The organism is Streptomyces sp. NPDC004609, assembly GCF_042873655.1.
In the GTDB taxonomy this organism is placed as follows: domain Bacteria; phylum Actinomycetota; class Actinomycetes; order Streptomycetales; family Streptomycetaceae; genus Streptomyces.
In genome coordinates, this window is sequence record NZ_JBIALS010000006.1 from 136,347 (window position 1) to 194,017 (window position 57,671).

Here is a 57,671-nt window from a genome sequence, read left to right on the forward strand (position 1 = left end):
TCGGGGCGGTCGGGGCGGTCGGGGCGGTCGGGGCGGTCGGGGCGGTCGGGGCGGTCGGGGCGGTCGGGGCGGTCGGGGCGGTCGGGGCGGTCGGGGCGGTCGGGCAGGAGTACACCCCGGACACCGCGCTGATCAACTTCTATGACGGAACTGCTCGGATGGGGATGCACCAGGACAAGGAGGAGCGGTCCGGGGCGCCGGTGGTGTCGCTGAGTATCGGTGACACCTGTGTCTTCCGCTTCGGCAACACCGAGTCGCGCGGGCGCCCTTACACCGATGTGGAGCTGGCGTCAGGGGACCTGTTCGTCTTCGGCGGTCCCTCGCGGTTCGCGTACCACGGAGTCCCGAAGGTGTACCCGGGCACGGCCGACCCGGCGACGGGGATGCGCGGCGGACGGCTGAACATCACGCTGCGGGAGACCGGTCTGCCGGGCTGACCCGGCCCCGTCAACGTGAGCGGGAGTGGCCGAACAGGAGCCGGTAGGCGATCAGCAGCACCAGGGAGCCGCCTATCGCCGCGGCCCAGGTGGTCCCGTCGTAGAACTCCTTGGTGAACGGCCGGTCCAGATAGCGGGCGGAGATCCAGCCGCCGGTGAACGCACCGGCGACCCCTATGAGCGTGGTGCCGATCAGGCCGCCCGGGTCCCGTCCGGGCAGCAGAATCTTGGCGATGGCTCCGGCAAGCAGCCCGAGGATGATCCAGCTGATGATGCTCATGCACTGAACCTGCCTTTCGTGGCGGTGTCATCTGGAAGACGTCGGACGGTCGGACCGCGGTTGCGGGGCCTCAGCAGGGTGCGGCCCCATGACGCAGCAGCTCAGGCGGTCGCCCGGTGTCGTCGACGCGGTGGTGATCGGACTCGGGTTCGCTGCCCGGGGCCCTCGGTGCTCGGTGCTCGGTGCTCGGTGCGGGCATTTTTGAGGCACGGGGCCCGCTGCCCGTGCCGGCTCGGGACTGCTGCACGCCGCGGCGGTGGCGTACCGCAATGCCATGTCGTCTGCCCTGCTTGCCGCCCGGTATCCGGCGTCGGGCGGCACCTATGCGTACGGGCGGGAACGGCTCGGCTCGTTCTGGAGGCATCCGGCCGGGTGGGCGTTTGTCGTGGGTCGTCCGGAGTGCTTCTGCGCTACACCCTGACCAACGCCTCGGCCCGGACCCTGAGTTCCGACCGGGATCGAGGTACACACGTTCGAGTGACGGAGGCGGGTACGGCCGGGTTCGGAGTCGTCCGGGTGGCGGCGCCCCGCGGGATGGGTGTGGTGCCGGTCTTCGCCCTGCCCGTTTCATCGGTCGTGGCGGGCCCGGCCGTGCCGGCGCCGGAGCAGCGCTCTACGGCGTACGGCAGATCAGGCCCAGGACTCGGCGGCCGGAAAACTGGCGGTAACCACGGACCGCCGCGGCACGGCAGGAGCCTACGCGGACACCGCACGGTAGAGACGACAGGCCCGGAACAGCAGCCGCTGCGGCGCGCACGAGCCGACCGCCGGCGTCGGGCCCTCGGCGCCGTCCGGAGCGCACCGTCCGGCCCAGCTCCGGGACGGAGTCGTCCCTCGGGGACACAGCCGAGCAGTTCCCAGCGTTCTCGTACGGGAGGGGGCCGGTCGGCGAAGAGTCCTTAACCGACTCCCGCGTCCCCGCGCGAGGACGGTCCCGCCGTGGTCGTCGTCGACAACGGACCAGCCGAGTGCGATGGCGCTGGTCAGTGTCGTCTCCCGGGCTTCGTTTCAGCGGGCGCCGAACGCCTGGTCCGTAGGGACGATCTCCTTGCCGAGAGGCAGCAGGGAGACGGGGATCAGCTTGAAGTTCGCGATGCCCAATGGGATGCCGATGATCGTGATGCACAGGACGATTCCGGTGACGATATGCCCGAGGGCGAGCCACCAGCCGGCGAGGATCAGCCACAGCACATTGCCGATGCAGGACGGCGCCCCCGCGTCACGGCGGTCGACGACTGTGTAGCCGAAGGGCCAGAGGGCGTAGACCCCGATGCGGAAGGAGGCCAGACCGAAGGGGATACCGATGATGGTGATGCAGAGCAGCACGCCTGCGAGCATGTAGCCCAGGAACATCCAGAAGCCGCACAGGATGAGCCAGATGATGTTCAGGATTGTCTTCATGGGCGTCGACCTGCCATCTGTTCGAGTCGGGCGATGCGCTCCGCCATGGGCGGGTGCGTGGAGAACATCTTTGACAGACCCCTACCCGGCCTGAAGGGGTTTGCGATCATCATGTGACTCGCGGTCTCCAGCCGGGGCTCGGGGGGCAGGGGCAGTTGTTTGGTACCCGCGTCGAGTTTGCGCAGGGCGCTCGCGAGGGCCAGGGGGTCTCCGGTGAGCTGTGCGCCCGAGGCGTCGGCCTCGTACTCCCGGGAGCGGCTGACGGCGAGCTGGATGATGGACGCGGCCACCGGGCCGAGGATCATGATCAGCAGCATGCCGAGGAGACCGGGGCCGTCGTCGTCGGACCGGCCGACGGGGATCAGCCAGGCGAAGTTCACCAGGAACATCACCACGGAGGCGAGGGCTCCGGCGACGGACGAGATGAGGATGTCCCGGTTGTAGACATGGCTGAGCTCATGGCCGATGACCCCGCGCAGCTCCCGCTCGTCGAGGATCTGGAGGATCCCCTCGGTGCAGCAGACCGCGGCGTTGCGGGGGTTGCGGCCGGTGGCGAAGGCATTGGGCGCCTGGGTCGGGGAGATGTACAGCCGTGGCATGGGCTGGCGGGCGGCCGTCGACAGCTCACGGACCATCTTGTACAGCCCCGGGGCCTCGAATTCGCTCACCGGGCGGGCGCGCATGGCGCGCAGCGCCAGTTTGTCGCTGTTCCAGTAGGCGTAGGCATTCGTCCCGAGCGCCACGACGAGCGCGACGATCAGTCCCGTACGGCCGAAGAAGCTGCCGATGAGGAGGATGAGTGCGGATAGTCCACCGAGGAGTACGGCGGTCTTCAGCCCGTTGTGCCGGCGGTGCACGGTACGCCCTCCAAATGGTGCGGCAGGGGACCCTCTACGTGGTGTCTCCACTCTCTAGTGGACCCTTCTGTACTGGTCAACGCCAGGCGAAGGGGGCAAGTTCCCTGGTGCTCCGGGGCCGGGGGTGAGCCGTTCGGGTGACGGTCAGAACAGGCTGGTCGTCACGAACCGGAGGACCAGCTGCGGGTAGCCGGACAGGACGACGCCCGCGACGGCGGTGAGGGAGACGGCCGCGACGACGGGGGCGGGAGCCGCCGGGGCGCGAGCGGGCGGCGCGGTTTCCGGAATGGCGTCCACCGCGGCCTCGGGGGCCCGGAAGAGGATCGCCGTCCAACGCAGGTAGTAGTAGAGGGCGATCACCACGTTGACGCCCATGACGACGGCCAGCCAGCCGAGACCCGCGTCGACGGCCGAGGAGAAGACGGTCACCTTGGCGAACAGCCCGATGATGCCCGGCGGCAGCCCGGCGAGGCAGAGCAGGAAGAACCCCATGGTGAGGGCGGTGAGCGGACGCTCCGCGTACAGGCCGCGGTAGTCGGCGATCCGGTTCGCCGGATGCGTACGGGCGACGAGTGCGACCACGGCGAAGGCACCGAGGTTCACGACGGCGTACATGAGGGCGTAGGCGACGGTCGAGCCGATCTGGTCGTCGCTGGTGTAGGCGGCTGCCGCGATCGGCACCAGGATGTAGCCCGCCTGGGCGACGGAGGACCACGCCAGCAGGCGTACCGCGCTCCACGCGCGCGTGGACGACTGCCGGAGCGCGGCGACATTGCCGGCGGTCATGGTCAGGGCGGCCAGTACGGCGATCGCGGGGCCCCAGACGTCGGCGTACGCGGGGAAGGCGATGACGGTCACCAGGACGAGGCCGGAGAATCCGACCGCCTTGCCGACGACGGAGAGGAAGGCGGCGATGGGCAGGGGTGCGCCCACATAGGTGTCGGGGACCCAGAAGTGGAAGGGGACCGCGGCCGTCTTGAAGGCGAAGCCGATGAGGGTCAGCGCGACACCGGTCTTCGCGAGGGTGTCCAGTTGGCCGGGGACGCTGTCGAGCTCTGTGGCGATCCTGGTGAGGTGGAGGGTGCCGGTGGTGCCGTACACGAAACTCACGCCCAGCAGCGTCACCGCCGTCGCGGTCACCGAGGAGAGGAAGAACTTGAGCGCCGCCTCGCTGGAGAGCCGGTCCCCGCGCCGGAGGCCGACGAGCGCGAAGGCGGGCAGCGAGGCGACTTCGAGAGCGACAACGAGGGTGGCGAGGTCCCGTGAGGCGGGCAGCAGGGCCGCCCCCGCGGCGGACGAGAGCAGCAGGAACCAGTACTCCCCCGCGGGGAGTTTTCTGCGGGTGTCCTGGAGCGAGAGCAGAGCGGTGAGGAGGGCGCCGCCGAGCACCAGCAGCTGGATGGCGAGGGTGAAGTGGTCCGCGGTGTAGCTGCAGGTGTCGGGGTCGGTCGTGAGGCAGAAGGTGCTGCGGTCGCCCGCGTTCAGCGGCACGAGCGCGAGCAGGGCGGCGGCCAGGCCGGTGACCGCCCCGATGCCCAGCAGGTTCTTGCGCTTCTCGGGCACGAACAGATCGGCGACCAGGATGATCAGGGCGACCGCCGCCGTGATGGTGGGCGGCGCGATCGTGACCCAGTCGACGGACTGGACGAGGTTGACGATTCCGGAGGCGCCGGTGACGCCGTCGGTGGCGGAGGGTGCGGAGGCCACGCCGGAGCCCGCGGTGGAAGCGGCGGCGAGACCGGCGGCGCCGCCGATGGCCATGGTCACGACTTGCCTCCTGCGAGGAGCTTCTGCACGGCCGGATCGGTGAGGCCGAGGAGGATCGCGGGCCACAGCCCGGCGAGGACGGTGAGGGCGACCAGGGGGGTCCAGGCGGCGAACTCGTACGCCCGGACGTCGGCGAACGGCTCGGCCTCCCGCTCCGCGGGGTGCGGTACGCCCATGCAGACGCGGCGCACGACGATCAGGAGATACGCGGCGGTGAGCAGGGTGCCGAAGCCGCCGATCACCATGAAGGTGAGGAAGGCGGGGCGGCTGAGACCGTCGGCCGGGTCGAACGCGCCGAAGAGGGCCAGCATCTCGCCCCAGAATCCGGCGAGGCCGGGCAGCCCGAGGGAGGCGACGGCGGCGAACGCGAGGAGTCCGCCGAGGCGTGGCGCGCGGCCGTAGAGCGCGGCGCCGGTGGCTCCCGCGAGGGTGTCGAGATCGGCGGTGCCGTAGCGGTCCTTGAGCGCGCCGACCAGGAAGAACAGCAGGCCGGTGATGAGGCCGTGGGCGATGTTGGCGAACAGCGCGCCGTTCACACCGGTCGGGGTCATCGTGGCGATGCCGAGGAGGACGAAGCCCATGTGACCGACGGAGGAGTAGGCGATCAGGCGCTTGAGGTCCCCGCCCGCGCCCTGTTTGGCGAGTGCGAGACAGGCGAGGGAGCCGTAGATGATGCCGACCACGGCGAATGCGGCGAGGTAGGGCGCGAAGGTCCGCATCCCGTCGGGCGCGATGGGCAGGACGATACGGACGAATCCATACGTACCCATCTTGAGCAGGACACCTGCCAGAAGCACCGAGCCGACCGTCGGTGCCGCGGTGTGCGCGTCGGGCAGCCAGCTGTGGAAGGGCCACATCGGCGTCTTCACCGCGAGGCCGATCCCGATCGCCAGCACGGCGATGACCTGCGTGGATGCGGTCAGCCCCCGGCCGTTGTCAGTGGCGAGTGCCACCATGTCGAATGTGCCGGTCTTCAGCCCGATGAGCAGCAGGCCGAGCAGCATGACGACAGAGCCGAGCAGCGTGTAGAGGATGAACTTCCAGGCGGCGGCCCGCCTGGCCTCGCCGCCCCAGCGGGCGATGAGGAAGTACATCGGGATGAGCACCATCTCGAATGCCAGGAAGAAGAGCAGCAGATCGAGGACCGCGAAGGTCGCGAGGGTTCCCGATTCGAGGACGAGCAGCAGAGCCACGAAGGCCTTCGGGGAGCGTCCCGAGGACTTCGCGGTCAGCGACTGGTCCCGCATGGAGAAGTAGCTGTAGAGCGCGCAGAGGAAGGTCAGCAGCGCCGTCAGGACCAGAAGGGGGAGGGAAATGCCGTCGACGCCGAGGTGGATCCGCACATCGAGTGCGGGGATCCAGCTGATGTCCGTACTGGCCTGCATCTTCGACGGGTGGTCGTGGTCGAAGCCGATGACCAGGACGATCGCGGCGGCGAGGACCGCTCCGGTGACGGTCACGCCATGGCGCAGAACCGCTTGGCCGGGGCTCTTGCCGCGTAGTCCGGGCGGCGCCGGCAGCAGCGCGGCCACGGCGCCGATGAGCGGGCCGACGACGATGAACGCGAGAAGGAACTGCATCACGGACTCGCTGATATCGATCACGGCTCACGATCCCGCGTTGACGTTGGACAGGACGACGGCGGCGATCGCCAGGACGACCGTGCCCGCCAGCAGCGCGCCGACGTAGGTCTGCACATTGCCGGTCTGGGCCCGCCGGACCAGCAGGCCGAGCCAGTTGCTGCCGGTGGCCGCGCCGCGTACGTAGGTGTCGACGACCTCGCGGTCGAGGAAGCGGACCAGATCGGCACCGGCCTGGACGGGGCGGACGAACAGCACGTGGTAGACGGCATCGAGGTGGAAGCCGACAGCGGCGTGGCGGTGCAGGGGGCCGAGCAGCAGCCGGCCCGGGTCCGCGGGGTCGCAGGCCGCCGCGATGCTGCCGTAGGCGAGGGTGTGGGCGGTGATGGCGTCCGCTTCGACGACCGATGGTGACGCGTCCGGGTGGGTGGTGACGGCTGCGGCGGGAGCGCCGACCGCCGCGAGGGCGCCACGGGCGAGGAGTGAGCGCCAGGCGGCGTAGGTGAGCAGCCCTCCGACGACGGCGATGCCGGTGCCGAGGACGGCGGTGGTCAGGGTGGGGGCGAGGCCGTGGCCGTCGAACCATCCGTCGACGTAGCCGTAGGTGACTCCGAAACCGAGGGAGGGGACGGCGAGCAGCCACAGTACGGAGTTCATGGCGATGGGCTCACGGCCGTGGTCCGGGGCTTCGGCTCCCCGGCCGCGGAAGGCCAGCAGCCACAGACGGGTCGCGTACGCGGCGGTGAGCAGGGCGGTCAGCAGTCCGGCGACCAGCACCGTCCAGCCCGCGGCACCGGGGGCTGCGCCGGATCCGTCCAGAGCGGTGTGCTCGGCGGCGACGAGGACGGCTTCCTTGGAGAAGAAGCCGGCGAAGGGCGGGATCGCGGCCAGCGCGAACAGGGCGACGGTCATCGTCCAGTACGCGTCGGGGACCCGCTTGGGCAGGCCGCTCATCCGGGACATGACGGCGAGTGAGTTGGTGCCGGCGGCATGGATGATCACGCCGGCGGCGAGGAAGAGCAGTGCTTTGAACGCACCGTGCGAGAGGAGGTGGAAGACGGCGGCTCCGCGGTCGGCGACCGCCAGGGCGCCCGCCATATAGCCGAGCTGGCCGATGGTCGAGTAGGCGAGGACCCGTTTGATGTCGTCCTGGGCGAGTGCGGCGAGCCCTGAGCCGACCATGGTGACGGCGGCCATCACGGCGAGGACGGTGAGCGCGGCAGCGGAGGCGGCGAACAGCGGAAGGAGCCGGGCCACGAAGTAGATACCGGCCGCGACCATCGTGGCGGCGTGGATCAGCGCGGAGACGGGAGTGGGGCCTGCCATCGCGTCGGGCAGCCAGGTGTGCAGCGGGAACTGCGCCGACTTGCCCGCCACACCGGCGAGCAGCAGCAGCGCCACCAGCGTGGGGTGATCGATTCCGCCCGCGACGACGGAGCCGAGGATTCCGGTGATCTGGAAGGTACCGGCGTCGGTGGCGAGCGCGAACAGACCGATCAGAAAGGGAACGTCGCCGAGCTTGGTGACCAGAAAGGCCTTGAGGGAGGCAGCGCGTGCCTCGGGGGTCTCCCAGTAGTGGCCGACGAGGAAGTACGAGCAGATGCCCATGATCTCCCAGCCGACCAGCAGCACGATCAGGTCGCCGGAGTAGACGACGAGCAGCATCGCGGAGGTGAAGAGGGAGACGAGTGCCGCGTACGAGGGGTAGCGCGGGTCGTCGCGCAGATATGCCGTCGAGTAGATCTGCACGCACGACGCGACGACTCCGACCAGGACGGCGACGAGGACCGCGAAGCCGTCGAGGTACAGGGCGAGGTCGATGGGGACCGAGCCGGTCGGCGTGAGCCGGGTGGCGGCGTCGATCGTCTCGCCACCGCCCTGGCGGACGGCGACGACGACCGCGAGGGCGGCCGCGGTCAGGGTCGGCAGGACGGCCAGCGGCCGGACAAGACCGGGGGCGGTACGGCCGAGGAGGAGTCCGGCGGCCGCACCCAGGAACGGAAGGAGGGGTACGAGAACGGCCAGGGTCGTGGTGGTCACGCGGTGGCCTCGGCCTTCTGCGTCGCCGCGGAGGTCGCGTCGGGAGCGGCGGTCCCGTCGTCGTCTTCGTGACCCTCGGCGGTGTCACGGAGGCGGTCGACGTCGGAGAGTCCGCGGTTGCGGTAGACCATCAGCACGATCGCCAGGCCGATGCCGATCTCGGCGGCCGCGATGGCGATGGTGAAGAGGGTGAGCGCCTGGCCGGAGTGCAGTGCGTCGCGCATCCAGACGTCGAAGGCGACGAGGTTGAGGTTGACCGCGTTGAGCATCAGCTCGACGGACATCAGGACCAGGATCGCGTTGCGCCGGGCGAGGACGCCGTAGATGCCGGTGCAGAAGAGGAGGACGGAGAGCACAGCGGGATAGGCGAGATGCATCAGCTCTTCCCCTCACGGTCCGGCTCGGGATCCGTGCCGGTGGCCCCGGCGCGTTTGCGGGACAGGACGATCGCGCCGACGAGGGCGGCGAGGAGCAGTACGGAGAGGGCCTCGAAGGGCAGCACCCAGTGCCGGAAGAGGGTCTCGCCGGCCATCCTGGTGGAGCCCTGAGCCGGTCCGTCCAGGTCGATCCAGGTGGTGCGGAAGGCGTCCACGACCACCCAGACCAGAGCGGCCGCGGCGGCGACGGCCACCGCCAGGGCGACGGGCCGGTTGCCGGAGTCCGCGTCCGGGGAACGGCCGATGGGCGCCTTGGTGAGCATCAGCCCGAAGAGAAGGAGGACGACCACGGAACCGACGTAGATCAGGACCTGTACCCAGGCGATGAACTCAGCCGTCAGCAGCAGGTACTCGACGGCGAGGCCGCCGAGCGCCACGACCAGCCAGAGGGCGGCGTGCACCAGCTGCTTGGTGGTGACGGTCATGACGGCCGCGCCGAGGGTGACGAGGCCGACGAGGAGGAAGGCGACCTCGACGCCGGTCGGCGAGAGGAAGCTCTGCGTCGCTGCGGCGAGCGTCATGCCGGACCTCCCTCACTGGCGGGAGGCACGGCGGGACCGGACCCGCTGTCCGGAGGGGCCGTGCCGCCGGGCCCCGGGGTGCCGGGTCCGGATCCGTCGGACCTCTGCCCGTCGGATCCCGGTTCGGCGGTCTTCGGGGCAGGCGCCGCGCCGGGGCCGGGGCTGCCGGGCCCCGGAGGCTCGGGGGGCGGGGGTGCCTGGGTGGCCGCGAGCTTGTCAGCCGCCTTGCGGGCCGCCGTGAGCTCCTTCGGCTCCTCGGCGCCCGGGTCGAGGGCGGGCGGCGCGGGGACCGTCCACATCCACTCGCGGAGTTTGTCGCGCTCGTGGGTGAGTTCGCGGATGTCCGTCTCCGCGTACTCGAATTCCGGGGACCAGAAAAGCGCGTCGAAAGGACAGACCTCGATACAGATACCGCAGTACATACAGAGCGCGAAGTCGATGGCGAACCGGTCGAGGACGTTACGGCTGCGCTCCCGGCCACCGGGGGCCGCCGCCGGGATCGTCTCCTTGTGGGAGTCGATGTAGATGCACCAGTCGGGGCACTCACGGGCGCAGAGCATGCAGACCGTGCAGTTCTCCTCGAACAGGCCGATCACGCCGCGGGTACGGGGCGGAAGGTCGGGCTGGGTGTCCGGGTACTGCGCGGTGACGGACTTCTTCGTCATCGTGCGGAGGGTGACGGCCAGGCCCTTGGCCAGGCCGGAGCCGGGAATCGGGGGCATCAGATCATCACCTTCACCATGCCCGTGAGGGCGATCTGGGCAAGGGCGAGCGGGACGAGGGTGGTCCACGCGAGCCGCTGGAGCTGGTCCTCACGCATCCGGGGGTAGCTCACGCGCAGCCAGATGACGACAAAGGCGAGCACGGCCGTCTTGAGCAGGGTCCAGACCCAGCCCAGGCCGTCGGCGCCCATGGGGCCGTGCCAGCCGCCGAGGAAGAGGACAGTGGTCAGACCGCAGAGAACGACGATGCCCGCGTACTCGGCGAGCAGGAACAGAGCGAACCGCAGACCGGTGTACTCGGTGTACGCGCCGAAGATGATCTCGGAGTCGGCGACCGGCATGTCGAAGGGCGGACGCTGGAGTTCGGCGAGTCCGGCCACGAAGAAGACGAGGGCGCCCACGATCTGCCAGGGCAGCCACCACCACTCGAAGGCGTTCAGGATGCCGGGCAGCGAGACCGTGCCCGCCGCCATGGCGACGGAGGCGGCGGCCAGCAGCATCGGCAGCTCGTACGCCAGCAGTTGCGCGGCCGTACGAAGGCCGCCGAGAAGGGAGAACTTATTGGCCGATGCCCAGCCCGCCATCAGCGAGCCGAGCACACCGACGCCCATGACCGCCATCACGAAGAAGATGCCCGCGTCGACGACCTGGCCGACCGCACCCTCGCCCGGGCCGATCGGGATCACGACCAGTACCAGCAGATACGGCAGGAGCGCGACCGCGGGCGCGAGCTGGAAGACCCGCCGGTCGGCGCCTGCCGGGACGATGTCCTCCTTCTGCGCGAACTTCACACCGTCGGCGACGAGCTGGGCCCAGCCGTGGAAGCCGCCCGCGTACATGGGACCGAGGCGGCCCTGCATATGGGCCATGACCTTGTGCTCGGTCTGCCCGATGACCAGCGGGAAGACCAGGAACACACCGAAAACGACGAGCAGCCGGAAGGCGACGTCGAGAGCGTCGTTCACGCGGGTTCGCCTCCGGTGGTGTCGTCGGGCTCGCCACCCGCGGGGCCGGATCCGCCGGAGGACCGGGGCCGGGTCTCGGACCCCGGCTCGGATTCGGTCCGGGGCCGGGTGGCCGGAGATTCCTGCGGCCCGGATTCGGGCTGAGGTTCGGGCTCGGTGGCAGGCTCGGGCTCGGATTCGGGCTCGATGGCAGGTTCGGCCCCCGCCCCCGCCCCGGGTTCGGGCTGAGGCTCGGCCCCGGGCTCCCGCGCGGGAACGGTGGCAGGTTCGGCCCCGGGTTCGGGACCTGGATCTGGCTCCCGTTCGGGACGGGCCCCGGGCTCCGGCTCCCGTGTGGGGGCCTGCTTCGGGCGGAGGTCCTCCGGGCCGGTGCCGGATCGGGTGGGGGTGCCGGATGCGGCGGTGCCGCCGTCCGGCTCCGGGGTGGCGGGCTCCGTGCCCGGGGCCTCGGGGCGAGCAGGTGCGGCCGCCTCGCCCTGGGCCGTCGGCTCGTCCTGGGCCGTCGGCTCGTCCTGGGCCGTCGGCTCGTCCCGGGGCGGGGTCCGGTCGGTGGTGTTCGGCCGGTCGTCGTAGGCGGGGCGGGCGTGGTGCCAGGGGGCGTCGGTGCCGCGGGCGCGTGCCGGTCCGGACGCCGGGGGTTCCGCCGTGGGCGCGGCAGGCGGTGGTGCCGCCGTGTCCGGAGCCGGTCCGCCCTGCGTCTGGCTCACCGAGCCCTGGCTCGCGCTGCGGGTACGACGCGGACCGGTCCCGGGCCGGGGCGCGGCCGGGGCAGTGGGGGCGGCAGGTGCCTCCGGGGAAGCCGGAGCCGCCGACTGACTCGCCGAGCCCTCACCGGCGGTGCGCGTACGGCGGGGCGGGGTCCCCCCGGCAGCCTGACTCGCCGAGCCCCCGCTCGCGCTGCGGGTACGGCGGGCGGGGCGGTCGGCTGCGGGGCCGGCGGCGCCCGCGGCGCGGGCGGTACGGGCCGCGCGGGCCGGGGCAGGGGGGAGCTGGCCCTTGAGGGGGCCCCACTCGTTCGGGTCGGGGACGCCGGGCGGGAGCATCTGGCGGCGCTTCGGGCCGCCGTGCTCGGACTCCCCCGGCTCCTTCGCGCCGGGCCACGCCTTCACGACCCGCGCCGCCAGGACGAAGTCCTTGCGCAGCGGGTGCCCCTCAAACGTGTCCGGCAGCAGCAGCGGCACGAGGTGCGGATGGCCGGTGAAGGAGACGCCGAACATCTCGTACGTCTCCCGCTCGTGCCAGCCCGCGCCCGCGTACACCGAAACGGCGGACGGCAGTACGGGAGCGTCGTGCGGCACGGTCGTACGCAGCAGCAGTCTGCGGACCCGGCCTCCACCGCCACCGCCCGCGGCCACGCCACCTCCCACGGCCTCACCACCACTCGCAGGCTCACCCACGCCACGGCCCGCGGCCTCGCCCTCACCCCGGCTCCCAGCCTCGGGCCCGCCCTCTCCCGCGGTCCCGCCCTCTGCCTCGGGCCCGGGGCCTGCCTCCGGCCCGCCCTTCCGCGGCAGCGACACGAGATGGGCGCAGACCAGGAATCCGGTTCCGGGCTCGTCGACGGCGCTCAGCCAGTCGAAGTAGGTGCAGCCCAGGCGGTCACGCGCGGTCTCCAGGGCGGAGATCCACGAGTCCGGCGGGACATCGACCGTGAGGAGGTCGAAGGCGTGCTCGGCGGTGGCCTCCGGGCCGAAGACCTCGGTGACCGAGCCGGGAAGGCTGTCGTAGGCGGTCACCGCTCACCGCCCGGGGCGGGGGCCGGCGGCGGGGTGACCAGCCCGCTGCGCAGCTCGGCGGCGGACGGCCGCCCGGATCCGTAGCGCTCCCCGAGCGACTCGCGGGCGATCTTCTCCTGGAGCTTGAGAATCCCCTGGAGCAGCGCCTCGGGGCGCGGCGGGCAGCCGGGCACGTACACATCGACGGGGATGATCTGGTCGACACCCTTGGTGACGGAGTACGAGTCCCAGTACGGCCCGCCGCAGTTGGAGCAGGCGCCGAAGGAGATGACGTACTTGGGCTCGGGCATCTGCTCGTACAGACGCTTGACCGCGGGGGCCATCTTGTCGGTGACCGTGCCCGAGACGACCATCAGGTCCGCTTGGCGCGGGCCGGGCGCGAACGGGATCACTCCGAGCCGGATGAAGTCGTGGCGCGCCATGGAAGCGGCGATGAACTCGATGGCGCAGCAGGCGAGCCCGAAGTTGAAGACCCAGAGGCTGTAGCGGCGGCCCCAGTTGAGGACCACCTTCATCGGCTCGGGGGCGAGCCGGGAGAGGACCCCCAGCCGTTTCGGCTCCGGCAGCGGCACCGGGGCGGAGACCTGGGGTGGGGTCACGTCCATGTCAGGACGCCCTTCTTCCATGCGTAGAGCAGTCCCACGGCCAGAAAGCCGAGGAAGATGAACATCTCCACGAGCGTCGTCGCCCCGTACCCCGCGGCGGCGAAGACCGTGGCCCACGGGAAGAGGAAGATCGAGTCGACGGCGAAGATCACATACAGGAACGCGTAGACGTAGTAGCGGACCTGGGTGTGCGCCCAGCCCTCGCCGACGGGGTCCACACCGCATTCGTACGTCAGCAGCTTCTCGGGCGTGGGCACCACCGGCCGCAGCAGCCGTCCCGCGCCGAAGGCCACGGCGACGAACAGCACGCCGATCAGCGCGAGCAGTCCGACGACCGAGTAGCTTGCGAAGTAGTCGGCCGCGAGCACGGCCACGGTCGGTTGTTCCGGCACGTCCGCCCCTCGCTCCCTGAGATCCCGCTGACAAGATCCTGCTGACAATCCCGGCGTTCCCGGCGACGGCGACGACCTGGACGACGCCGTCGACCGTGTAATACCCGGCAGAACCCGTGTTCTGCACGCACGGGAGTCTAGGCCCTGCTAAAGGGGCCGTAAGCAGTCGCGTCCCGCCCGGGGTGGGGATATCCCCACCCCGGGCGGCCCGTGTAGCCCCATGGCGCCCGGCGGCGGAGCCGGGCAGGCTGGCACGTATGACCGTGAGCAACACCGCATCCGATGCCGTCCGGAGCGCCGACAACCGCGTTCCGGGCGTTCCGGACTCCGACGCGCCACCGCCGGTACGTTTCGCCCTGGACGCCCGCACATGGAAGGAGATCGTCCATCTCCTCGCCAATCTACCGGTGGCGGTGTTCGGATTTGTTTACGTGGCGTTCACGATCAGCTTGGGCGCGGGACTGTCGGTGACGGTGGTCGGTCTGCCCTTCCTGGCGCTCGCGCTGGCCGGGGCGCGGGCGATCGGGCGCCTGGAGCGCGGGCGGTCCCGGGCGCTGCTCGGCGTACGGGTCGACGAGCCCAGCCCGCTGCGGGCCGCGCGGCGGGAGGACGGGCTCTTCCCCTGGCTGTGGACGAGCCTGAAGGACCCGGTCGCGTGGCGGACGGTGCTGTACTGCTTCATCCGGCTGCCCTGGGGGGTGGTGACCTTCGTCGTGGCGCTGGTCGGCCTGTTCGTCCTGTGGCCGGTCCTCCCGTTCGTCGTCCGCGGACTGACGAACGCCGATCGCGCCATGGTCCGCGGGCTGCTCTCGCCGTCCGACGAGCTGGAGCGGCGCATCGCCGAGCTGGAGTCGGACCGCGGGGTGGTCGTGGACACGGCGGCGGCCGATCTGCGGCGGATCGAGCGCGACCTCCACGACGGCGCCCAGGCCCGGCTGGTCGCCCTCGCCATGGGTCTCGGCCTCGCGAAGGAGAAGCTGCTGGAGGACCCGGACGCGGCGGCGACCATGGTCGACGAGGCACACGGCGAGGTCAAACTCGCGCTCCAGGAGCTGCGCGACCTGGCCCGGGGCATCCACCCCGCCGTCCTCACCGACCGGGGACTCGACGCGGCCCTGTCCTCCATCGCCTCCCGCTGCACGGCTCCGGTGACGGTGTCCGTGGATCTGGCGGAACGGCCCGCGGAGGCCATCGAGGGCATCGCGTACTTCACCGTCTCCGAGCTCCTCCAGAACGTCAGCAAGCACGCCCAGGCCCGCCACGCCTCCGTGGAGGTGTGGCGCGCGGCCGACCGGCTGCTTATCCAGGTGACCGACGACGGCAAGGGCGGCGCACGGCTGGACGGCGGTACGGGTCTGGCCGGCCTGGCGGAACGGCTGGGAGCGGTCGACGGGCTGTTCGTCGTCGAGTCTCCGGTCGGCGGCCCGACGACGGTGACGGTGGAGGTGCCGTGGCGTCATCGCACGGGCGGGGGCCGGCGGGCCGGGAGCAAGCCGGGCGATACGGTTCGCAGCGGCGGCCACGAGCAGCTCTGACCTGGTGATTCACCGGATACGGGCTGGGTGCCCCGCTCCGGTGTGGGATGCCCCGGTCCGGTGGTACGGGCGCACATGCGTACGGGCGCACCTCGCCCAGGCCGCACGACGTACCGCGGCGCGCCTCGCCCGCGGGCGCACGGCGTACCGCGCGGCCGCCGGGAGAGCCCGCCCCACCCTGCACAGGGGGCACCCCGTGCGCACGAGGTGCCCTTGTGCGGGGTGGGGAAAACCCCCGGTCGAAGACGGGAACGACCCTCATGGTGGGAGGGCCGCGGAAACCGCACTCTGGATGTCATGACAGCCCGCAGCGCAGAACGGACGACGCCGATGGCCACGGACTACCGACCGGACCGAATGGACCGAACCGACCGGCACGCAGAGCGGACCCACATCGTGCCCTCGGCCCTGCGCGCGCCGTTCGAGGGCCGCACCTGGCGTGAGTTCTGGTATCTCATGCTGAATCTGCCGATCAGCGTGATGCTGTTCACCTTCGCCGTCGTCACCGTCTCGCTCGGCTTGGGGCTGCTGGTCACCTTCGTGGGCATTCCGGTCCTGGCCGCCGGGCTCGCCGGCTGCCGTGCCTTCGGCGCCCTGGAGCGCAGCCGGGCCCGTGCGCTGCTGCGGCACGACGTGGGCGCCCCCGAACCCCTGCGCACCCGGACGAACGGGGTGATGTCCTGGATCGGCGCAGTCCTCAAGAGCGGCACGTCCTGGCGCCACCTGCTCTACGCGCTGCTGCACTTCCCGTGGGCGGTGACCGCCTTTGTGACGGTCCTCACCCTGTGGTCCGTGGGCTGGTCGATGCTGGCGTACCCGCTGTGGCACTGGACCTTCCCCACGTTCCTGGACGAGCCGGGCGCCCAGGTCTTCGGCGACGGCAACGGCAACAGCCTCTACCTCGACACGCCCCTTGAGATCGCGGCCACCTCGGCGGCCGGTCTGGCGATCGTCCTGTGCACCGCGTGGCTGATCAGGGGCTTCGCCTATGTGGACCGGGTGATGGTCTCCGGTCTCCTCGGACCCTCCGTCCTCGCCACCCGGGTGGTGGAGCTGGAGTCGGACCGCGGAGTCGTCGTGGACACGGCGGCGGCCGATCTGCGGCGGATCGAGCGCGACCTCCACGACGGCGCCCAGGCCCGGCTGGTCGCCCTCGCCATGGACCTGGGCCTCGCGAAGGAGAAGCTGCTGGAGGACCCGGACGCGGCGGCGGCCATGGTCGACGAGGCACACGGCGAGGTCAAGATCGCCCTTCAGGAGCTGCGCGACCTGGCCCGGGGCATCCACCCCGCCGTCCTCACCGACCGGGGACTCGACGCGGCCCTGTCGTCCGTCGCCTCCCGCTGCACGGCTCCGGTGACCGTGGAGGTGGATCTGCCGTTCAGGCCGGCTCCCGCCATCGAGGGCATCGCGTACTTCACCGTCTCCGAGCTGCTCCAGAACGTCAGCAAGCACGCCCAGGCCCGCCACGCCTCCGTGGAGGTGTGGCGCACGGAGAACCGGCTGATGCTGCAGGTCACCGACGACGGCAGGGGCGGTGCGGACGCCACCTCGGGCAGCGGGCTCGCGGGGCTGGCGGAGCGGCTGGGCGCGGTGGACGGGATCCTGGCGATCGACTCGCCGGTCGGCGGCCCGACCACGGTGACCGCGGAACTCCCCTGGCGCGGCTGAACCGCGCGGCGCGTAAGGAACCGCGCGGGGCGACCGCCCGGACTGCCGCCCCGGCCCGGGGGCCCGGAGCCCGCCCGGCCCCACCCGGCCGCCCGTCGCCGAGTCACCCGGTCCCGCCTCCGTCCCCCGCAGGATCCGGGCCCTGGGCCGTCCCGCACCGGGCACCCGCACCGGCCGTCCGCGGACCGCCCGCCCCACCGGGTCACAGCGCCACCGGCCCGAGCACCACCACCCCTCCGGTCCCCTTCCGCCCGCGCCGCCGCCCGCGTACGCCCCTTCGTGTGAGCACCCGTCCCACCTCGTGCACGCCCCGGTGACACCCCCGTATCCCGCGTGATTCCGCAGGTTGTCCACAGGCTTTCCCCGTCCGATCCGAATGCTGGGATGCTGTAACGCACAAGGCCGGGACGGACCGGGCACGGCGGACCGGCACGGCCGGCGCGGCGGATCGATGTGGGAAACGGGGCAGTGGTGGACGACAGAGTACGGGTGGTCATCGCCGAGGATTCGGTGCTGCTGAGAGAAGGGCTGACCAGGCTGCTGACCGACCGGGGGCACGAGGTCGTGGCGGGAGTGGGCGACGGGGACGCGCTGGTCAAGACGGTCGGGGAGCTCGCCGCCCAGAATGAGCTGCCCGATGTGGTGGTCGCGGATGTGCGGATGCCCCCGACGCACACGGACGAGGGCGTACGGGCCGCGGTGCGGCTGCGGAGGGACCATCCGGGGATAGGGGTCCTGGTCCTGTCCCAGTATGTGGAGGAGCGGTACGCCACGGAGCTGCTGGCGGGCAGCAGCCGGGGGGTGGGCTATCTGCTCAAGGACCGGGTGGCGGAGGTCCGGGAGTTCGTGGACGCGGTGGTGCGGGTGGCCCAGGGAGGCACGGCACTGGACCCCGAGGTGGTCGCCCAGCTGCTGGGGCGCAGCCGCAAGCAGGATGTCCTGGCGAGGCTGACACCGCGTGAGCGGGAGGTCCTCGGCCTGATGGCGGAGGGGCGGACGAACTCGGCGATCGCCAAGCAGCTGGTGGTGAGCGACGGCGCCGTCGAGAAGCATGTGAGCAACATCTTCCTGAAGCTCGGGCTCTCTCCGAGTGACGGGGATCACCGGCGCGTACTGGCGGTGCTGACCTACCTCAACTCGTAGTTAGCTGACACCCTGTCAGATATGGAGCGGAGCTGCGGTTCCGGCGGAACCACTCCCCCGGGCACGGGAGATTCCGGGGGCGACCGGGACCAGGGTCCTACAACCAAAGTACGAGCAGGGAGCGCCTTACCAAGAAGACCCCGGGGGGCGGGCAAACTATGACACACCAGGACATAAGGCCGTCTCAAATTGACGTCCAGCATATGAGCGGTCCGGGGAAGGTCACCCTTACCCACGTAGGGTGGCACATGGAACGGCCAGTGGGACGGCCGGCCCGAGCAGCCGCCTCAAGGGAGGTCCAGTTCAGTGACCAGCCAGGTCAGTAGCCCATCCGAGCACGCCGACGAGGCTGACGGGGCCGGCGACGCCCAAGAGGCGCTTACCGGCGGACGGCGCGAGAGCGCCGTCGGCTCAGGGCCCGCGCCGAAGGAAGTCCGCCGCCTCGACCGGGTCATCATCCGTTTCGCGGGCGACTCCGGTGACGGCATGCAGCTCACAGGGGACCGGTTCACCTCGGAGACGGCGTCGTTCGGGAACGACCTCTCCACTCTGCCGAACTTCCCCGCCGAGATCCGCGCGCCCGCGGGCACCCTGCCCGGCGTCTCCAGCTTCCAGCTGCACTTCGCCGACCACGACATCCTCACCCCCGGCGATGCGCCGAACGTGCTGGTCGCCATGAATCCCGCCGCGCTCAAGGCGAATATCGCCGATGTGCCGCGCGGCGGCGTGATCATCGTCAACACGGACGAGTTCGCCAAGCGCGCGATGGCCAAGGTCGGCTACGACGTCTCCCCGCTGGAGGACGGCTCGCTGGAGGCCTACCAGGTCCACCCCGTGCCGCTGACGACGCTGACCATCGAGGCGCTGAAGGACTTCGGGCTCTCCCGCAAGGAGGCCGAGCGCTCGAAGAACATGTTCGCGCTGGGGCTGCTGAGCTGGATGTACCACCGGCCGACCGAGGGGACCGAGTCGTTCCTTCGGTCCAAGTTCGCCAAGAAGCCGCAGATCGCCGAGGCGAACATCGCGGCCTTCCGCGCCGGGTGGAACTTCGGCGAGACGACCGAGGACTTCGCCGTCTCCTACGAGGTCGCGCCCGCCAGCAAGGCCTTCCCCACCGGGACCTACCGGAACATCTCCGGCAATCTGGCCCTCTCCTACGGTCTGATCGCCGCGGGCCGGCTGTCCGATCTGCCGCTGTACCTGGGCTCGTACCCCATCACCCCGGCCTCCGACATCCTGCACGAGCTGTCCAAGCACAAGAACTTCGGTGTGCGGACGTTCCAGGCCGAGGACGAGATCGCCGGAATCGGGGCGGCGCTGGGCGCGGCCTTCGGCGGCGCGCTCGCCATCACCACCACCTCCGGCCCGGGTGTGGCGCTCAAGTCGGAGACCATCGGGCTCGCGGTCTCGCTGGAGCTGCCGCTGCTCATCGTGGACATCCAGCGCGGCGGCCCCTCCACCGGCCTGCCGACCAAGACCGAGCAGGCGGACCTGCTCCAGGCTATGTACGGGCGCAACGGTGAGGCGCCCGTGCCCGTGGTCGCGCCCCGTACCCCGGCCGACTGCTTCGACGCGGCCATCGACGCGGCCCGGATCGCGCTCACCTACCGGACACCGGTGTTCCTGCTCTCGGACGGTTATCTCGCCAATGGCTCCGAGCCGTGGCGGGTGCCCGATGTGAACCGGCTTCCGGACCTGCGGGTTCAGTTCGCGACCGGCCCGAACCATGAGCTGGCCGACGGCACCGAGGTGTTCTGGCCCTACAAGCGCGACCCGCAGACGCTGGCGCGCCCCTGGGCCGTGCCCGGCACCCCCGGCCTGGAACACCGCATCGGCGGCATCGAGAAGCAGGACGGCACCGGCAACATCTCGTACGACCCCGCCAACCACGACTTCATGGTCCGCACCCGTCAGGCCAAGATCGACGGTATCGAGGTCCCGGACGTCGAGGTCGACGACCCGGACGGCGCCTCCACCCTGGTGCTGGGCTGGGGATCGACCTATGGGCCGATCACCGCCGCCGTGCGCAGGCTGCGGGCCTCGGGACAGCCCATCGCCCAGGCCCATCTGCGCCACCTCAACCCGTTCCCGGCGAATCTCGGGGATGTGCTGGGGCGCTACGGCAAGGTCGTGGTCCCGGAGATGAACCTCGGCCAGCTCGCCACCCTGATCAGGGCGAAGTATCTGGTCGACGCGCACAGCTACAACCAGGTCAACGGCATGCCGTTCAAGGCCGAGCAGCTCGCCACGGCTCTCCAGGAGGCCATCAATGTCTGAGACCGTTCCGGGTCTGCTGTCGCTGGTGCCCAAGGCCGAGGCCAAGCAGTCGATGAAGGACTTCAAGTCCGACCAGGAGGTGCGCTGGTGCCCCGGCTGCGGTGACTACGCGATCCTCGCCGCCGTGCAGGGCTTCATGCCCGAGCTGGGTCTGGCGAAGGAGAACATCGTCTTCGTCTCCGGCATCGGCTGCTCGTCCCGCTTCCCGTACTACATGAACACCTACGGGATGCACTCCATCCACGGCCGCGCCCCCGCCATCGCGACCGGGCTCGCCTCCTCCCGACGGGACCTGAGCGTCTGGGTCGTCACCGGTGACGGGGACGCGCTCTCCATCGGGGGCAACCATCTGATCCACGCCCTCCGGCGGAACGTCAATCTGAAGATCCTGCTCTTCAACAACCGGATCTACGGCCTGACCAAGGGCCAGTACAGCCCGACCTCCGAAGTCGGAAAGATCACCAAGTCGACGCCGATGGGCTCGCTGGACGCGCCCTTCAACCCGGTGTCGCTCGCGATCGGCGCGGAGGCGTCGTTCGTGGCCCGTACGGTCGACTCGGACCGCAAGCACCTCACCTCGGTGCTCCGCGCCGCCGCCGACCACCAGGGCACGGCGCTGGTGGAGATCTACCAGAACTGCAACATCTTCAACGACGGCGCGTTCGAGGTGCTGAAGGACAAGCAGCAGGCCGAAGAGGCGGTCATCCGGCTGGAGCACGGGCAGCCGATCCGGTTCGGCGCCGACGGCTCGAAGGGTGTCGTACGGAACCCGGCGACCGGTGATCTGGAGGTCGTCGCCGTGACCCCGGAGAACGAGTCGCGCATCCTCGTCCACGACGCGCACAGCGCCTCGCCGACCACGGCCTTCGCGCTCTCCCGGCTGGCCGACGCGGACACCCTGCACCACACGCCCATCGGGGTGCTGCGCAGTGTGGAGCGTCCCGTGTACGACACACAGATGGCCGAGCAGCTGGACGCGGCCATCGAGCAGAACGGCAAGGGCGACCTGGCCACGCTGCTCAAGGGCAACGACACCTGGACCGTTGTCGGCTGACGGCCGGTGATGCGGGCGCCCTCCGGGTTCGGAGGGCGCCCGCATCTCGGCGGATCCCGCCCGGACCCGCCGGGCCGGACAGGGCCCTGACGCGGTGCGGCTGCCGGGCCGTCCGGCCCCGGGGGTGTGGAGGTCAGCGGCCCGGGGCCGCTGACTTCGGGTGCCGGCGCCCGGGACAGCCGTTAGGCCGTGGACTTCACCGTCTCGTACTGGCCGAGGAATCGGGGGCGTCCGCCCTCCACGCGGTAGAGGAACAACCCCACGTCCTGGAGGAACTCCGCGGTGTTGGCCTGGAAGGCGATGGTCTTCGCGACCCCCTGGTAGGTCATCCCGCGCAGCCGTCGCACCAGCGCGCCCCGGGTGATCCCGTCGGCGCCCAGACCCTGTATCCCGTGGGCGGTGAACAGGACGGTGTCGTAGGCCTCCACCGCGTGCCGCTCGGCGCGATCCGTCCTCCACCGCCGGCGGTAGGCGGTCAGGAACTCCCTGGCCTTCGCGCCGGGCATCCGGGCCGGATCGACGTATCCCGCGCCGAAGACCCAGCCGTCCGCCGCGCTCCCGGCCTCGGCGAGGAACCTCGGGCCCATGGCGGGTTCGGCGGCACCCCGGAATCCCTGGTACCGGCTGTCGCGCAGGGCACGGGCGGTCAGGGCGGCCCGGGCCGGGGAGTTGCCCGCGTACACCACACCGTCCGGCCGCACCGCCAGCGCGGCGCGCACCGCGGAGGCGAAGTCGTCGCTGTCCGCCGCGACCGGGTGGGTGGTGACCTCGCCCAGTTCGGGCGGCGCCCCCTTCAGCAGTTTGACCACGCTCCACGAGTACTCGCCGCCCGCCATGTCGTCCACCACCGCGACCCGCTCCGTCCCGCCGATCATGAAGTAGCGGCTGACGGGAAGGACGAGCTGGCTCTCGTTGGACCGCAGTTCGAAGTACGAGCGGCGGTGGGACAACTCGAACAGGCGGGAGCCGACCGAGACGGTCAGCACGGGCAGCACACCCGCGTCATAGGTCTTCATCACGGCGCGGGAGATGGCGCGGGTGGTCGGTCCCATGACCGCGAGGACGGAGGGGTCGGCCGTGAGGGTCCCGGCCAGCGTCATCGCCTTCTCGGGGTCGCCGCGGTCGTCGAAGACCTTGAGGACCAGGTCGAAGGAACGGTCGGGACGGGCGTTGAAGGTCTCGGCCGCGAGGCGCGCCCCGCGTTCCTGGGCCCTGCCGTCCGCCTTGTTCGGGCCGCTCAAGTCGGTCGCGACCGCCATGACACGGCGGGGGCGGGGGCCGGTGGAGCGTGAGGTGGCGTCGGAGCCGGGGAAGTTGTCGCCGAAGAAGCGGTTCCCCAGCCAGGCGGCGACCCCGCCGGCAGCGGCCACCGCGCCCGCCCCGCCCAGGGCCAGAAACCGGCGGCGGGACGCCGGGGCCGTCCGTGGGTTCTCCGGGGTCACGACCACGGTCGGGTCGGGCACGGGCAGAGCGAGGACGCGGGAGGAGCGTTCCGCGATCAGCGCGGGGAGCCCGTCCGGAAGCCAGTCGCCCGCGGGCTCGCGCCGTCGCGGTTCGCGCGGTCCGGGCCGGCCGGACCGCGCGAACCCTGACCGGCCGGGTCCGGGTTCGCCGGTGCCGGGTCTGCCGGTGCCGGGTCTGCCGGTGCCGGGTCTGCCGGTGCCGGGTTCGCCGGGTTCCGGCCGAGCGGGTTCCGGCCGAGCAGGTTGCGGCCGAGCAGGTTGCGGCTCGCCGGGGCCACGCCCGCCGGGGCCGATGTCGTCGCGCTGCGGTTCGGCGAGCGCGGCCCGTATCGCGTACGGTAACGGCCGGTCCGCCGGGGACTTGGCGAGGCAGGACCGTATCGGTCCCAGCAGACCGGGGGGTACGCCGTCGAGGTCGGGCTCCTCGTGGACCGTACGGTAGATGACCGCGGCCGCCGTTCCCGTACCGAAGGGCCTGCGTCCGGTTACCGCGTAGGCGAGGACACAGCCGAGGGAGAAGACGTCGCCGGCCGGGCCGACCTCACCGGATCCGGCCACCCGCGCCTGTTCCGGGGCGAGGAAGCCGGGTGACCCGATCACGGCGTCGCCGGCGGTGAGGGCGGTGGCTCCCGCCGCGCGGGCGATACCGAAGTCGATCAGGCGGGGACCGTCGAGAGCGAGCAGGACGTTGCCGGGTTTGACGTCCCGGTGGACCAGGCCCTCCGCGTGCGCACCGGCCAGTGCCTCCGCCAGACGTGAACCCAGGGCGCGGACCGTGCGCTCCGGCAGCGGCCCGTGGGCCGCGACGGCCTCCGACAGCGAGGGCCCCGGCACATACTCCGTGGCCAGCCACGGTTCGCGCGCCGCCGCGTCCGCGCCCACCACCCGTACCACCCAGGGGCCGCCGATCCGCCGGGCGATCTGCGTCTCGCGCCGGAACCGCGCCCGGAACCGGGGGTCGGCGGCGTGCTCCGCCCGGATCACCTTGAGCGCGGCGAGGGCACCGCGCTCGGACCGGGCGAGATAGACCACGCCCATGCCGCCCGCGCCGAGCCGCGCGACGAGGCGGTATCCGCCGACGGAGGAGGGGTCGCCGGGCCTCAGCGGCTGCACGGTTCAGCCGATCGCGGTTCCTGTCCGCCCCGGAGTCCCCGCCCGTACCTCCGGGGCACGGGCTCGCCGCGCCGGAGTTCCCGCCCTCCCCGCCGGGGCACCCCCTCGCCGCGCTCGTGCCACGGCGTCCGCGGGGCGCGCGCCGCCCAGGGGCCGCCGGGCACCGGACGGCGCCACATCCGCCGGGCGCCGGACCGTCCTGTGCGCCGAAGGGCGCCGGCCGGTCATGGCTTCCTCCGTCCGGGGTCGTCGACGGGCGCCGAGCCGAGGTAGCGATACCGGCCGCGGTCCACGGTGTAGAGATAGGTGCCCATCCCCCTGAGGTCGCCGTCCTCCTGCTCGAAGCGGTAGGAACCCATCGCTCCCGTGTACTCCGCCTTGCGCAGGGCGGCGGCGAGTTCACCGCGCCGGGGCCGCCGGGCGCCCTTCGAACCCTTGACGAACGAACGGATCAGCAGGTTCGCGCAATCGAAGGACTCCCCCGCGTAGAACCCGGGGGCCCTGCCGTACCGCTTGCGGTAGGCGGCCGTGAAACCCCGGGCAGCGGGTACGGCCACCGGGTCGACGACGGGAGCCCCGATGACCCAGCCCTCGGCCGCGTCCCCCGCGAGCCTCAGGAACTCCGAGCCCAGCACCTGCTGGCTCCCGAACCTCGGCCCGGTGAAGCCGGCGTCCGCAAGCGCGCGGGCCGCCTTGGCCGCACTGCGGGCGGGGCCGCAGTGGACGTACGAGTCGATGCCCGCCCGGACCATCTCCTCGATGACGGGCCCGTACGCGTCGACGCCCGCCGGGACCACCCGCGGATGCGGCCGGATGCGGTACTGCTTCCGCAGAATGGTGTTGATCAGCGCGATGTACTGCCAGGCGTAGTTGTCGTCGTCACGGTCCTGGAGCAGCCCGGGGCGTACGGACCCGGCCTTGCCGTGGATGTAGTACGCCAGTTGCATCCCCGCGACCGGGTGCTGGGGGCAGGCGCGCAGAAAGACGCTGTTCTCGCCGTTGGTCAGGGTGTTCAGTCCGGCGGAGGTCGTCATCAGCGGCAACCGCGCCTCGTCGTACGCGGGGATGACGGCCTCGGTCGTATAGTCGCCGGTCGAGCCGAGGACGGCGAAGACGTCGCGCCGAGCCGTCATCCGGCGGGCGGCGGCGGGTGCCCCGGCCTTGTCCCCCGCGTCGTCCTCGGTCTTCAGCGCGAGGTCGAACGGCCTGGCCTTCCGGGCGTTGAACAGGTCGACCGCGAGCCGTGCCCCGCGTTCCTGCTCGATCCCGATCTCCTTCTGCGGACCGGTCAGGTCGGCCTGTACGCCGATCGTCCAGCGCCGGCGCTCCGGTGCGGCGACGGGCCCGCTGCCCCGGCCGCGGTCGCGCAGTCCGGCCCACAGCGCGGAGCCGCCGCCCGCGACGAGGACCGCGCCACCCGACGCGGCCAGGAGGAACGTCCGCCTGCGGGCCGGCTTCCGCTGCTCCCCGCTCTCCGCCCGGGTCGGCTCGATGTCGGGCAGCGCGAGGATGCGCGCCGCACGCTCGGCGATGATCCGTACGACCCCGGGAGGCAGCCAGTCGGTACCGGCGGCCGGAGGTTCCCCGGCCGGGTCGTTCGCGGCACGGGGATGCCCGTGCGCGGTGATCCCGTCGCCCCCGTGGCTCTGCTCGCCCCCGCGGTTCTGCTCGCTGCCGTCGCTCTTGTACGCGGGATGTGCGGGCCCGTGCGCCCGGTTCTCGTACGCCGGGTTCTCGTACGCCGGGGGGCGGGCAAGGCGGTCCGCGAGCTCGGCGGCCGTCGGGCGGCGGCGGGGGTCCTTCTCCAGGCAGGCGTTGAGCAGGCGCGCCAGCCCCTCCTCGATGCCGTCGAGATCGGGGTCGTCATGGACGGTCCGGTACAGCAGTGCGTCCATCGCGCCCCGGCCGAAGGGCAGCCGTCCGGTCAGGGTGTACGCCAGCAGACAGCCGAGCGCGAAGATGTCGCTCGCCGGGCCGATCTCGTCGCCGCGCGCCTCGGCCTGCTCGGGGGCGAGGAAGCCGGGCGTGCCCACGACGACATCGGTGGAGGTGATCGGGGTCTCGCCCGCCGTACGCGCGATGCCGAAGTCGATCAGGCGCGGGCCGTCGAGGGCGAGCAGGACGTTGCCGGGTTTGACGTCCCGGTGGATCAGCCCGGCCTCGTGCACGGCGGCGAGCGCCTTCGCGATCGCCGCGCCGAGCACGCGGACGCTGCGGGCGGGCAGCGGACCCTCGGCCGCGACCGCCTCCGCGAGGGACGGGCCGGGTACGAAGGCCGTGGCCAGCCACGGTTCGGGCGCGTCCGGGTCGGCGCCGGTGACCGGGACCGCCCAGGGGCTGGAGACCCTGCGGGCCGCGTCCACCTCGCGGCGGAAGCGGGCGCGGAAGTCGGGCCGGTCGGCGAGTTCGCCCAGCGTCACCTTGACGGCCGCCAGTTCTCCGGTGTCCGTACGCCCGAGATAGACCACGCCCATGCCGCCCGCGCCGAGCCGCGCGAGGAGGCGGTATCCGCCGATGGACGAGGGGTCGCCCGGCAGCAGTCGTTCCGGTTCCCCGGCGGGCCGGGGCGGGGTGGTGGCGCGGGCCCCCGGGCCCTGGGGGCGGTGCGGTGCGGCGGGATGGGCCGAGACGGCCGCCCCGCGGACACCGGGCACACCCGGGGGCCGGTCCCCCGTCCGTCCCGCCGCCTGTTCTGCCCGCGCCGGAGGAGCAACCGACGCACCGGGGCCGGGCACGGGGTCCGAGTCGGACGGGTCAGCCGGAGCGGTCGGAGCCGCTGGGCCGGAAGCATCGGCGGTCCCGGGCGCGACCGGGGCGGGCCCGGCCGCCCGGCCCGGACCGTCAGCGAGCCCCGCCGGACCCACCCGGTCCGCCGCGTCCACCCGATCCACCGGACCCACCCGGTCCGTCAGATTCACCTGATCCACCGGACCCACCCGGTCCGCCAGGTCCACCCGATCCACCGGACCCACCCGATCCACCGGACCCACCCGATCCGCCAGACCCACCCGATCCGCCTCGTCCGGCCGGTCCACCTTGTCCACCCGGTCCGCCGCGTCCACCTCGTCCGGCCTGCTCACGCCGCTCACGCCGTTCACCGCCGGATGATCAGCCGGGGCGGGGCCGGGGTCGGGCGCATCGGCCGCGCCACCGGACAGAACGGCGGACCCGGCCGGGTCAGGCGCGGGTTCCGGTCCAGAGCCGGAGCCAGCGGGAACGGCAGGTCCGACAGGATCGGGCGCGGGGCCGCCGACGGGAGCCGCCGTCCCGCCGCGCGTATCGGCGCTGTCCGGCGAACCGGTCTCCCGGGACTCCCCGTGCTCCCCGGAGTCCTGACGTGGTCCGGCACTCAATCCGTCTCCAGGTGCGTCTCGATACGGCCGAGCATCGCCGTCAGGGCCTCCACCCTGGCGTCGTTGATCTCGTCGGGGGTGTGTCCCTCGGCGCCCTTGGTGACGGCGGCGACGGTCACCTGGCCGAGCCGCGACTGGTACCAGTCGTAGATGTAGTCCGCGCCGAACGCGTCGTTGTGGTACTTGCCGCTCTCGGCGACCGCGTCGTGCGCGGTGAAGTTGCCCTTGCCGTACGCGGTGCCGAGGGAGAGCAGTCCGCTGATGCGCTCGCCGCCGCGCAGCTGCTGGTCCGGGCAGCGCAGGGCCTCCTCCAGGGTCTGGGCCATCTCCCAGTCCGCGGCCCGGTCGTCGCGGTGCACGGTGACGGTGGCGGCGACCCGGACCGGGCCCTTTCCGCCGAGCGCGGGAAGCTCGCTGTAGGCGGTGACGGAGTACAGCACTCCGGGCGGCCGGGTGCCGCCCTGCCAGACGCAGTCCTCGCCGAGCACGGGCCAGTGTCCGGGCCCGCTCAGATAGGGCGTCCGCTTCACATAGCCCGGGCCCCACAGCTCGGGCCCGGCCACCACCGCCTCGGCCAGCTTCCGGGCGTCGGCCTCGGTTCGGGGTAAGCGGGCGGGGTCGGGGGTGAAGGCGAGCCCGCCGGGGCTCGCGCTCGGAGCCGGGCTCCCCGCGGGCCCCGTCCCCGGTCCGCCGGGGCTCACGGTCCCGCCCCTGGGCGCGGACGGGGACGGCTTGCCGTCCCCTTCCGGATCCGCGGAGCAGCCGGTCCACAGCAGCGCCCCCGCCAGTGCGCCGCCCCCGGCGCGCACCACTCTTCCGTATGCCATCAAGCCCCCGCTCGGCACGTTCTCCCCATGGTGTGCCGCTGAATCGTACGACCCGCAGCCGCCAACCGTCCGCTGCTCCAGGGGGATTGGGCGCCGGGACTCCCCGGGAGTCCCGCGGCCCGTGCGCTCCGGGCCGCGCGCGGAAGGCGGGCAGCCCGGATCCGGCCCGCCGGAAAGGTCATGACCGTATACCGGTACGGGCATGACAGTCGATGCCTGCGACGCGTACCTTCGACGAGGTGGCCGACGCGGTCACCGGACGAGGTCACACGCGCAGGACGGGAGGTCCGGTGAAGTCGGACGGCGAACAGCGGGCAGGGTTGCTGTACGGGATCGGCGCCTACGGAATGTGGGGCCTGGTCCCGCTCTTCTGGCCGCTCCTCAAACCGGCGGGCGCGACCGAGATCCTGGCGCACCGGATGGCCTGGTCCCTGGTCGTCGTGGGTCTGGCACTGCTGGTGCTGAGGCGCTGGAGCTGGATACGGGAGCTGATCCGCGACCCCCGGCGGCTCGGGCTCATCGCCGTCGCCGCGGTGGTCATCACCGTGAACTGGGGCGTCTACATCTGGGCGGTCAACTCCGGCCATGTCGTCGAGGCGTCCCTCGGCTACTTCATCAACCCTCTCGTCACCATCGCCATCGGCGTCCTGCTCCTGAAGGAGCGGCTGCGCCCGGCCCAGTGGGTGGCCGTCGGCACGGGTGCCCTCGCGGTGCTGGTGCTGGCCGTCGGTTACGGGCAGCCGCCGTGGATCTCCTTGATCCTGGCCTTCTCCTTCGCCGCGTACGGGCTCGCCAAGAAGAAGATCAACATCGGCGGGCTGGAGTCCCTCGCGGCGGAGACCGCGATCCTGTTCCTCCCCGCGCTGGCCTTCCTGCTGTGGCTGGGGTTCCGGGGGGAGGCGAGCTTCGGCACGGAGGGCGCGGGCCACGCGCTGCTGCTCGCGGCGACCGGACTGGTGACCGCGGCTCCGCTGGTCTGCTTCGGCGCGGCGGCGATCCGGGTGCCGCTGTCGACGCTCGGGCTGCTCCAGTATCTGGCGCCGGTGTTCCAGTTCCTGCTGGGGATTCTGTACTTCCACGAGGCGATGCCCGCCGAGAGGTGGGCCGGGTTCGCGCTGGTCTGGCTGGCGCTGACGGTCCTGACCTGGGACGCGCTGCGGACGGCCCGGCGTACGCGGGCACAGGCGGAGGCGCTGCGGACGGCGGAGTCGGCCGCGGGGACGGGTCCCGTGACGCCTTCCGGTACCGGCCCTGCGGTGGCTGCCGACCCGGGTCCGGCGACGGCCGGGGTGAGCACCGGGATGCCTCCGGAGGCGCCCGGCACCGATCCCGCCCCCGTACCCGCTCCTGTCCCCGTCCAGAGCGCGGTCCCCACGCAGGACGTACGCCCCGGGCGGGGCACCGCCCCCGCTCCCGCCGAGCCCTCGGTCTGACGCCGTACGGTCCATCGCGCCGGAAACCCCGTATCGTCCGCGCATCCGCACCTCACCCGCTGCTGTGGCGGATGCTCATACACACCCGTGAACGCGGCGGGCGCCCGGGCCCGTGTCCCCGTGCGACGGCCGGGGACGGGGTCGGCGGCCCGTACGGGGCACCGGGCCGAACCACACGCACCGCTCCGGCATCCCGCTCGACGACGTCCGGGCGTACCCCGACGCCGGCCGCCCCTCGGGACCGCGACCCGGCACCTGCCGGGGTCGGCGCCCACGTCCGCCGCCCACCGCCGCCCCCGGCGGCACACCGCAGCGGAGCAATCCGCCACTCGACCGGGCCAGAGCGGCTCCGGGCCGGGGGCCCGTCCGCGGACACGGTGTTACGACCGAAAGTCCGGGCCCCGGACCTCGGGGCCGCAGCGGACGGAGTGCGCCCGTCATGTCCCAGCCCCTGCCTGTGCCGCTGGCCCTTTCCGTCGACTTCGGCCAGGGCATGTCGGACGCGTGGTCCGCGGTGGCGGGCTTCGTCCCGAAGTTCATCGCCTTTCTGGCCATCCTGCTCATCGGCTGGTTCGTCGCGAGACTGGTGGCCAAGGTCGTCGACCGGCTGCTGCGCCGCGTCGGCTCCGAGAAGCTCGCCGAGCGCAGCGGCGTCGCGCAGGCCCTCCGCGACACGCGGTACGACGCCACCGGCATCCTCACCAGAATCGTCTCCTACGGTCTGCTGCTGGTCGTCCTGCAACTGGCCTTCGGGGTCTTCGGTCCCAACCCCGTCAGCGTCATGATCAACGCGGTGGTCGCCTGGCTGCCGAAGGCGATCGTCGCGCTGGTGATCGTCGCGGTGGCCCTGGCCATCGCCCGCGCGGTCCAGGACATCGTCCAGGGCGCGCTCGGCGGCACCTCGTACGGCAGGGTCCCGGCCACGGTGGCCTGGGCGTTCATCGTGGCACTCGGTGTGATCGCGGCACTCGGCCAGGCGGGCATCGCGACCGCGGTCACCGGCCCGCTCCTCGTGGCCACGCTCGCGACGGTCGCCGGGATCCTGATCGTCGGCGTCGGCGGCGGGCTCATCGGTCCGATGCGCCGGCGCTGGGAGCGGTGGCTCACGAGGATGGAGGAGGAGTCGGCGGGCGCGCGGGACGGCATCGGCGCCTACCGGCGCGGACCGGGTGGCGCGGCGGGGCAGCCCGCGCCGGGTACCCGTACGACTCCCGGCCGCCGGGAGAGCACGCGCGCGGAGGACACACCCCGTCCCGCGCCCCCTCCCCCGGCCCGCCCCGACGACGAGGGCCCGTTCGACCCCATGTAGCCCCCGGGCCCGGACCGGATACGGGCACCCGGGGCGGATGCGGGCACTCCCAACCGGATGGGGCGCCTCCGACCGGGCACGCCCCGCACCCGTCGTACCGCACCCGCACCCCACACCCGTCACCCTGCACACTGCACCCCGCGCACCGCACGCGCCGTGACGCCCCCGCGCCGTCACCGTGCGGCCCCGCCTCCGCCGCGCGCGGTGAGATAGGCGAGGACCGCCAGGACCCGGCGGTTGTGCTCCTCGCTCGTCGTCAGCCCCAGCTTGGCCATGATCGAGGCGATATGCGTCTCCACGGTCCGCTCGGTCAGCCACAGCCGCCGTGCGATCGCCCGATTGGTGTGCCCCTCGGCCATCCGCGCCAGCACCTCCAGCTCGCGCGGGGTGAGTGAGCCGAGCGGATCGCGGTGGACGCCGATCATCCGGGACACCACCTCGGAGTCGAGCGCGGAACCGCCCGCGGCGACGCGGAGCAGCGCCTCCAGGAAGGCGTCCACATCGAGGACGCGGTCCTTGAGGAGGTACCCGAACCGGCCCCGGGCGACCAGTTCCACCGCGTTGCGCGTCTCGATGTGCTGGGAGAGCAGCACGATGCCCAGCTCGGGAAAGTCGTCCCGGATCCGCCGGGCGGCCCGGGCGCCGTCGTCGGTCCGGTCCGGTGGCATCCGGATGTCGATGACGGCCAGGTCGGGGCGGCTCTCGCCGACGGCCGCGATCAGACTGGGCGCGTCGGGCGCGCGGGCCACGATCTCGTGCCCCGCGTCCGCGAGCAGCCGCGCCAGACCCTCCCGGAACAGCGCGTCGTCCTCTCCGATCACGATGCGCACGGCAGTACCGCCTCCACGGTCGTGCCGCCGCCGGGCGTGCTGCTGATGTGCAGCCGCCCGCCGAGTGCGGCAACCCGGTCCTTGAGTCCCGCCAGCCCCGATCCCGTACGGGGTTCGGCGCCGCCCGGCCCGTCGTCCCGGACGGTGACGTGCAGCGCGCCTTCCTCGTCCTCCCCGACGACGATTCCGATCAGGCCCGCCGCCGCGTGCTTGACGGCGTTGGTGACGGCCTCGCTGGCGACGAAGTAGGCCGTGGTGGCGATGTCGTCGGGGATCACGCGCCCGTCGAGCCGCCAGTCGAGGCGTACCGGGGCCCGTCCCGCCAGTGACTCCAGGGCGGGGCCGAGGCCGTCGTCGAGGGAGCTGGGCCGCAGACCGTGGGCGAGCTCCCGCAGTTCGGCGACCGCCGCGCCCAGTTCGGCGACCGCCTGGTCGAGAAGGCCGTCGACGTCGACCGTGCCGTCGTCGAGATGGCGCTGGGCGAGCCGGAGCGCCATGCCGAGGCTGACCAGCCGTGACTGGGCGCCGTCGTGGAGATCCCGTTCGAGGCGGCGGCGCTCGCGGTAGCCGGCCCGCAGCAGCCGGCCGCGGCTGGCCTCGACATCGCCGAGCGCCTGACGGAGTTCGAGCCGCAGCCGTACGGTCTCGACGAGCAGCGCGCTCGCGGCGGCGACCTCACGCGGGCAGGGCCCCTCGATGACGCCGATGGGGCGTCCGGCCAGGCGCACTTCGGTGGTCCAGGCCGTGGTCCCGACTGTGGTCCCGGCCGTGGTCCCCGTGGCGGTCACCGCACCGGCCCCCGGCGCGGTCACGTCCGGCGGCCCCGGCACCGACCTTCCGGCCGTGTCCCGGAACCGGGTGCCGCCCGGCAGCAGATATCCCACCCTCAGCGCCGGTTCGCGCAGGGCCTCCCGCAGGACCCCCTCCAGCCGCTCGGGCCGTGACCGCCCTTCGTGCACCTCGCGTTCCAGTGCGGCGACGGCGGCCAGGGCCCGTTCCCGTACGGGGTAGAAGCGCCGGTCGGCCCAGCGCCGTACACGATTCTTCGCCGGTACGAGGACCGCCGCGACCAGCGCCGTCACGGCGGCGGCGCTCACCGCGCTGTCCTTGCCCAGGGCGAGCCCGCCGGCGAAGGACGCGGCGGAGTAGACGGCGAGCAGCCCGGCGGTCACCAGGCCCCAGGTGACGACGGCACTGGTGGCACGGTCCACGTCGTACAGATCGTGGCGCAGGATCGCGAGCGCGGTCAGCGCGGGCACCCCGAGGAAAAGCGGCACCAGACCGAACCAGATGAGCGTCCCGACCTCGCCGAAGAGCAGAACGTCGGCCCAGCACAGCAGCAGTGTGCCCGGCAGGGCGAGCGCGCCGAGCGAGAACCACTTCAGCTGCGCCCGTTCGACCCGGTCCCCCGCGCGGTAGCGGCGGCCCATCACGATCACGGAGCAGAGGAGCAGCGCCATGAACAGCGCGAGGAGCGGACCGATCACCCAGCCGATCACGGAGGGGGGCAGGGTGGGCAGCGGATGCCCGTAACCGTCGAACGGCGGGTCGTACGGGCTCGGGTCCAGCGCCGCCGCCACGACGAAGGCGAGCATGTCGGCCGGGACCGCGTACCGGACCGCCCGCGCGAACCGCCCCGGCGGCAGCCGTCCGCCCGGGAAGTACAGCATCAGCAGCAGGACCGGGACGTACAGGAACACCCATATGCCGTCGGTCAGTTGATGTACGGCCTCGACCCCCGGCAGCGGGTGGGAGAGGCTCACCCGGCTGTACGTGTCGGACAGCGTCAGCAGCGGGGGCGCGAGGCCGACCAGGGTGAGCAGGAAGCCGACCGCGTTGGCGGGCCGCCGGCGCGAGACGAAGAGCCCGAGGCAGGTGGAGAACGCGCCGACGGCTCCGGCCGACACGACGAGCACCACATCGCCGGCCGTGACGTCGTCGGCGAGCGGTGTCAGGGCGCAGCCCGCGGCGATCGCGACCGCGGTCAGCAGCGCGGTGAAAAGGGCGAGGCGGCGTGGCCAGGGCATGCGGCACACGGTAGGGGCGGAGGGAGACGTTCGGTATCCGTGCGGGCACGGAGAGTGGGTTCCGTACCCGCCTCGATGCGGCCGCGGGCGCGCTCCGGGACTCTCGGGTGAACGGAAGGACCACCAGCGGGAGTTCGGGGGCACGTGATGAGAGGCCGGCGTTTACGTATACGAGGACGTGATCCGGGCCGGGTTGAAGGCCATGGTACGGGCCGGGTTGAAGGTCCCGGTACGGGCCGGGGAGTTCGTACGCCGGGCCTGGGAGTTCGTACTCCGAGTCGGGGCGTTCGTATTCCGGACCGAGGCGGGCACCGCCGGGTCCGGGAGGGTCAGGACCGGCTGAGGGTCCCTCGGCGCAGGGCCGCCGTGCTCGTCGCGATCCTGGCCGGGCTCGGTCTGATGGCCACCGGCTGCGCGGCCCCCAAGGTCGCCGTCAAGGCGGTGACGCGGGGTGTGCCGACCGCCGCGCCCTTCTTCGACGCGGCGCTCGGCCTGGGCACGGACGCTCTGACGAGCAAGGCCCCCGCGCTGGACGGCGGGGTGAAGAAGGGCGACCGGCCCGGCCTGTACGGCGGAACGCGGAAGCGGAAGAGCTGCGCGAAGGACAGGCTGGTGGCGTTCCTCAAGGACCGCGCCAACCGTGAGAAGGCACGGCAGTGGGCGGACGTCCTGGGCATCGACACCGCCGGTATCGAGGCCTTCGTCAAGAAGTTGACGCCCGTTGTGCTGCGCAACGACACCCTGGTGGAGAACCACGACTACAAGAAGGGCCGGGCGGTCGCCTTCGACGCGCTGCTGGAGGCCGGTATCGCGGTCCTGGTGGACACCCACGGCCGGCCGGTCGTGCAGTGCAGCTGCGGGAACCCCCTGGGCTCGTTCGGCCATGACGTGGACCGGGCGGATGTGCGGTTCGAGGGGACGGCAGGCAAGTGGAAGGCGTACGACCCCGGGAAGGTCGTCAAGGTCGAGCCGACGGCGGAGGAGGAACCCGTCGCCGCCTATGTCCTGGTGGAGGTACGGAAGAAGGACGCGCGGCTGGAGCGTCCGGCCGGGACGGAGGGCGCGAAGGACAAGCCCCTGCCGGGCGTCCCCTCCGAGGACTCGGAGGACTCTGAGCACTCGGAAGGCACAGGCGGGCCGTCCGGCGGAGAGACCACCCCCGGGACCGTCGAGGTTCCCGATGTACGGGACACACCGCTCGACGAGGCGATCCGCCTTCTGGAGGACCGGGGTTTCACGGTCCAGCTGACGGGGGCGCCCGACGGCAGGGTCGCCGAACAGTCCCCCGGGCCCGGTGAGCGGGCTCCCGAGGAGTCCGCGGTGACACTCGTCGTGACCGATCCGGACTCGACGTCCTCCACGGGGCCGGTCGATCCCCCAGGCACCCCGGACCCGGATGTCTCGACGGGTGGCCCGGAGGATCCCCCTCCCGCGGACCCGCCGGTGACGGACCCCCTGGTGGCGGATCCACCGATGGCGGACCGCCGGTGAGGGACCCGCTGATGGCGGATCCGCCGGTGACGGCTCTGTCACCGGCGGATCCCCCGCCCGCCAAGTCCGCCCGTGAGGGCGGGACGAGGGTTCAGCCGTTCCCACGGAAGACCGGGCCCGCCGGGTCCCGCCCATGAGGGCCGGACCCGGCGGGCCGGCCGTCAGACCTCGCTGCCCACGGAGGCGAGCGGCTCCTCCGGCAGCGGGGTGCTGACCACGTTCCGGGGCTTGCGCACCCCCGTCAGCGTGATCACCGCTCCCACCACGACCATCACCAGCGGCACCACCAGCGCCGCCCGGAGCGCGTCCATCCGGGAGGCGCCGTCCAGCAGGCCGTACACCGCCGTGACCGCCGAGACGCCGATCGCCGAGCCGAACTGGGTCGACGTGGTCAGCAGTCCGCCCGCCAGCCCCTGCTCCTCGGGTGGGACGCCGTCCGTCGCGGCGATCGTCAGGGGCCCGTACGTGAGGGCGAAGGCGAGGCCGGCCAGGGTGAACGCGGGCAGCATGGCGAAGTAGCTCCAGTCGGGGCCGACCGGCAGGATCAGGGCGTACGACGCGATCGCCAGCAGGAACCCGCCGAGGATCACCCGGGCGTTGCCGAAACGGTTCACCAGGATCGGGGTGACCGTGGGGGCCAGGATCACGTCCACGCCCACGATCAGGAGGGCGAGGGAGGTCTCCAGGGACGACCAGCCCCTCGTTTCCTGGAGGTAGAGGGTCATCATGAACTGGAACCCCATGAACGCCCCCAGCAGCAAGAGCGCCCCCAGATCGGCCCGTACGAGGGCGGAGCGCCGCAGAATGCCCAGGCGGACCAGGGGCGCGGAGGAACGGCGTTCGATGAAGAGGAACAGCGCGACCAGGAGCAGCCCGCCGCCGACCGCCGCGAGCGTGGTCGTCCAGCCGTCGAAGCCGTGCTCCAGGCGGAGGATGCCGTACGTCAGCAGCAGCATCGAGCCCGCCGCCGCGGCGGCGCCCGCCAGATCGAAGCCGCCCTTGCGCACGGGAACCGACTCGGCCGGGAGCAGCTTGACGGCGGCCAGCAGGATCGCGCCCGCGAGGAAGACGGGGGCGAAGAAGACCCAGCGCCAGCCGAGTTGGGTGAGCAGTCCGCCGATGACGAGGCCCAGCGAGAATCCGCCCGCCGAAACGCCCGCGAAGACCAGGAGCGCCCGGTTGCGCTGCGGGCCCTGCTCGTACGAGGTGGTGATGATCGACAGCGAGGCCGGGGTCATGAACGCCGACGCCACACCGGTGACGAAGCGCGCGAGGATCAGCATCCACCCGGCCGTGGCGAAGCCGCCGAGGCCCGAGAACGCGAGAAAGACCGTGAGCCAGATCAGGAACATCCGGCGGCGGCCGAGGAGGTCGGCCGCGCGCCCGCCGAGCAGCGTGAAGCCCGCGTAGCCGAGGACGTATGCGCTGATCACCCAGGCCGCGGTGCCCGTGGAGAGCCCGAGATCGGCCCTGATCGACGGTACGGCCACGGCGAGCATGGCGACGTCGATACCCTCCAGGAAGGTCGCGCCGCACAGGACGAGCAGCAGGGCCCAGGCTCGTCCGGACATGGCCGGGTGCGATGACGGCGGCACGACAGCTGGCATGGATGACTCCGACGGTCTCGAAGGAAAAGGGAACGGGTCGGCCGGGGAACGAGGCGGTTACTCATCGGATGGCCGGTTCCCTCTTGTAACCAACACGATCCTGCGGCAGGATGACGTCATGTGGAAGAAGGCACTTTGAAGTCACCGGGTTACCGCGGGGGTACCGGCTTCGACGACAACGGCGATCCGGACCCGTTCCAGTGGGACGCCCGTGAGGACTGCGAGGTCCGCCAGATCCTGGACAGGGTCGCGGACAAGTGGTCCCTGCTGGTCATCGCCCTGCTGGACAGCCGTGTGCTGCGCTTCACCGAGCTGCGCCGCGAGATCGACGGGATCAGCCAGCGGATGCTGACGGTCACCCTGCGGCAGCTGGAGCGGGACGGGCTCGTGCTGCGGACGGTCCATCCGGTCGTACCGCCGCGCGTCGAGTACGAGCTGACCGCGCTCGGCCGCACGCTGCACACGACGATCCGCTCACTGGTCACCTGGACCGAGCAGCACCAGAACGAGATCGCGGCAGCCCGCGCCTCCTACGACGCCCGCGAGAGCACGGCGGGATCCTCGTAGACGCATCACCCTTGGGGCGCCGAGGGCCTGGGACTCGGGTGCCGGGCGGAGCGCCCGCGCCCATGGCTGCGGACTCCGGGCACTCCCGGGGTCCCTACGGGTGCCGAACTCCGGGTGGCCGCATGCCGGGCTCAGGGCTCCGTACGCGGGTACAGGCCCCGGGCGCGCGCCCCGCACTCAGGCTTGGCGCCCACGCCCGGCGCTCAGCGCCCCGCGTGAGCCGATCAGTCGAGGCGCCAACGACAGAGCCCCGCACGGCACTTGGCCGCACGGGGCGTTTTGCTGTCTGAGCGGAGCGCTACGGGCGGCGCAACACATCCTCGGGCGTCGGGCCCGCCCCGTACTCCACGGCGTGATCAGGGCACGCGTAGAGGGTCGTCCCGGGGCCGCTGGCGCTCTCGATGTAGCGCACGGGGATCGGTGCGCGGGTCACTTCATGGCAGCCGACGCAGAGCGCGACATGTCCCGCGAGGACTTCCGGGAACAGCTCATCGGCGGTCATGCCGACACCCCCGAAGCGGCGAACGCGGATGCGGGGAACGGAGCCCCGGGGTACGTGTAGAGGTAGTCCACCCCTTGGGTAGCGAGTACGGCAGCGCGCCGGCGCTCCCGGATCACGTGCATCTCCAGCGTCCGCTCGGCCTCGCACTCGGCTTCCCGTGCCATCAGCCACGGCCCTACGCGGCGGTGCCACGGGGACGGAACCGAGCGGGCGAGAACGTGAACGGGAATCGGTGTGGTCGGGCCGCAGATGACGCGGGGCGGGGTCGTCGGCTCGGGGGCGCACACGGGGACGGCTCGGCGTCTTCCTCGGGCGGGAAGGAGTATCCGCAGCACCCACAGCAGTGCACGGGCGATAGAGTCACGCATGGTCGTTTCAGCTCCTGGTTAGCTGTTTCGGCAAGCCCCGGGCGGACCGGTCCTACGCGGTCCCTCGGGGCGCTTTGGGTTTCAGTTGGCTGTGAGCAGCGCGGGCGGAATCGCGTTCGTCTCCAGCACGGTCACGCCCCGCAATTTGCGGTACAGCCGTTGGGCGAGCATCCCGGGATACCGGGGCCTGTTGAAGCTGGAATAGGCGTCTTGCTCGGACGGAATCCAACGCTTCAGATCGTCGCTGACGCGGTAGAACGTCCCGGATACGCCGCTGATCACGGGCTTACGGACCAGCAGCACCCGCACGCTCTCTTCATCCCGCAGAAACGAGCAGCGACGCAGCGACACGGGCAGGCAGGTACCGCACACGGGGGGCGTGTCCGTGGTGATCCGGTCGAGCGGTTTCGGTCCCTGCCGCGTGGTGCTCGTCGGGGTCTTCGATCCAGAACCGGAATTCGGTGGGGCAGTCGGGCACAGGCACAGTGCCCACCTGCGTCCACGGCTTGACCCACGCTGAGCGCTCCGGGTCCGGGTCGAGCCGGTCCGCGATGCGCTCGGCCTCGCTCTGCAACCACCGCAGCGCGAGTTTCGGCGAGATCGTTGGGAAGGTGCCGAGGACGTACGGGACTGTCTCGCGCGTCCCGTACACCTCTCCTTCCGCGAGAACGTCGCACCAGTAGGCCCGAGTCGGTATCCCCGCACTGGTCCGCTCGGGGTTCCCCGTGGCCGTTCGTGCATGCTTCTCCATGTCCGGACCCTCCTTGCGGTGTCATCCCTTGCGGTGGCCGTGCTCGCACTAGGCAACCGTCCGACCACGCACAGCGGTACCGTTGGGAAGAGGGCAGGAGTTAAGAGCGTTAAGCAGTCAGAGCACGGGAGTTGGGGACCAGTGACGACACGACAGCCGAACGCTGGACTTGAGCGGCTGTACCGCGAGAGCGGGTGGACGTTGCGGCAGTTCGCCCAAGAGGTCAACCGCATCGGAACCGAGCGCGGAACCCCTCTCAAGTACCAACAGCCGTCAATTCACCAGTGGTTGAGCGGCCACCTGCCGAAGGAAGCTGTTCGGCCGCTGATTTTGGAAGCACTCGCCCGGAGACTGCTCCGTCCCATCACGCACGCCGAGGCGGGATTCCCGGCACCCCCGAAAGAGCCCACCAGCCACCCGACTACCGTTGAAGGGCTGGTAGACCTCGGGAGGCAAGGCATGGACCCCTCACGCCGTAGCGTCCTGAGTGCGGGACTGTTCTCCGTGGCCCTTACCGTCCCCGGATGGCCGGATGTTGTGGGGCGCATGGAAGCGGTTCAGGCTGGAAAGACCCAACGCATAGGGATGGCCGATGTAAACATGGTCATCGCCATGACAGAGCGCGTGTCTGACTTGGACGACCAATTCGGCGGTCGGCACGCTCGCCCAATGGCAGCGGCATTCCTCGTGAATACAGTCGCCCCCTACCTTCGAGCCGACGCAACAGAGGAAGTCCGCAAGGCGATGATGTCGGCGGCTTCCGATCTCTGCTACCTCACCGGATACATGGCTGTAGACGAGGGGGTCCACGGCCTAGCGCAACAGTATTACCTGAAAGCGCTAGAGCTAGCAGGTGCTTCGGAAGACCACCTCACGTATTGCACGACCCTACGGGGAATGAGCGTTCAGGCCGTTGATCTACGCCACGGAAAGACTGCGATGCGTCTTGCTGACGCTGCCGCGTCTGCATCTCCGCAGGCTGGTCCTCGAATGCGCGCCTTTTTGGCGGGGCAGCAAGCGCACGCCTCAGCGCAGCTTGGCGAGCGCACAAGGGCGCTAATGTATCTGCGGGAGGCCGAAGTAGCGATGGAAAAGGCCGAATCCCAAACTAAGACGTTCGGCTCTTACAATCCGTCTTCCCTGACCTATCACGCAGGGCAGGTTCGCTACGAACTAGGTGATATTCGGGGATCAGTCAAAGACCTGGAGGAATCCGATAAGCTACGGCATAGTTCGTTCAAGAGGAATCGGATTCGCTATCTCTCCATGCTTGCCGAACGTCAACTAGAGATCGGCCACCTCGAAAGCGCATGTTCCACATGGACCAAAGTCGTGGACATTTACCCCGACGTTCAATCGGGTCAGTGCGATAAGGCCATGTCAACGATGCAGGCTCGAATTCGGCCCTATCTCAAGAACCAGGCTGCCCGGAGTCTCTACGAGCGCGCACGCCTCGTTACCCCGCCATCGGTTGCGGTCTAAGCATAAAACAAGAAAGCCCCCGCACCCATCATTCAATACCGAATGATGCGCACGGGGGCGGGTGTTGCCCCGCGCGGGTCACGCGGGTCGGGGACCTCAGCCAGCAGGGCAGGCAATCCTTCGGGCACCAGGCCCACACCGGTGGCAGAAGTCCCGGCGCGGGCCACGACCGGCGGGGCCGAAGACATGGGAGATGATGGAGTGACGAGCACGGCAACCTTGCAGATCTTGAAGCGTAGAGAACTCCATGATCCACAGTCGCCGTGCTCGCTCTACGTCAGGCCCCTCACCAGGTCAAACCCGGACGGGCCCGGAACACTCCGGGGCCCTGCCCCGCCGATGCCCTCGGCAAAGACCAACATCTTTCGGTGCTGCTTTGCCCACTTGGCAAGGTCGTGCATGTCGCTCATGGACCGGATGGCGCGGTCAAAGCGCCACCAGACAAGCACGTCGTACAGCTAGGGTCGGGCGAGCCACTGCCCGAGGGCGGGACGGTCGAACGGGGCAATCTTGCTCGCCAACACGTCGAGGTCTACGGCCTCGCGGAGCGCGTCACCGGCCCCAAAGTCGATGTTGAGTTCTGCCGCAACCTTGTCGTCGGCCTCGCGCTGCCGCTCGGGGCTGGTGGTCTCGTCGGTCAGGACGGACAGGCGCACGCACCGCACACCCCGGAGGGTCCGCGTTTCGTAGACCGTGCCCGCGAGGGGGGTTCCGGGGGGTGGTCTCTTGCATGGACCCTGTAGGGACCGACAGATTCCCGTTACCGGGCTTGACCAGGACCGATGCCACCATGCCGACACTCCAGAACCTCTAGTTCTGAGTGTTGGGAGACCCCGAGGGCAACGAGTTCTGCGTGGAGTGACCCGCACCCCACGCCGCCGCGCCCCCACCCTCCGGCCCGCCCCCGCCTCCTGCACGCCCCGCCCGGCGAACCCGCAGGGCCGGGGCACCCCGGTCCCCCCACTCGTACCGAACGGCGCACCCGCCCGGCACACACGGCCGCGTCGCGCGATCCCGGGTGCGCAGACGCCGCCTCATGTGACCCCGGGCGCGGGGAGCCCTCGGACCTGATCACGCGCGGGTCCACAGTCCGGCACCCCGGAAGCCGTCGAGCCGGTGACCGAGTCAGAAGCGACAGCATCGGCAAGGGGGCGCTTCTCGCCGTCTCGCCCATCGCGGCGGCCGTGGATACGGGCCCGACCGGCCGCGCCACGCTCAGACCACGGACTGGGGACGGGCTGCGCGGACCCGGGACGGCCGTGGCACCGCCCCCCGCTCCGCGGGACCGACGCCCCGTCCCGCCATCGGACCCTCCATCCGATAAACGAACACTACTGACCGGATTCCGCCCTTGACGGTGCGTCGAACTACCGCTGAACTCGTGGGGCACAGCGCACCCCGTGCCACCCGCGTCACCTAGTGCCCACCCGGCGCTCGCCGGTTTCCGTGCGCTCGCACGCCGTACCGCCGTTCGCCCCAGCACCGCAGCCGTACCGCCCTTCCCCCGCATCGCCGTTCCCGCGCAGGCTTCCCCGCACCGCCTTGTGCCGCACCGCCGTCCCCGTAGCACCGCGTCCCACCGTTCGCCGCACCCCGGAATCCGCCGCTCCGCGGTGTGGTGCACGTTCCGTCCTGTCCCCGTACGGAATTCCCGGAGCCCCCACATGAGACTCGCCCCTTCCAGACGCTCGCTCGCCGCCGCCTCCATAGCCCTGGCCGGGCTGCTCGCCACCGCCGTCCCCGCGGCGGGCGCCGCGGCAGCACCGGCCGAAGGCAGCACCACAGCCGCCGCGCCCGACATACCGCTCGCGTCGGTGAAGGCGCATCTCACCCAGTTCCAGTCGATCGCCGCCGCCAACGGCGGCAACCGCGCCCATGGCCGTACCGGGTACAAGGCGTCCATCGACTATGTGAAGGCCAAGCTGGACGCTGCCGGGTACACCACCGCCGTCCAGCAGTTCACCACCGGTGGAGCCGTCGGCTACAACCTCGTCGCCGACTGGCCCGGCGGCGACGAGGGCCAGGTCCTCATGGCGGGCGCGCATCTCGACTCCGTCACCTCGGGCGCCGGCATCAACGACAACGGCTCGGGCTCGGCGGCCGTGCTCGAAACCGCGCTCGCCGTCTCCCGCGCGGGGCTCCGGCCCACCAGACATCTGCGGTTCGCCTGGTGGGGTGCGGAAGAACTGGGACTCGTCGGGTCGAAGTACTACGTCAACAACCTCCCCGCCGCCGACCGTGCCAAGGTCTCGGCCTACCTCAACTTCGACATGATCGGATCGCCGAACCCCGGTTATTTCGTCTACGACGACGATGTGGCGCTGGAGAAGGTCTTCAAGGACTACTTCACGGGCATCGGCGTCTCCACGGAGATCGAGACCGAGGGGGACGGCCGCTCGGACCACGCCTCCTTCAAGAATGCCGGGATACGGGTCGGCGGACTGTTCACCGGAGCGGGCCGTGCCAAAACGGCGGCGCAGGCCCAGAAGTGGGGCGGCACGGCCGGCCAGTCCTTCGACCGCTGTTACCACTCCGCCTGCGACAACACGGCGAACATCAACGACACGGCCCTCGACCGCAACAGCGATGCGGTCGCCCACGCCGTGTGGACCCTCGGCACCGCGGTCACGGTCCCGCCCGGTGAGGCGTACGAGAACGCGGGCGATGTGACCGTCCCCGACAACGGACCGGCCGTGACCTCCTCGGTCGAGGTCGCGGGCCGCACCGGGAACGCCCCCGCCGCTCTCGCCGTCGGCGTGGACATCAAGCACACCTGGCGCGGCGACCTGGTCGTGGATCTGGTGGCCCCGGACGGGACCGCGTACCGGCTGAAGAACTCCAGCGCCAACGACTCGGCCGACCACGTCGTCACCACCTACACCGTGAACGCCTCCGGCGAGCCCGCGAACGGCGTGTGGAAGCTGCGTGTCCAGGACGTGGCCGCCCAGGACACGGGGTACATCGACAGCTGGAAACTCACCTTCTGAGTGCTCCGAGGGCCCGGGGCTCCGGGGAACGCCGGGAGTTCCGACGGCTCCTGGAGTCCGGACGGCCCCGGTGCCCCGAGGTTTCCGGGAGTCCAGGGCCCCCCGAGGGCCGTTCCGAGGGCTTCCGGACAGGACCGCAGGACCGCCACCCCCCGCAGGCTGCATGCGTGTGCACCCACCGCACACGCATGCAGCCGTGTACGGGTCCGGTCCCGGCACCCCGGTCGTCCGGGCCAGTCACCTGCCGGGACCGGGCGCGTACCCGTACCGGGGCGTACCCGGACCGATCACCGCACGGACACCGGGCGCACGCGCCGGGACCGGGCGGCGCGAGGCACTCCCCGCGGTCCGGGAACGGCTCAGGCGTTGACGTCCTTCGTCGTGAACCGCGCCCAGGCCGCCGAGCAGAACACCGCCGCGTACAGCGCCTGGAGGCCGAGGTTCTTCTGCACCTCGTCCCAGTAGACCGGCTCCCGCATCAGATCCGAGAACGACAGCCAGTAGTGCGGGAAGAGATACGGGTGGATCGCGTCCAGCTGCGGAATCGTGTTGAGGATCTGCACGGTGATCAGCAGCCCGACCGTGGTCGCCATCGCCGCGATACCGCTGCCCGTGAGCGTGGAGACGAACAGCCCCAGCGCCGCGATCCCCGCCAGCGAGGCCGCCACGACGAGCGCGACCAGCGCGGCCCGCAGGAGCCCCTCCCCGAACGAGATCGTGGTGCCCGAGATCGTCGTCACGTCCCCGAGCGGGAAGAGCACCGCCCCGACGACGAGCGCCGACACCGCCACCACGAGCGCGGCGATCAGGCAGAAGGCCAGGGCGGTGGCGTACTTGGCGATCAGCAGCCGGGTGCGGCCGGCCGGGGCGACCAGCAGATAGCGCAGGGTGCCGGAGTTCGCCTCGCCCGCGATCGCGTCACCCGCGACGACGGCGATCGCCATCGGCAGGAAGACGGGCAGGGTCGCGGCGAGCGCGGCGAAGACCAGGAACAGCCCGTTGTTGGTGATCTGGGCGATGAAGGCGGGTCCCCCGGCTCCGGACGGTCCGCCGCCGCCGTCGGTCTCGATCTTCACGGCCACGCCGATGAGGAGGGGGACGGCCGCGAGCACACCCAGCAGGGCGAGCGTGCGCCAGCGGCGGAGGGTGACGACCAGTTCGGAACGGAAGAGCCCGAGCGTCCACAGCACCCCGGTCCGTGGCCGGGCCGCCGCGAGAGGCGACGCGCCCGCCGGTCCGGCGTCCGTCCGCACCCCGGTCCCGGCCTCGGCCTCTGTCCCGGCCCCGGTCCGGAGAGCCACCGGACCGGCCTCGTCCTGACGCTGCTCAGCCTGCGACATCGAAGCCCTCCCCCGTCAGCGCCACGAACGCGTCCTCCAGCGAGGCCCGCTCGACCCCGAAACCCCGTACCCGTACGCCGCCCCGCACCAGCGCGGCGTTGAGATCCGCCAGATCCGTTTCCGGATCCGGTGGCTCGCCGGTGACCTTGTCGCCGTCCCCGACGGCGACCTCCGCGATGCCGAGTTCCTTGAGGAGGCGGGCCGCGTCGCCCGTGTCGGGGGTGACGACGGTGAGACGGCCGCGGGTCCCGGCGGCCAGTTCGGCGACCGGGCCCTGGATGAGCAGCCGGCCCCGGGCCATCACGGCGGCATGCGTGCAGACCTGTTCGATCTCGTCGAGGAGGTGCGAGGAGAGAAAGACCGTCGTGCCGTCGGCCGCCAGCTCCCGTACGAGGGAACGGATCTCGCGCATCCCCTGCGGGTCGAGCCCGTTGGTGGGCTCGTCCAGGACGAGGAGCCTGCGCGGGCGGAGCAGCGCGGAGGCGAGCCCGAGGCGCTGCTTCATCCCCAGGGAGTACGCCTTCGCCTTCTTGCCCGCTGCCGGGGTGAGCCCGACCCGGTCGAGCGCGGCGGCGACCCGGCCCCTGCGGGTACGGGGGTCCGCGGTCGGGTCGGCGGAGTCGTACCGCAGCAGATTGTCCCGGCCGCTGAGGAACCCGTAGAGCGCGGGCCCCTCGATCAGGGCACCCACGTGGGGCAGTACGGAACGCACCGCCCCCGGCATGGTCCCGCCGAGCACGGTCGCGCTGCCCGCGGTCGGCTCGATGAGGCCCATCAGCATCCGGATGGTGGTGGTCTTGCCCGAGCCGTTGGGGCCGAGGAAGCCGAAGACGCTGCCGTCGGGCACGGTGAGATCGAGCCGGTCGACGGCCGGCTGACCGCCCCGGTAGCGCTTGGTGAGCCCGCGCGTCTCGATCACCGCTGTCATCCCGGTCCTCGTCTCCGTCGCCCGCACAGCACTCCGCCCCACCGTACTTGCGCACGGCGGGGCGGACGAAACCGAACGGCGGCCGTTCGTACGACGTCAGCCGACTGCCTCGGCCGACGGCCGCGACCGGCCGCCATCCGTTCAGGTGTCCCGAGGACGGGTGGCAGTGGGCGGAGTCAGGGCCGGACGGCCGGTGGCGGCGGTCACCCGGCGACCGCCACCCGGACGGCCGGCGGAGCCGTGTCCCTGACCCGTCGGCGGAGCCGTGTCCCTGACGGCCGCCGGGGACAGCGGTCCCCGGACGACCGTCACGCGGCAGGGGCCACCGTCACTTGTCGGCGTTCGCGGCCTTCACCAGCGCGTCCTTGGTCACCGCACCGACGTACACCGTGCCGTCGTCCGTCATCAGCGCGTTCACCAGGCGGGTCTTGAAGACGGTGCCCGAGCCGAACTTTCCGCTGACCGGGTCGCCGAGCGAGTCCAGGAAGCCCTCGGCCCCGGCCGGCAGCTCGCCGTCCTTCGGCGGGGTGAAGCCCTCGCCGCCGGGGGACTCGAACTTCGCGATCGAGGTCCAGCCCTCCCCGATCACGTTCAGCCCCTGGAAGTCGCCGGGCAGGCCCCCGCCCTTGAACTCGTCTCCCGTGAACCCCTCGTGGCCCCGGGGCGCCTGCTTCTCCAGGTCGTCCGCCTCGGTCACCTTCGCGCCCTTGGGCGGGCTGAAGTCGAAGGTGGACGCGGCGGGCCTGGAGAAGTCGACCGTGGTGAAGCCGACGTCGATCGCGGCCTTGCCGCCACCGCTCGGGATGAGCGTGAACTTCAGCGGCGTACCGGTCTCGGAGTCCACCGCGACCCTGATCGAGTCGACGGTCGAACCACTCTGCTTGGGCTCGACGACCAGCTGGTACGCCGAGCGCCCGGCCACCCGCGCGGTGCCGTCGACGCTCACCGACGTGGTGTCCCCGGCGGCCTTCAGGGCCTGTTCGGCGAAGTCCTTGGGCGTGGCCGGCAGATCCCCCGGCGCCTTCCGGTCCGATGCGTCCCCACCCTTGCCGCCGTCCTTGCCGCCGTCCTTGCCGTGGCCGGTGTCCTTGGCGTGGTAGACCTGGTTCGTCCCGCTGTCGTACGCCCAGACCTCGTCGCCGTTGCGGATCAGGCTGTACTCGGCGGCCTTCTCCAGGATCGACACCTTCTGCTTGTCGGGACCGTCGGCCGCGACCCGCAGGGTGTGCGAACCGGTCGCCAGTTCCATCAGCTTGCCGTCGGGCGAGGCGGACGGACCTCCGTCCTCCGCGCCGGGCTCCCCGCCTCCGCCGCCGGCGCCGGGCGCGAAGGAGTCCGCGAGGCCGCCGAAGTCCGGGATGCCGAGGTCGGTGCTGATCTTGACCGTGCCGGAGAGCTGTTCCGTGTCGGACGCGGCTATCTTCTCGATCAGTTCCTGCGCGCTGATCTTCGGCAGCTTCGGGTCACCGGAGGCAGCGAGCGCCGGGACGAGCCCGATGGTCGCCGCCGCCACCCCGGCCACCGCGACCGGGACGACATAGCGAGCCGCCTTGCGGCGGCGCGCCGAGAGGTCCCCGGCCTCTTCGGTGGTCTGTGCGCTGTCGTTCGGTGCCATGGTGTGCCCTACCTCCGTGGTGGGTCAGAAGTGGTGATGTCAATCTGACCAAATCGGCCCCGCCGGGGCGTCACTCCCCGGGAGCAACTTCCCCTACTGCTCTGGGATGACTGATCGCCGCTCTCACCCCCCCATCCAGTAGGGGTCATGGCAGGGCTCCGCCGCAAGGCCCCGGTGACCGGGCTCACGTGCCCGGTTCGTACGAGGCGATGACCCGTTCCAGCGCGGGCGCCAGAAACGCGAGGGCGAGTTCCGCGCGCCGGGCCGTCCACTCCTCGGACGCGGGGGCGGGGGCCGGTTCGGCGTACCGCCGCCTGCTGATGTCCTCCACCACCTCGGCGGGCGCGCCGAGTTCGACCGTGAGGACACCGAGGGCCTCGCGCTTGCTGATCAGCTCACCGGTGCGCAGGGTGACCGCCGCCCGCGCCAGGGTCAGAAAGCCGAAGTCCACCCACGCGTCCTGGAGGAGCCGTTCCCGGCTCAGGGTGGTCCGCCAGCCGTCCGCCAGCTCGCCGGCGATGGACGCCTTGAGCTGTGCGTCGGTGACCGGGGGCAGGAGATCCGCCACGGGACGGCCGTACAGGACGAGCCCGAACTCGTGCAGCTCGCGTCTGGTCACCGGGCCGACCGGGCGGCGGATCAGCTCCTCGTGGGCCCAGGCCGGATGCTCCCTCGCCGGGTCGGCCAGCTCACCCGCGGGCGGATAGCCGCAGTGCAGCTTCGCCGCGGCCGGGATGTCCTTCGCCAGGGTCCTGTGCAGTTCCGCGAGCCGCCGTTCCTCGGCCGGTGTGCAGGGCCGGTCGACCACGGCTATCAGATCGAGATCGCTGCGGCTGGGGCGGTAGTCGATCCCGGCGGCAGCCGAACCGTGCACCCACACGGAGACCACGGGCAGCGCCCGCCGGACACGGTCGACAAAACGTTCGAGAAGTCTGCGGGTGAGCTGATCCGTCATGAGGACAGTCTGCTCGACCGGGTCGAGACCTACGCTCCGGCCGTGTCCGGGCGAGCGTCCTCGCGGTCCGGGCGCGCCTGCACCGCGTCCGGGCGGCGAGACTCCGCGGGCCGGACGGACTCCCGGCGTTCCGTCCTCACGGCACCCGGGCCCGGCATCCCGGTGTCAGCCCGCGCGGTGCACCACCGCGTCGCACAGCTCCTCCAGAGCCGCCTTGGCGTAGCACTCCGGCAGCGGGGCGAGCATCGCGCGCGCCTCCTGCGCGTACCGGACGGTGTCCCGCCGTGCCTGCTCCAGGGCCGGATGGGCACGCAGCCGGCGCAGCACCTCGGCGTGACGGGTGTCGTCGGCCAGATCGCCGTCGAGGAGGGCGAGGAGTTCCAGATCGTCGGGGCGCCCGTGCGCCTCGGCCCGGGCACGCAGATGGAGTACCGGCAGGGTGGGGATTCCCTCGCGCAGATCCGTGCCGGGGGTCTTGCCGGATTCGTGGGTGTCGCTGGCGATGTCCAGTACGTCGTCGGCGAGCTGGAAGGCGACGCCGAGCCGCTCCCCGTACTGGGTGAGGATGTCGGTGACACCCTCGTCCGCGCCGGACATCATCGCGCCGAACCGGCCGGAGACCGCGATCAGCGAACCCGTCTTGCCCCCGATCACATCGAGGTAGTGCTCCACCGGATGGCGGCCGTCGCGCGGGCCCGCCGTCTCCAGGATCTGGCCGGTGACCAGCCGTTCGAACGCCTCCGCCTGGATGCGGACGGCCTCCGGGCCCAGATCGGCCAGTATGTGGGAGGCGCGGGCGAAGAGGAAGTCGCCGGTCAGGACGGCGACGGAGTTGCCCCAGCGGGCATTGGCGCTGTCCACACCCCGCCGTACGTCGGCCTCGTCCATCACATCGTCGTGGTACAGGGTCGCGAGATGCGTCAGCTCGACGACCACCGCGGAGGGCACGACACCCGGCGCGTAGGGATCGCCGAACTGGGCCGCGAGCATCACCAGCAGTGGCCGGAAACGCTTGCCCCCGGCGCGCACGAGATGCTGCGCGGCCTCCGTGATGAAGGGCACCTCGCTCTTGGTGGCCTCAAGCAGCCCCGCCTCGACGGCCGACAGTCCGTTCTGGACATCGGCCTCAAGAGCCTGGTCCCGCACGCTCAGCCCGAACGGCCCGACGACGGTCACGAGGGGTCTCCTGTCTGCTGATAATCACACGGATTGTCGATGTGTCGCTGGATTCACTCAAGTCAGCGTATCCGGTCGCGTTTCGATCACCATGAGCGCCTTCCCGCCGCCGCCGGTATGTTCGTGATCAGCACATACGACCAAGGGTGAGCCTTTTCACCGGGATCGGCGACGGAACTCCCGTGGATCCGGTTCCGGGTCCGGCCGGTGTTTCCGGGTCCGTCTCCGGGACCGGGGCGCGATGGCCCCGGGACCGGCCCGGCGGTGGGACCCACCCCGTGCAGCGAGGCCACACCATGCGCCATCGTCCGCTTTTCCCCTATGAAACCAGCCATGAAGACATCCGGATTCCGCTGAGTGACGGGACCCGGCTGTACGCCCGGCTCTGGCGTCCGCTCACCGACGCTCCTGTCCCCGTTCTGCTCGAATACGCGCCGGACCGGCTGACCGACGCGACCGCCCCGCGCGATGCGCAGCGCCACCCCTGGTACGCGGGCCACGGCTACGCCTCCGTACGCGTCGACGCGCGCGGCCACGGAAACAGCGAGGGAGTACCGGTCCGGGGAGTACCGGTCCGCGCGACCGGGGCCGGAGGAGCGGAGGCGCCCGAGCCCCGGGGCGCGGAGGCGCCCGCGGCCGGCGGTGCGGAGGCCCTCGCGGACGGCACCGGGGTGACCGCGGACGGGGCGGACGTGCTCGCGGACGGCATCGAGGTGATCGACTGGCTCGCGGGGCGGCCCTGGTGCACGGGCCGGGCCGGAATGTTCGGGCTCGGCCGGGGGGCCACCTGGGCGCTGCGGCTCGCGGCCCTGGCACCCGGCCCCCTGGACGCCGTCGTCACCGTGGGGGCGGCCGGTGATCCGTACGACAACGGCGCCTCCTACCCGGGCGGCTCACCGGCGGCCGACGCGATGCAGAGCCGGTCGGCCGCGCTGCTCTCGGCGCTCTGCCGCCCGCCGGACCCGGTGTTCGCGGGCGGCGAGTGGCGCGATCTGTGGCTCGGGCGCCTGGAGTCCGTCGAGCCTCCCCTTCACCGCTGGCTCGCCCACCAGCTCCGGGACGGGCACTGGACGCGCCCGGAGCCCCTGTCGTCCGTACGGGCGGCGGTGCTGGCGGTGGGCGGCTGGCACGAGCCGTACCGGGACACCGTGCTCGGGCTCCTCGAAGCGCTTCCCGCCGACCGGGTGCGGGGTCTGATCGGGCCGTGGGCCCTCCAGTATCCGGACCACGGCCGCCCCGGTCCGCCGATCGGGTTCCTCCGGGAGACGCTCGCCTGGTGGGACCGCCATCTGCGCGACGTGGCCAACGGGGTGATGGACGGCCCCCTGCTGCGGGCGTGGATCGAGGACCCGGGCACGAAACCGGGCGGCGCCGAAGTCCCGGGCGCGGCCCCGGACGGACCCGGCGGCTACTGGGTGGCCGAGAACGCCTGGCCGTCACCCGCGCTGCGTACCGTGTCGTACGGCCTGGAGGGCCCGCCCGGGATCACCGACTCACCGCAGCACACCGGTGTGGACGCGGGCCGCTGGCTGCCGGCCGACGGCCGGGCCGCCGATCTCCCGCCCGACCAGCGTGCGGAGGACGCCCGCTCGGCCTGCTTCGAGTTCCCGGTCGAGGGCGGCGCCCTGGAGATCCTGGGCCGGCCCCGGGTCACCCTGCGGCTGCGGCTGGACGTCCCGTACGGGCAGGTGATCGCCCGGCTCTGCGACATCGCGCCCGACGGCTCGTCCGCGCTGGTCACCAGGGGCGTACTGAATCTCGCGGCCCGGCACGGCACCGAGCGCGCGGACGCCTGGCCGCCCGGCGCGACCGAGGACGTGGCGTTCGCCCTGGACGGCGCCGGCCACCGTTTCCCGCCGGGGCACCGGGTGCGGCTGGCGGTGTCGTCCGCGTACTGGCCGTGGGTGTGGCCCCAGCCGGGCTCGGCGGGATTCGTGCTGGACCCCGGGGGCTCGCGTCTGGAACTCCCCGTCCGCGCGGGCTCGGGGTACGGCCCCGGGCACGGCCCCTCGTACGCCCCCGCCTTCGGGCCGCCCGAGCGGGCCGAGCCCCTCGGGGTCAGCACCCCCGCGACGCTGGCGGCGCCCGGGGAGCGGCGCCCCGAGCGGCTGGTCGTCCGGGATGTCGGCGCGGGCCTGTGGCGGCTGGAGGCCGACCCCGAGACCCCGGACACCGGCGGCCGACGCCTCTTCCCCGACGGCCTCGAACTCGTCGAGGAGGCCCGGGAGGTCCGTACGATCCGGGAGGACGACCCCGGGTCGGCCCGTGCCGAGTCCACCCGGACGGTCCGCTTCCACCGGCCGGATCCGCCCTGGGACGTGACGGTCGAGACGCGTTCCGTCCTCACCCGCGACACGGCGGCACCGGCACCGGGCTCCGCGACCGCGACCGCATCCCGCCCGGACTCCGGCGCTTCCCCCGCCCCGGGCCGCGGAACCCCGCCGCAGCCCGGTTTCATCGCGGAGGACGAGGTGATCTGCCGCGACGGCAGGGAGATCGTCTTCCACCGGACCTGGCGCGAACACCTCCCCCGTCCACCGGGGTGACACCGCGGCCCGCCCGGAGATCGCACCCTGACGGACCCGTGCGAACCCCACGTAACGTGTCCCCCACACCGTGGAAAGCGAGGCAGGCACCGATGTCCGAGCAGAGCCCGCTCGATCTCGCCGAGGGCGATCCCTTCGGCCCGCACAACCTCCCGTACGGCGTCTTCACCACAGCGGACGAGCCCGAACGCCGCAGGCTCGGCGTCCGCGTCGGACGGTATGTGCTCGACGTCGGCGCGGCGGCCCGCGCCCTCGGTTCCCCCTATGCCGCGCTCCTGGACCGGCCGGCTCTCAACCCGCTGCTCGCCGCCGGGCGCACCGCCTGGCGGGATGTGCGGCGCGCGCTCACCGCGTGGGTGACGGTGCCCGCCCACCGCGCCGCGGTCGAACCGCAGCTGCACCCGCTCGACACGGTCACGCTGCACCTTCCGTACGAGGTCGCCGACTACGTCGACTTCTACGCCAGCGAGAACCACGCCACCAACGTCGGCCGGATCTTCCGCCCGGACGGCGAGCCGCTGACACCCAACTGGAAGCATCTGCCGATCGGTTACCACGGCCGCTCCGGTACGGTCGTCGTCTCCGGCACGGACGTCGTACGCCCCAGCGGCCAGCGCAAGGGCCCCGCCGACCCCGCGCCCGTCTTCGGCCCGTCGGTCAAGCTCGACATCGAGGCGGAGGTCGGCTTCCTGGTCGGCGCGCCGACGCCGATGGGCCGCCCGGTGCCGCTCGGGGAGTTCACGGAGCACGTGTTCGGCCTGTTCCTGCTGAACGACTGGTCGGCCCGGGACATCCAGGCGTGGGAGTACGTCCCGCTCGGACCGTTCCTCGGCAAGTCCTTCGCCACCTCGGTGTCGGCGTGGGTCACCCCGCTGGAGGCACTCGACGCGGCGAGGACCGATCCGCCCGTGCGGGACGTCGGACTGCTCCCCTATCTCGACGACTCCGCCGAGGAGGAGAAGGGCGGCTTCGACATCCGTATCACCGTGGCGGTCAACTCCCATGTGATCGCCGAGCCGCCGTTCGCCACCATGTACTGGACGGCCGCCCAGCAGCTGACGCAGATGACGGTGAACGGCGCGTCCCTGCGTACGGGCGATCTGTACGGCTCCGGCACGGTCAGCGGCCCCGAGGTCCACCAGCGCGGCTCCCTGCTGGAGCTGACCTGGAACGGCCGGGACCCCCTCGAACTCCCCGAGGGCAAGCGGACGTTCCTGGAGGACGGCGATGTGGTGACGATGACCGCGTGGGCGCCGGGCCCCGACGGGGTACGGGTCGGCCTCGGCGAGGTCATGGGCCGGATCGTCCCCTCGGTCTGACCCCGGCGCCACCGTGGGCTGGGGCACGGGCGCCCCCCGGCCCGGCGCCCGGCCCCCGCGCCACCACGGGCTACGGGCTACGGGCTACGGGCTACGGGCACGGACGAGCACCGGCACCTGGCCGTGATGGTGGCAGATCTTGCCGTCCGCCCCACGGAACACCAGGTCACAGCGGTGCGACGCGGCCCGTTGATGGCGCAACACCACCGGCTCTCCGGCGGGCAGCGCCAGCGCGTCCAGCTCGCCCGCGGACTCGCCGGGGAGCCCCGGGCGGTGCTGATGGACGAGCCGTTCGGCGCGCTGGACGCCCAGACCAGGTCCGGTATGCAGCGGCTGCTGGTCGAGGTCCTGCGGGGCACCGGCGCGAGCGTCGTCTTCGTCACGCACGACGTGGAGATGCACATCTCCGAGATCGGGCTGTGCGGGGGCCACTCGGCCTCGGGGGTGCGGGTGGACGACCACGCCCCCACGACCGTGCCCCGGCTGTACGCGGCGGGCGATCTGGCCTGCGTACCGCACAACTACATGATCGGGGCGTTCGTCTTCGGCGATCTGGCGGGGCGGACGCGGCCCGGTACCGGGCGTACGAGGGCGAGTTGCCGCAGGATCAGCTGCGCGAGGCACACGAGCTGGTCTACCGGCCGCTGCGCCACCCGGACGGGCCGCCGCAGCCCCAGGTCGAGTACAAGCTGCGCCGCTTCGTCAACGACTACGTCGCCCCGCCCAAGTCGGGGGCGCGCCTCTCCCTCGCCGTGGAGCACTTCGAGCGCATGCGCGGGGAGATCGCGGAGATGGGCGCGACGCCCCCGCACGAGCTGATGCGCTGTGCGGAGGTGAGCTTCATCCGGGACTGCGCGGAGATGGCGGCGCGTGCCTCGCTCGCCCGGACGGAGTCCCGCTGGGGGCTGTACCACGAGCGTACGGACCATCCCCGGCGCGACGACCGGGCCTGGCTGCACCATCTGGATCTGCGCAAGTCGGCGCGCGGGGCGATGGAGTTCACGGCGCGGCCGGTCGCGCCCTATCTGGTGCCGGTGGAGGAGTTCTCGCCGGTGGGCGGGGAGTCCCGGTTCCTCGGGAAGGTCCGGCTGGAGCGGACGGCCACGGCGGGCCCGCGCGAGATCGCCCCGACCGGCTCCCGTATCGCCACCGCTCCCGTACGGGCCGAGGCGGTCGCCGCGGCCACCTCGCCCCGGATCCTGGAGTTGCTGGCGCTCGCCGACGACGCGCCCGCGCTGGACGCGCTGGCGCCCTGTCTGGCCGATTCCGATCCGGCCGTCCGGCGGGCCGCGATCACGACGCTCACGGAGACCGCGCCCCCGGGCACGGGCCCGGCGCTGGCCGGGGCGCTGGCGGACCGGGACGCAGGTGTACGGGCGGCCGCCGCCGCGTCGCTGCGGGAGCCGGCCGAGACCCTGCCGCCCGAGCCCGCGCTGCGCACCCCCCCGGTCTCGTTGCTCTCGTCGGACGACCCGGTCGTACGGGTTGCCGCGCTCGGTCTGCTGTGGGCGCTGCGGCGGGCGAGGCGGCCCTGTTCGCGGCGGCGCTGGCCGATCCCGATCCCGCCGTCCGTACGGAGGCGGTCCGCGCCCTGGTCTCCGTCGACGCCGCCGCGGAACCGGCGCGGGCCGCCGCGGACCCGGCTCGTGAGGTCCGGGTCGCGACGGCGAAGGCCCTGGCCTCCGTGGCGGCGCCCCCGCTGGACACCCTCGCGCTGCTGGCCGGCGACCGCGACGCCCTGGTCCGCGCGGCGGCCTTCGGCGCGCTGGGCGCCACGGGCTGCCCTCCGCCGCTGGTGGAACCGGCGATCCGGGCGCTGTCCGACCCCGCCTGGCAGGTCCGCGCGGGGGCCACGGCCCTGGGCGCCGCCGCGTCCGACCCGGCGGTCCCGGCACTCGCCAAGACCCTCACCGATCCCCACGCCGATGTCCGCAGGTCCGCGGCGCTCGCGCTGCTGCGCCACGTCCCGTCACCGGCCGCCCTCACGGCCCTGGCCACGGCCGTCCACGACCCGGACGCGGACGTCAGGGCCTTCGCGTCCCGCGCCTCGGCCGTCAACGGCGCGTGACCGCCTCACACGAAGGAGCGAGCCTGTTCCCATTCGCTCCCGATACGCTGAGTCAACTCGTGAGACTCCGTCGTATGGGAGCACTGATGAGCGTGGAACCCGAGGCCCCGAGGCCCGAGCCCAACTGGCCGGTTCCGCCCGCGGACGGCTGGACCGCTGATGATCTTGACCGGCTTCCCCACCTGCCTCCGCACACGGAGCTGATCGACGGGAGCCTCGTCTTCCCCACGCGGCAGACCTTGTTCCACACGCGGGCACTCAGCTTCCTCGGCCGACAGCTGGACAGCGCGGCACCCGAAGCCTTCGAGGTCTTGTGCAGATTCACCATCGGCATCGACCGGCAGAACCGGCCCGAGCCCGACGTGGTCGTCGTGCGCGCCGATGTCGTCGAGGACCCGGAACAGACCCGGTTTCCCGCCGACTCGGTACACCTGGCCATCGAGGTCGTCTCACCGGATTCCCTCGGGCGGGACCGCGAGACCAAGCCGCTCACGTACGCGCGGGCCGGGATCCCCCACTACTGGCGGGTGGAGAACGACGAGGGCCGGGCCGTGGTGTACGTCTTCGAGCGGGAACCGGCGACGGGCGAGTACACCTGCACCGGTATCTTCCACGACCGGATGAAGGTGTCCGTCCCTTTCCCCGTCGATCTCGACCTCACCCGGATCACGCCCCGGCGCGGGCGGAGCGGCTGACGCGGCAGCGCGAAGGGCCCGGCTCCCCAAGAAGGGGAGCCGGGCCCTGGTGCGTGCGGACGCTGCGGGGTGACTACCGGACGAAGACTCCCGCCTGGCTCGCCAGGTCCAGGAAGTACTGCGGGGCGACGCCCAGGACCAGGGTCACGATGACTCCGGCCCCGATCGCCATCATCGTCATCGCGGAGGGGACGGCGACCGTCGGGCCGTCCGCCTTCGGCTCGCTGAAGAACATCAGGACGATGACCCGGATGTAGAAGAACGCGGCGATCGCGGACGAGATCACACCGACCACGACCAGCGCTCCGGCCCCGCCCTCCGCCGCCGCCTTGAAGACGGCGAACTTGCCGGCGAAGCCCGAGGTGAGCGGGATACCGGCGAACGCGAGCAGGAAGACCGCGAAGACCGCCGCCACCAGCGGCGAACGCCGTCCGAGCCCCGCCCACTTGGACAGATGCGTCGCCTCGCCGCCCGCGTCCCGGACGAGGGTGACGACCGCGAACGCGCCGATCGTCACGAACGAGTAGGCGCCCAGATAGAACAGGACGGAGGAGACACCGTCGGGCGTCACCGCGATCACACCGGCCAGGATGAAGCCCGCGTGCGCGATCGAGGAGTACGCAAGGAGGCGCTTGATGTCGGTCTGGGTGATCGCGATGATCGCGCCCGCCAGCATGGTGACGATGGCGATGCCCCACATGACCGGCCGCCAGTCCCAGCGCAGCCCCGGCAGCACCACGTACAGCAGCCGCAGCAGCGCGCCGAACGCGGCCACCTTGGTCGCCGCGGCCATGAAGCCGGTGACGGGGGTGGGCGCGCCCTGGTAGACGTCCGGCGTCCACATGTGGAACGGGACCGCGCCGACCTTGAACAGCAGACCCATCAGGATCATCGCGGAGCCGATCAGCAGCAGCGCGTCATTGCCCATGGTGTCGGCGAGCGCCGGGTCGATCGTACGGACCGAGCCGTCGACGACATCGGCGATCCTGGCGTACGACACCGAGCCCGCGTATCCGTACAGCAGGGCGACGCCGAAGAGCAGGAACGCCGACGAGAACGCGCCCAGCAGGAAGTACTTCACCGCGGCCTCCTGCGACAGCAGCCGCTTGCGGCGGGCGAGGGCGCAGAGGAGATAGAGCGGCAGCGAGAAGACTTCCAGCGCGATGAAGAGGGTCAGCAGATCGTTCGCCGCGGGGAAGACGAGCATGCCCGCGACGGCGAAGAGGGCCAGCGGATAGACCTCGGTGGTGGTGAAACCGGCCCGGACCGCGGCCTTCTCGCTGTCGCTGCCGGGCACGGAGGCGGCCTGGGCGGCGAAGGAGTCGATGCGGTTGCCGTGTGCCTCCGGGTCGAGCCTGCGCTCGGCGAAGGTGAACACGGCGACCAGCGACGCCAGCAGGATCGTGCCCTGCAGGAACAGCGTGGGCCCGTCGATCGCGATCGCGCCCATGGCGGCGATGTTGACCTTCGAGGTGCCGTACCCGGCCTGGGCGAGCCCC

44 protein-coding genes and 4 pseudogenes (1 of these 48 only partly in view) are annotated in these 57,671 nt (G+C 71.9%); 18 read left to right on the top strand and 30 right to left on the bottom strand.

The features are described from left to right. The coding region (locus tag ACFYT4_RS08255) for an alpha-ketoglutarate-dependent dioxygenase AlkB family protein (protein WP_389266502.1) at positions 1 to 437 on the top strand (437 nt) is incomplete at its 5' end. Between the two features lie 10 nt (positions 438 to 447). On the opposite strand, the gene ACFYT4_RS08260 is transcribed toward ACFYT4_RS08255, so the two are convergent. After that, positions 448 to 717: a GlsB/YeaQ/YmgE family stress response membrane protein gene (locus ACFYT4_RS08260; protein ID WP_389266503.1), complete on the bottom strand. Its 270-nt coding sequence runs from the start codon at positions 715 to 717 to the stop codon at positions 448 to 450. An 88-nt stretch (positions 718 to 805) separates the two neighbouring features. On the opposite strand from ACFYT4_RS08260, the pseudogene ACFYT4_RS08265 reads away from it, so the two are divergent. Then, a pseudogene (locus ACFYT4_RS08265) lies at positions 806 to 1,111 on the top strand (amino acid permease); the annotation flags it as partial. Between the two features lie 614 nt (positions 1,112 to 1,725). Here the strand turns inward: ACFYT4_RS08265 and ACFYT4_RS08270 are convergent. From ACFYT4_RS08270 to ACFYT4_RS08325, 12 genes are all read right to left on the bottom strand, one after another. Further along, on the bottom strand, positions 1,726 to 2,118 hold the full coding sequence (locus ACFYT4_RS08270) for a YccF domain-containing protein (RefSeq protein WP_389266505.1): 393 nt from the start codon (positions 2,116 to 2,118) through the stop codon (positions 1,726 to 1,728). Continuing rightward, complete coding sequence (gene htpX / locus ACFYT4_RS08275; RefSeq protein WP_389266507.1) at positions 2,115 to 2,975, bottom strand: zinc metalloprotease HtpX; 861 nt, start codon at positions 2,973 to 2,975, stop codon at positions 2,115 to 2,117. The genes ACFYT4_RS08270 and htpX overlap by 4 nt, the downstream gene beginning before the upstream one ends. A gap of 144 nt (positions 2,976 to 3,119) precedes the next feature. After that, positions 3,120 to 4,742 carry an NADH-quinone oxidoreductase subunit N gene (locus tag ACFYT4_RS08280; protein ID WP_389266508.1) on the bottom strand — a complete coding sequence of 541 codons (1,623 nt, stop codon included), beginning with the start codon at positions 4,740 to 4,742 and terminating at the stop codon, positions 3,120 to 3,122. Continuing rightward, positions 4,739 to 6,346 (bottom strand): NuoM family protein, encoded by a 1,608-nt coding sequence (locus ACFYT4_RS08285; protein ID WP_389266510.1) that lies wholly within the window; start codon positions 6,344 to 6,346, stop codon positions 4,739 to 4,741. Before ACFYT4_RS08285 ends, ACFYT4_RS08280 begins: the two co-directional genes overlap by 4 nt. 3 nt (positions 6,347 to 6,349) lie before the next feature. Beyond that, on the bottom strand, positions 6,350 to 8,362 hold the full coding sequence (locus ACFYT4_RS08290; protein WP_389266512.1) for an NADH-quinone oxidoreductase subunit L: 2,013 nt from the start codon (positions 8,360 to 8,362) through the stop codon (positions 6,350 to 6,352). Continuing rightward, entirely contained in the window at positions 8,359 to 8,739 is a 381-nt protein-coding gene (gene nuoK, locus ACFYT4_RS08295; protein WP_389266514.1) for an NADH-quinone oxidoreductase subunit NuoK, read from the bottom strand. Before nuoK ends, ACFYT4_RS08290 begins: the two co-directional genes overlap by 4 nt. Next, positions 8,739 to 9,320, bottom strand: a complete 582-nt coding sequence (locus ACFYT4_RS08300; protein ID WP_389266517.1) for an NADH-quinone oxidoreductase subunit J — start codon at positions 9,318 to 9,320, stop codon at positions 8,739 to 8,741. Before ACFYT4_RS08300 ends, nuoK begins: the two co-directional genes overlap by 1 nt. Further along, entirely contained in the window at positions 9,317 to 10,042 is a 726-nt protein-coding gene (locus ACFYT4_RS08305; protein ID WP_389266519.1) for a NuoI/complex I 23 kDa subunit family protein, read from the bottom strand. Before ACFYT4_RS08305 ends, ACFYT4_RS08300 begins: the two co-directional genes overlap by 4 nt. After that, positions 10,042 to 11,007, bottom strand: a complete 966-nt coding sequence (locus ACFYT4_RS08310) for an NADH-quinone oxidoreductase subunit H (protein WP_389266521.1) — start codon at positions 11,005 to 11,007, stop codon at positions 10,042 to 10,044. The genes ACFYT4_RS08305 and ACFYT4_RS08310 overlap by 1 nt, the downstream gene beginning before the upstream one ends. Beyond that, positions 11,004 to 12,743 (bottom strand): NADH-quinone oxidoreductase subunit C, encoded by a 1,740-nt coding sequence (locus ACFYT4_RS08315; RefSeq protein ID WP_389266523.1) that lies wholly within the window; start codon positions 12,741 to 12,743, stop codon positions 11,004 to 11,006. Before ACFYT4_RS08315 ends, ACFYT4_RS08310 begins: the two co-directional genes overlap by 4 nt. After that, a complete protein-coding gene (locus tag ACFYT4_RS08320; protein WP_389266525.1) occupies positions 12,740 to 13,348 on the bottom strand; it encodes an NADH-quinone oxidoreductase subunit B in 609 nt (202 codons plus the stop codon). The genes ACFYT4_RS08315 and ACFYT4_RS08320 overlap by 4 nt, the downstream gene beginning before the upstream one ends. After that, a complete protein-coding gene (locus ACFYT4_RS08325) occupies positions 13,339 to 13,740 on the bottom strand; it encodes an NADH-quinone oxidoreductase subunit A (RefSeq protein WP_389266527.1) in 402 nt (133 codons plus the stop codon). The genes ACFYT4_RS08320 and ACFYT4_RS08325 overlap by 10 nt, the downstream gene beginning before the upstream one ends. Before the next feature lie 257 nt (positions 13,741 to 13,997). On the opposite strand from ACFYT4_RS08325, the gene ACFYT4_RS08330 reads away from it, so the two are divergent. The 5 genes from ACFYT4_RS08330 (at position 13,998) to ACFYT4_RS08350 (ending at position 21,420) form a co-directional block, all read left to right on the top strand. After that, complete coding sequence (locus ACFYT4_RS08330) at positions 13,998 to 15,275, top strand: sensor histidine kinase (RefSeq protein ID WP_389266529.1); 1,278 nt, start codon at positions 13,998 to 14,000, stop codon at positions 15,273 to 15,275. Positions 15,276 to 15,605: 330 nt separating this feature from the next. Next, positions 15,606 to 16,946, top strand: a complete 1,341-nt coding sequence (locus ACFYT4_RS08335) for a sensor histidine kinase (protein ID WP_389266780.1) — start codon at positions 15,606 to 15,608, stop codon at positions 16,944 to 16,946. A gap of 471 nt (positions 16,947 to 17,417) precedes the next feature. Beyond that, on the top strand, positions 17,418 to 18,089 hold the full coding sequence (locus tag ACFYT4_RS08340) for a LuxR C-terminal-related transcriptional regulator (RefSeq protein ID WP_389266782.1): 672 nt from the start codon (positions 17,418 to 17,420) through the stop codon (positions 18,087 to 18,089). 306 nt (positions 18,090 to 18,395) lie between these two features. Next, complete coding sequence (locus ACFYT4_RS08345; protein ID WP_389266531.1) at positions 18,396 to 20,366, top strand: 2-oxoacid:acceptor oxidoreductase subunit alpha; 1,971 nt, start codon at positions 18,396 to 18,398, stop codon at positions 20,364 to 20,366. After that, complete coding sequence (locus tag ACFYT4_RS08350) at positions 20,359 to 21,420, top strand: 2-oxoacid:ferredoxin oxidoreductase subunit beta (protein ID WP_389266533.1); 1,062 nt, start codon at positions 20,359 to 20,361, stop codon at positions 21,418 to 21,420. Before ACFYT4_RS08345 ends, ACFYT4_RS08350 begins: the two co-directional genes overlap by 8 nt. Positions 21,421 to 21,602: 182 nt before the next feature. Here ACFYT4_RS08350 and ACFYT4_RS08355 read toward each other — a convergent pair whose 3' ends face one another. From ACFYT4_RS08355 to ACFYT4_RS08365, 3 genes are all read right to left on the bottom strand, one after another. Next, positions 21,603 to 23,996 (bottom strand): ABC transporter substrate-binding protein, encoded by a 2,394-nt coding sequence (locus ACFYT4_RS08355; protein ID WP_389266535.1) that lies wholly within the window; start codon positions 23,994 to 23,996, stop codon positions 21,603 to 21,605. Positions 23,997 to 24,220: 224 nt separating this feature from the next. Next, positions 24,221 to 26,536 carry a bifunctional serine/threonine-protein kinase/ABC transporter substrate-binding protein gene (locus ACFYT4_RS08360; RefSeq protein WP_389266784.1) on the bottom strand — a complete coding sequence of 772 codons (2,316 nt, stop codon included), beginning with the start codon at positions 26,534 to 26,536 and terminating at the stop codon, positions 24,221 to 24,223. Positions 26,537 to 27,345: 809 nt separating this feature from the next. Then, positions 27,346 to 28,176 carry a hypothetical protein gene (locus ACFYT4_RS08365; protein WP_389266537.1) on the bottom strand — a complete coding sequence of 277 codons (831 nt, stop codon included), beginning with the start codon at positions 28,174 to 28,176 and terminating at the stop codon, positions 27,346 to 27,348. 290 nt (positions 28,177 to 28,466) lie between these two features. Here ACFYT4_RS08365 and rarD point away from each other — a divergent pair, with 290 nt between their 5' ends. Both rarD and ACFYT4_RS08375 read left to right on the top strand, forming a co-directional pair. After that, a complete protein-coding gene (gene rarD / locus ACFYT4_RS08370; protein WP_389266786.1) occupies positions 28,467 to 29,609 on the top strand; it encodes an EamA family transporter RarD in 1,143 nt (380 codons plus the stop codon). Positions 29,610 to 30,048: 439 nt separating this feature from the next. After that, entirely contained in the window at positions 30,049 to 30,918 is an 870-nt protein-coding gene (locus ACFYT4_RS08375; protein ID WP_389266539.1) for a hypothetical protein, read from the top strand. 173 nt (positions 30,919 to 31,091) lie between these two features. On the opposite strand, the gene ACFYT4_RS08380 is transcribed toward ACFYT4_RS08375, so the two are convergent. After that, entirely contained in the window at positions 31,092 to 31,748 is a 657-nt protein-coding gene (locus ACFYT4_RS08380) for a response regulator transcription factor (protein WP_389266541.1), read from the bottom strand. Then, a complete protein-coding gene (locus ACFYT4_RS08385) occupies positions 31,736 to 33,775 on the bottom strand; it encodes an ATP-binding protein (RefSeq protein WP_389266543.1) in 2,040 nt (679 codons plus the stop codon). Before ACFYT4_RS08385 ends, ACFYT4_RS08380 begins: the two co-directional genes overlap by 13 nt. Before the next feature lie 366 nt (positions 33,776 to 34,141). Between ACFYT4_RS08385 and ACFYT4_RS08390 the strand changes: the two genes are divergently transcribed. Beyond that, positions 34,142 to 35,266: a DUF6777 domain-containing protein gene (locus tag ACFYT4_RS08390; RefSeq protein WP_389266545.1), complete on the top strand. Its 1,125-nt coding sequence runs from the start codon at positions 34,142 to 34,144 to the stop codon at positions 35,264 to 35,266. 161 nt (positions 35,267 to 35,427) lie between these two features. On the opposite strand, the gene ACFYT4_RS08395 is transcribed toward ACFYT4_RS08390, so the two are convergent. Beyond that, on the bottom strand, positions 35,428 to 36,873 hold the full coding sequence (locus tag ACFYT4_RS08395) for an MFS transporter (protein WP_389266547.1): 1,446 nt from the start codon (positions 36,871 to 36,873) through the stop codon (positions 35,428 to 35,430). A gap of 120 nt (positions 36,874 to 36,993) precedes the next feature. On the opposite strand from ACFYT4_RS08395, the gene ACFYT4_RS08400 reads away from it, so the two are divergent. Continuing rightward, positions 36,994 to 37,440, top strand: coding sequence for a winged helix-turn-helix transcriptional regulator (locus ACFYT4_RS08400; RefSeq protein WP_389266550.1), 447 nt, complete (start codon positions 36,994 to 36,996; stop codon positions 37,438 to 37,440). Positions 37,441 to 37,738: 298 nt separating this feature from the next. Here ACFYT4_RS08400 and ACFYT4_RS08405 read toward each other — a convergent pair whose 3' ends face one another. The 4 genes from ACFYT4_RS08405 to ACFYT4_RS08420 form a co-directional block, all read right to left on the bottom strand. Beyond that, positions 37,739 to 37,942 carry a hypothetical protein gene (locus ACFYT4_RS08405; RefSeq protein WP_389266552.1) on the bottom strand — a complete coding sequence of 68 codons (204 nt, stop codon included), beginning with the start codon at positions 37,940 to 37,942 and terminating at the stop codon, positions 37,739 to 37,741. After that, on the bottom strand, positions 37,939 to 38,310 hold the full coding sequence (locus ACFYT4_RS08410) for a hypothetical protein (RefSeq protein ID WP_389266554.1): 372 nt from the start codon (positions 38,308 to 38,310) through the stop codon (positions 37,939 to 37,941). Before ACFYT4_RS08410 ends, ACFYT4_RS08405 begins: the two co-directional genes overlap by 4 nt. Positions 38,311 to 38,391: 81 nt before the next feature. Continuing rightward, entirely contained in the window at positions 38,392 to 38,619 is a 228-nt protein-coding gene (locus tag ACFYT4_RS08415) for a hypothetical protein (RefSeq protein WP_389266556.1), read from the bottom strand. Positions 38,620 to 38,626: 7 nt separating this feature from the next. Further along, a complete protein-coding gene (locus tag ACFYT4_RS08420; protein ID WP_389266558.1) occupies positions 38,627 to 39,061 on the bottom strand; it encodes a hypothetical protein in 435 nt (144 codons plus the stop codon). A gap of 141 nt (positions 39,062 to 39,202) precedes the next feature. On the opposite strand from ACFYT4_RS08420, the gene ACFYT4_RS08425 reads away from it, so the two are divergent. Continuing rightward, positions 39,203 to 40,543 (top strand): tol-pal system YbgF family protein, encoded by a 1,341-nt coding sequence (locus ACFYT4_RS08425; protein ID WP_389266560.1) that lies wholly within the window; start codon positions 39,203 to 39,205, stop codon positions 40,541 to 40,543. Between the two features lie 332 nt (positions 40,544 to 40,875). Here the strand turns inward: ACFYT4_RS08425 and ACFYT4_RS08430 are convergent. Continuing rightward, positions 40,876 to 41,208 (bottom strand): annotated as a pseudogene (locus ACFYT4_RS08430) (recombinase family protein); the annotation flags it as partial. 999 nt (positions 41,209 to 42,207) lie between these two features. Between ACFYT4_RS08430 and ACFYT4_RS08435 the strand changes: the two are divergent. Then, positions 42,208 to 43,530 (top strand): M28 family metallopeptidase, encoded by a 1,323-nt coding sequence (locus ACFYT4_RS08435; protein ID WP_389266562.1) that lies wholly within the window; start codon positions 42,208 to 42,210, stop codon positions 43,528 to 43,530. Between the two features lie 359 nt (positions 43,531 to 43,889). Here the strand turns inward: ACFYT4_RS08435 and ACFYT4_RS08440 are convergent, their stop codons facing one another. The 5 genes from ACFYT4_RS08440 to ACFYT4_RS08460 all read right to left on the bottom strand — a co-directional run bounded on the left by ACFYT4_RS08440 (position 43,890) and on the right by ACFYT4_RS08460 (position 49,544). Then, positions 43,890 to 44,870, bottom strand: a complete 981-nt coding sequence (locus ACFYT4_RS08440) for an ABC transporter permease (protein ID WP_389266563.1) — start codon at positions 44,868 to 44,870, stop codon at positions 43,890 to 43,892. Then, a complete protein-coding gene (locus tag ACFYT4_RS08445; protein WP_389266565.1) occupies positions 44,857 to 45,798 on the bottom strand; it encodes an ABC transporter ATP-binding protein in 942 nt (313 codons plus the stop codon). The genes ACFYT4_RS08440 and ACFYT4_RS08445 overlap by 14 nt, the downstream gene beginning before the upstream one ends. A gap of 328 nt (positions 45,799 to 46,126) precedes the next feature. Then, the gene (locus tag ACFYT4_RS08450) at positions 46,127 to 47,413 is read right to left on the bottom strand and encodes an outer membrane lipoprotein carrier protein LolA (protein ID WP_389266567.1); all 1,287 of its coding nucleotides are present in this window, start codon (positions 47,411 to 47,413) and stop codon (positions 46,127 to 46,129) included. 184 nt (positions 47,414 to 47,597) lie between these two features. Continuing rightward, the gene (locus ACFYT4_RS08455) at positions 47,598 to 48,368 is read right to left on the bottom strand and encodes a nucleotidyltransferase (RefSeq protein WP_389266569.1); all 771 of its coding nucleotides are present in this window, start codon (positions 48,366 to 48,368) and stop codon (positions 47,598 to 47,600) included. Between the two features lie 165 nt (positions 48,369 to 48,533). Further along, entirely contained in the window at positions 48,534 to 49,544 is a 1,011-nt protein-coding gene (locus ACFYT4_RS08460; RefSeq protein ID WP_389266571.1) for a polyprenyl synthetase family protein, read from the bottom strand. Positions 49,545 to 49,840: 296 nt separating this feature from the next. Between ACFYT4_RS08460 and ACFYT4_RS08465 the strand changes: the two genes are divergently transcribed. From ACFYT4_RS08465 to ACFYT4_RS08485, 5 genes and pseudogenes are all read left to right on the top strand, one after another. After that, positions 49,841 to 52,090, top strand: coding sequence for a CocE/NonD family hydrolase (locus ACFYT4_RS08465; protein ID WP_389266573.1), 2,250 nt, complete (start codon positions 49,841 to 49,843; stop codon positions 52,088 to 52,090). Positions 52,091 to 52,182: 92 nt separating this feature from the next. Then, positions 52,183 to 53,409, top strand: a complete 1,227-nt coding sequence (gene fahA, locus ACFYT4_RS08470; RefSeq protein ID WP_389266575.1) for a fumarylacetoacetase — start codon at positions 52,183 to 52,185, stop codon at positions 53,407 to 53,409. 192 nt (positions 53,410 to 53,601) lie between these two features. After that, positions 53,602 to 53,652 (top strand): annotated as a pseudogene (locus ACFYT4_RS08475) (hypothetical protein); the annotation flags it as partial. 108 nt (positions 53,653 to 53,760) lie between these two features. Next, positions 53,761 to 55,477: pseudogene (locus ACFYT4_RS08480) on the top strand (HEAT repeat domain-containing protein); the annotation flags it as partial. An 86-nt stretch (positions 55,478 to 55,563) separates the two neighbouring features. Beyond that, positions 55,564 to 56,172: a Uma2 family endonuclease gene (locus tag ACFYT4_RS08485; protein ID WP_389266788.1), complete on the top strand. Its 609-nt coding sequence runs from the start codon at positions 55,564 to 55,566 to the stop codon at positions 56,170 to 56,172. 73 nt (positions 56,173 to 56,245) lie between these two features. On the opposite strand, the gene nuoN is transcribed toward ACFYT4_RS08485, so the two are convergent. Beyond that, on the bottom strand, positions 56,246 to 57,671 hold the 3' portion of the coding sequence (gene nuoN, locus ACFYT4_RS08490; protein WP_389266577.1) for an NADH-quinone oxidoreductase subunit NuoN. 224 nt of this gene lie beyond the right edge of the window; 1,426 of the gene's 1,650 nt are visible here — the last part of the coding sequence; its start codon lies beyond the right edge, outside the window — the gene reads right to left on this strand; it ends in the stop codon at positions 56,246 to 56,248.

What these genes read in the sequence shown, in the direction of transcription:
- ACFYT4_RS08270 (WP_389266505.1), bottom strand. Translation starts at nt 2,118, where the DNA reads ATGAAGACAATCCTGAACATCATCTGGCTCATCCTGTGCGGCTTCTGG.
- ACFYT4_RS08365 (WP_389266537.1), bottom strand. Translation starts at nt 28,176, where the DNA reads ATGGCATACGGAAGAGTGGTGCGCGCCGGGGGCGGCGCACTGGCGGGG.
- nuoK (WP_389266514.1), bottom strand. Translation starts at nt 8,739, where the DNA reads ATGCATCTCGCCTATCCCGCTGTGCTCTCCGTCCTCCTCTTCTGCACC.
- ACFYT4_RS08260 (WP_389266503.1), bottom strand. Translation starts at nt 717, where the DNA reads ATGAGCATCATCAGCTGGATCATCCTCGGGCTGCTTGCCGGAGCCATC.
- ACFYT4_RS08455 (WP_389266569.1), bottom strand. Translation starts at nt 48,368, where the DNA reads ATGACGGATCAGCTCACCCGCAGACTTCTCGAACGTTTTGTCGACCGT.
- ACFYT4_RS08420 (WP_389266558.1), bottom strand. Translation starts at nt 39,061, where the DNA reads ATGGAGAAGCATGCACGAACGGCCACGGGGAACCCCGAGCGGACCAGT.
- ACFYT4_RS08405 (WP_389266552.1), bottom strand. Translation starts at nt 37,942, where the DNA reads ATGACCGCCGATGAGCTGTTCCCGGAAGTCCTCGCGGGACATGTCGCG.
- ACFYT4_RS08300 (WP_389266517.1), bottom strand. Translation starts at nt 9,320, where the DNA reads ATGACGCTCGCCGCAGCGACGCAGAGCTTCCTCTCGCCGACCGGCGTC.
- ACFYT4_RS08410 (WP_389266554.1), bottom strand. Translation starts at nt 38,310, where the DNA reads ATGCGTGACTCTATCGCCCGTGCACTGCTGTGGGTGCTGCGGATACTC.
- fahA (WP_389266575.1), top strand. Translation starts at nt 52,183, where the DNA reads ATGTCCGAGCAGAGCCCGCTCGATCTCGCCGAGGGCGATCCCTTCGGC.
- ACFYT4_RS08465 (WP_389266573.1), top strand. Translation starts at nt 49,841, where the DNA reads ATGCGCCATCGTCCGCTTTTCCCCTATGAAACCAGCCATGAAGACATC.
- ACFYT4_RS08395 (WP_389266547.1), bottom strand. Translation starts at nt 36,873, where the DNA reads ATGCCAGCTGTCGTGCCGCCGTCATCGCACCCGGCCATGTCCGGACGA.
- ACFYT4_RS08440 (WP_389266563.1), bottom strand. Translation starts at nt 44,870, where the DNA reads ATGTCGCAGGCTGAGCAGCGTCAGGACGAGGCCGGTCCGGTGGCTCTC.
- ACFYT4_RS08385 (WP_389266543.1), bottom strand. Translation starts at nt 33,775, where the DNA reads ATGCCCTGGCCACGCCGCCTCGCCCTTTTCACCGCGCTGCTGACCGCG.
- ACFYT4_RS08485 (WP_389266788.1), top strand. Translation starts at nt 55,564, where the DNA reads ATGAGCGTGGAACCCGAGGCCCCGAGGCCCGAGCCCAACTGGCCGGTT.
- ACFYT4_RS08450 (WP_389266567.1), bottom strand. Translation starts at nt 47,413, where the DNA reads ATGGCACCGAACGACAGCGCACAGACCACCGAAGAGGCCGGGGACCTC.
- ACFYT4_RS08335 (WP_389266780.1), top strand. Translation starts at nt 15,606, where the DNA reads ATGGCCACGGACTACCGACCGGACCGAATGGACCGAACCGACCGGCAC.
- ACFYT4_RS08375 (WP_389266539.1), top strand. Translation starts at nt 30,049, where the DNA reads ATGTCCCAGCCCCTGCCTGTGCCGCTGGCCCTTTCCGTCGACTTCGGC.
- ACFYT4_RS08320 (WP_389266525.1), bottom strand. Translation starts at nt 13,348, where the DNA reads ATGGACGTGACCCCACCCCAGGTCTCCGCCCCGGTGCCGCTGCCGGAG.
- ACFYT4_RS08305 (WP_389266519.1), bottom strand. Translation starts at nt 10,042, where the DNA reads ATGCCCCCGATTCCCGGCTCCGGCCTGGCCAAGGGCCTGGCCGTCACC.
- ACFYT4_RS08350 (WP_389266533.1), top strand. Translation starts at nt 20,359, where the DNA reads ATGTCTGAGACCGTTCCGGGTCTGCTGTCGCTGGTGCCCAAGGCCGAG.
- ACFYT4_RS08445 (WP_389266565.1), bottom strand. Translation starts at nt 45,798, where the DNA reads ATGACAGCGGTGATCGAGACGCGCGGGCTCACCAAGCGCTACCGGGGC.
- ACFYT4_RS08435 (WP_389266562.1), top strand. Translation starts at nt 42,208, where the DNA reads ATGAGACTCGCCCCTTCCAGACGCTCGCTCGCCGCCGCCTCCATAGCC.
- ACFYT4_RS08330 (WP_389266529.1), top strand. Translation starts at nt 13,998, where the DNA reads ATGACCGTGAGCAACACCGCATCCGATGCCGTCCGGAGCGCCGACAAC.